The organism is Sphingobium sp. Cam5-1 (assembly GCF_015693305.1).
Lineage (GTDB): Bacteria > Pseudomonadota > Alphaproteobacteria > Sphingomonadales > Sphingomonadaceae > Sphingobium.
The window spans coordinates 2,534,491-2,591,354 of record NZ_CP065138.1 but is presented as its reverse complement, the minus strand read 5'-3'; the positions used below and the strand labels follow the sequence as shown (position 1 = coordinate 2,591,354).

Below are 56,864 nucleotides of genomic sequence, written 5' to 3'. Positions count from 1 at the left end.
CCGAGAAGGACAAGATTGCGGGCGAGAGCAAGCTGAAGGAACAGCTGGAGGCCGCGCGTGTCGAGCTGGAACAGGCGCAGCGAGCGGGCGACCTCGCCAAGGCGGGCGAGCTGGCTTACGGACGCATTCCCGACCTGGAGCGCAAGATCGCCGAGGCGGAGGGCGCGACCGAAGGCGCGATGCTCCGTGAGGAAGTGACGCCAGAGGATATCGCCTCGGTCGTGTCGCGCTGGACCGGCATTCCTGTCGACAAGATGATGGAGGGCGAGCGGGAAAAGCTGCTCGCCATGGAGGAAGAGCTTGGCAAGCGCGTCATCGGGCAGGCCGATGCGGTGAAGGCCGTATCGACTGCCGTGCGCCGGTCGCGGGCGGGCTTGCAGGACCCAAACCGGCCGCTGGGGTCGTTCCTGTTCCTTGGCCCGACGGGCGTGGGCAAGACCGAGCTGACCAAGGCGCTGGCCGGGTTCCTGTTCGACGACGACAGCGCGATGGTGCGCATCGACATGAGCGAGTTCATGGAGAAGCACAGCGTCGCTCGCCTGATCGGCGCGCCTCCGGGCTATGTCGGCTATGAGGAAGGCGGGGTGCTGACCGAAGCGGTGCGGCGGCGGCCCTATCAGGTCGTGCTGTTCGACGAGGTCGAGAAGGCGCACAGCGATGTGTTCAACGTGCTGCTGCAAGTGCTGGACGATGGCCGCCTGACCGATGGGCAGGGGCGAACGGTGGACTTCACCAACACGATCATCGTGCTGACGTCGAACCTGGGCAGCCAGTTCATCGCTTCGCTGGCCGACGACGAGCCGGTCGAGAAGGTCGAGGATCAGGTGATGGACATCGTCCGGGGTCACTTCCGGCCGGAGTTCCTGAACCGCCTTGATGAAGTGATCCTGTTCCATCGCCTCGGTGCGAGCCACATGGCGCCGATCGTGGACATTCAGGTCGCGCGCATCGGCAAGCTGTTGAAGGACCGCAAGGTGAAGCTGGACCTGACAGATGGTGCGCGGGCCTGGTTGGGACGGGTCGGTTATGACCCGGTCTATGGCGCGCGACCGCTCAAGCGGGCGGTGCAGCGTTATTTGCAGGACTCGCTGGCGGACTTGATCCTGCGCGGCGAGGTGCCGGATGGCGCGACGGTGCGAGTGGACGAGGGCGATGGGGCCTTGCAGTTGCGGGTAGGGTAATGTTCATCACCCCTCGCCTGACGGGGAGGGGCTTATATCGAAAAAGGGGCGCATCCTTTCGGGCGCGCCCCTTTTCTTGTTTCAACTGACTTCAGATCAGAAGTTGGCCTTCACGCCCAGACGGTAGCCGCGGCCGTAGATGCCGGTGCCACCCTGGACGGGGTTGTAGTTGTTAGCGCCATAGGTGATCGGATCGATCGGCGGCAGATCGTCAAAGACATTGAGCACGTTCAGATAGAGCGTGAAATTGTCGTTGAGCTTGTAGCTGGTGGTGAGATCGACGGTGATATAGGGCTTTACGTCGCACTTGACGAACTGCTTTGACAGTAGTCCGCAATCGCCCGACGTGCCGGGACCTTCGATGTCTTCGGCCGACAGATTATAGCCGCCGAAATATTCCGCCGTCGCCGAAAGCGTCCAGCGCTTCCATTCGAGCGTGTTGGTCCAGCTGCCATGCCATTCAGGCGTGCCCGAACCTGCGGTCAGGCTGTTGTTGCCGAGCGTGCCTTCATAGCTTTCGACGCTGCCGTCGGCGAAGGTCGTATCGAGATTGATGATGTAGGTCGCCTCCAGCGAACTGGTGAAGCGCACATCGCCGAAATCGAACCGGCCGGTCGCCGCGAAATCCAGACCTTCGGACCGGATCGTGTTGGCGTTGATGAGCGGCGCCTGGACATAGGCGACGCGCGGCAGGGCGTTGGGATGCTGGGGATCGGGCGAATCCTGAATGATGTTGTAGCCTGCCGGGATCGCTGCACCCGAATAATAAGCGGCCAGCGCCGGGCCATAAGGCGCGGGAATGATCGCACCCTTCTTCTTGATATTATAATAGTCGACGCTCAGTCGGATATTGCGCGTCGGCTCGAAAATCACGCCCGCCGTCCAGCTAGTCGATTTTTCCGGCTTCAAGTCAGGGCTTGCTAGCTGGGTCTGACCGTAGCTGCTTGAGTTGAGATAGGTCGGGCAGCTGGCAAAGGTATCTTGCGAACAGCCGAACTGAGCTAGATAGGAATCGGGGAAGGTCGATTTGGTATTGTTCACAAAACCGGTCGTCGGCAGCGCGTTGGCCTCGGCAAAGCTGGGGATGCGGAAGCCCCGCGACCAGGTGCCGCGTAGGGTCAGCGCATCGATCGGCTTGTAGCGGAAGCCGACCTTGGGCGAGAAGGCGTCCTGACCGCTGTTATAATTGTCGTAGCGGCCCGAGGCGTTGACTTCGAAGCCTTCAAAAGCGGGGACGTTCAGCTCGACAAAGCCCGACCGAACGACGCGCTCACCCTTGGTGCCGAAGGCATTGAGGATGAAATAGCGCTGGGTCGGACCTGCAAAGTCGTCGTTGGCGCTGGGCGCGTTGATCGATTCCAGACGGATTTGACCACCAAAGCCAAGCTGGACGGGGCCAGCGGGCAGATCGAACAGCGTGCCGTTGAAGCTGACTTGGGCGGCATAAAGTTCGGACTTGGACTTGGTGATGTTGTCCGGCGACAGATAATCGAGGACCGACTGGCTGTTCGACAGCGGATTGACGAAATTATAGCTGCCGTCGGCAACTACGTTCAGCAGGTTCTGGATGTAGACATAGCCCTTCGACGTGCGGGTGAGGTCGGTCACCATGCCGACGATGTCCGCCGCAAAGTTCCAGTTGTCCGTGATCGGACCACCGATCGAGAAGGCGCCGCGATAGGTGCGGCTAAGCGTCTCATTATATTCGGTCAGGTTCGGAATACGGCCCATGATCCGCGCCTGCAGGCCCTGCGCGGCGAACGGATTGTTCGGATTCAGCGTACCGTTGGTGACGTCGCAATTGGGCTGGGGCAGGCCGTTGACTAGCGGGCAGACATAGACCGGCAGCGCCAGCGCGAAGGAGCCGGGCGCGTTCGGAAGGCCGCTATTATAGGTGCTGAAGCGTGGGAAAGCGATGCCAGCCGGGCCATTGGCGCGGATCGTCGCCGGTTCGCCGCTATAGCTGACCTTGCTCTGCAGATAATTGGCGGTGAAGGACGCCTCGATATCGTCGGTGACCGCCACGGTCGCCTTCAGCGCGCCACCGAAGCGTTCGATTCGGGGAGAGATGACGCCATACTGCCGCACCAGATCGCCCTGGCAGACAGTGGTAGGGGCGAATGTGTTCTGACCGTCGGCCTGCGCCAGTTCCGCCGGCGTTAGCGTGTAAGGCGTCTCGCCTGCTATGCAGCCTGCCGCTGGATTTAGGATCTGATAACGACCCAGCGGATCATCAAGCGCGCTTAGGGAGTTTGTAGGCGCGACAAAAAAGGTCGTGGCGAAGGAACGGCGGTCGCTTGACGACGTAGCATCTTCCCAGCCAACGTAACCAGTGCTCGACGGGTTGATCGAACCCCCATTGGGACCGACCTGAGGCCCACACTCCCGGCCGGTGCTGGTCTCGCGGCAGATGCCCGACTGATCCTGGGAATTATAGGGATAGGGCCGGTCGCGATTGTAAAGCGCGTTCTGGCGATACCAGAAGCCGCTGGCGTAGATATTGTAGCCGTCGCGGCCGAGATCGCCGGTGCCTACGGTCAAGGTGGCGCGGTAGTTTTCGCCATCGCCGCGTTCGGTGATGCCGCCTTCGATGCGACCGCCAATGCCCTTGAACTGCTTTTTGGTGATGACGTTTATGACGCCCGCGATGGCGTCGGCGCCATAGGTGGACGATGCGCCGTCTCGCAGCACTTCAACGCGATCGACGATATCGTCAGGGATGGTGTTAAGATCGACAAAGTTGCGCGTCGCATCATCCGCCAGCGGATAATAGGCGGCGCGTTGGCCGTCGAACAGGACCAGGGTTGAACTGGTGGACAGGCCGCGCAGCGAGACCGCGGACGCGCCAGCCGCAAAGGCGCCGTTGGCCGAGAAGCTGTTGGTGAGCGCAGCGCCATTGTTGGACGAGATGCGCTGAAGCGCTTCCTGCGTCGTCTGGATGCCGCGCTGTTCGAGCGACTCGGACGTCAGGACTGAGATCGGCGAAGGCGTGTTGTTCACGTCCTGCCGCAGAATGGAGCCGGTGACCACGATGGTCGCCTCCGGCTCTTCGGCCGCGGTGCCTGCTGGAGTGTCCTGCGCAAAGACAGGCGCCGCCAGGGCCGCGAAACCGGCGCCCGCGCATGCGAGCGCCTGCAGCGCCGCGCTATTGCGCAGCCACGCATTGTTCGAGATTTTCTTCACAGTCCAGTCCCTTGCTCTGGAGCGGCGCAAGCGAACCTGCGCCTAGTTTCCGACGCATGGAGAGGGGCGTTAGGAGCCCGACAGCAAACCCCTCTTCATCCGTGCTGTGCGATAGTCTGCGCAGTCGTTTTATGCGTGTAAAGCAATGCTGCTGGCATGAGCGCACTTTGCTGTTTCACTGTCGTAAATTTGCCACATAGGCGATAAGCGCGGTTTTACGTTCGTTTAACAACTTTATTTGGCGTCATTTATGGCGGGCGGAACTTTGATGCTCTGCCATTGCCACAAGTTACACTAAGTTGCGCAAATGCATCTCAGTTCAGTTTGCTGGCATTGGTCCGGTGAGCAGAAGCGGGTCGATCCGCGCTTCGTTCCAGCGCAAGCCCCAGTGAAGGTGCGGGCCAGTGGCGCGACCGGTGGCGCCGATCGCGCCGATGCTCTGCCCCTGACGAATGGACTGTCCGAGCTTCACGTCGATGCGGGAGAGGTGAAGGAAGGCGCTGCTGAGGCCATGGCCGTGGTCGATCATCAGCAGATTGCCCTCCAGCGTGAACGGATGATCGGCCGCCAGTGTCACCACGCCGTCAGCAGGAGCCAGAACGGGATCGCCGGTCGCTCCGGCAATATCTATGCCGCCATGATAGGCGCCGGGGACGCCCTGATAGACGCGCTGCGATCCAAACAGGCCGGAGATGCGGCCGACGCGCGGCCAGAGGAAGCGCTGGCGCCAGCCTTGGGCGCCGGTTTCCTGCGCGCGGGCGGCGGCGATCTGCGCCAGTTCCGGGCGGCGCAAGGCCAAGAAGGCTTCATTGTCGCGCACCGGGCGGAGGGGCGTGTTGACGCGCTCTATCCGCCAGGCGCGTGGGGCGATGCTGATGGGTTGGTTGATGATGCGACCGTCTGAGAGGCTGGCGGTGAGCTGTGCCTGCGGCCCGGCGTCACGGTCGAAGGCGATGAGGAAGCGGCCATCGGGATCGACGCGAACGAGTTGATTGTCGAGGCGCAATTCCGCCGTCGCGGGGGGCGCGGTTCCGGTGAGCGTGCCGCCCTGCTGTGCGGTGCCTTGAAGGGTAATGCTGGCGGCGGGGACGGGTGCCGGATTGTTCGCCGCGCCCACACTGCCGGTCATCAGCAGAAGCGCGGCTGCCCAGCATTTCATCGCAGGCCGCGCGCCTTCAGCTCCGCCTGGGCCGAGGCTTCGGCGCTGGCATAGGGTTCCTGCCGGGCGATGCTCCAATAGCGCAGGTCGTCGAGCGCAATTTTCTCGCCAGTGACGGCGCAGACGACATGGTCGCCCGCCTGAAGCACACGGAAGCTGTAGGCCATATAATGGAGGCGGGCCGGACGATCGCGGTTGGACATCAGCATGGGATCAGGCGGCCTTCTTAACATTCATGCACATCAGGAGAACAGGTCCTGCTGGCGGGTTTCGCCGCCCTCCTGCGGTTTGCGGGAAGGGCGGGATGTAGGGGATATAGCTTGCGACGGCGCCTTCTCAAGGGCTGGTGATGACGGGCCGCTTTCCACCGTCGCCGCGACCGCGCCATCGTCGAAATGGAGCGACACCGTGCCTGCCGCACGGGCTTCATCGACTGTCCTGACGAGGCGGTCCCCCGCCATGACGCGGGCGAAGCCGCGCTTGAGCGGCAGGTCGGGATTGACCGAGACGAACAGGCGCGACAGGCGGTCGAAGGCGGTGGCGCGGTCGTGAAAAACGCGGGTCAGGTAATCGGGACGCAGGCGCTGACGGTCGAGCCGTTCCTTCGCGCGGCTCAAATGCTGATGCAGGAGCGCGGGACGGAGCGCACCGCTGGCCTGCCCCAGATGCGCGCGCGCATCGGCTACCCGGTGGCGCAGGCCGTTGCCAAGATCGCCGGACAGCTGGTCGAACCGCTGCCGCTGCGGGGCAAGCAGCATGTCGGGCGTGGGCATGAGCCGGGCCTGCACCTCTAGCCGCTCGCGCGCCTGCGCAGCACCGCGACGCACCGCACGGTTCATGCGCAGGCCCTGTTCGGTCAGCATCGCCATCAGATCAGCGCGCACCGGCACCGCCATTTCGGCAGCGGCGGTCGGCGTAGGCGCGCGCATGTCGGCGGCATAGTCGCAAAGGGTCGTGTCAGTTTCGTGGCCGACAGCCGAGATGATCGGGATCGAACAGGCCGCAACCGCCCGGACGACGATTTCCTCGTTGAAGCTCCATAGATCCTCAACCGATCCGCCGCCGCGCGCGACGATGACGAGGTCGGGCCGGGGCAGCGGGCCGCCCGGCTGCATGGCCGAAAAGCCGCGTACGGCGCGGGCCACCTGCTCGGCCGCGCCCTGCCCCTGCACCAGCACCGGCCAAAGCAGGACGTTGGTCGGGCAGCGATCTTCGAGGCGGTGGAGAATGTCGCGGATCACCGCGCCGGTCGGCGAAGTGACGACGCCGATGGTACGGGGCATGAAGGGGAGCAGGCGCTTACGGTCGCGGTCGAACAATCCCTCGGCGGCGAGCTTGGCCTTGAGCTTTTCGAGCAGCGCCATCAACGCGCCCTCGCCCGCCAGCTCCATCCGCTCGATCACGATCTGATATTTGGAGCGGCCGGGATAGGTGGTGAGCTTGCCGGTGGCGATCACCTCCACCCCGTCCTGTGGCGCGAAGGGCAGCCGTTGCGCCCCGCCCTTCCACATCACGCCGTCGATGACCGCATTGTCATCCTTGAGGCACAGATAGAGGTGCCCCGACGCGGCGCGCTTGAAGCCGGAAATCTCGCCGCGCAGGCGGACATGGCCGAAGCGATCCTCGACCGTGCGCTTCAAGATCGCCGACAATTCGCTCACCGAAAGCGGCGGCGCGTTGTCCCCCGCCCGTTCCTCGGCTAACAGGCGGCCCGATGCATCCAAACCAGCTTCATATTCCGGGGACATGGGCGAAATGAACATCCTTTTGTTGGGCAGCGGTGGCCGCGAACATGCTTTGGCCTGGAAGCTGGCGCAATCGCCCAGCCTCACGACCCTTTATGCAGCGCCCGGCAACCCCGGCATAGCCCAGCATGCGACGTTGGTCGACCTGGATGCCACGGACCATCGCGCGGTGGTCGATTTCTGCCTGCGCCATGCGATCGGGCTGGTGGTGATCGGGCCGGAAGCGCCTCTGGTCGATGGACTGGCCGACAATTTGCGGGTCAAGGGCTATCCGGTGTTCGGGCCGGGCAAGAAGGCGGCGCAGCTGGAAGGGTCCAAGGGCTTTACCAAGGATTTGTGCAAGCGCGCACACATTCCAACCGCCGCCTATGAGCGCACCCACAGCAAGGATGGTGCGATCGCGGCGCTCGGCGACTTCGGCCTGCCGGTGGTGATCAAGGCCGATGGTCTGGCCGCGGGCAAGGGCGTGATTATTGCGGAGACGCGCAATCAGGCCGTCGAAGCGATCGAGGACATGTTCTCCGGCGCATTTGGCGCGGCAGGCGCGGAAGTGGTGCTGGAAGAGTTTATGACGGGCGAGGAGGCAAGCTTCTTCGCGCTCACCGACGGCAGCGCCATCCTGCCCTTTGGTTCGGCGCAGGATCATAAGCGGGTGGGTGACGGCGATACCGGACCCAATACCGGCGGCATGGGTGCCTATAGTCCGGCGAGGGTGCTGACGCCCGAACTGGAAGCCGAAGTGATCGAGAAGATCATCCGGCCAACCGTTGAAACATTGGCCGCCGAGGGGACGCCTTACTCGGGCGTGCTTTATGCCGGGCTGATGCTGACCGACGAAGGGCCGAAGCTGATCGAATATAATGCGCGTTTCGGCGACCCGGAATGCCAGGTGCTGATGATGCGGTTCGACGGCGATCTGGTCGAACTGTTGCTGGCGGTGGCGCAGGAAAGACTGGCGGAGCAGGGGCCGGTGACGCTGGCCGACCGCACGGCATTGACGGTGGTGATGGCCGCAAACGGCTATCCGGGCACGCCGGAAAAGGGCGGCACGATCGGCGGCATAGACGCGGCCGAAGCGAGCGGCGCGCGGGTGTTCCATGCAGGAACGGCGGACAAGGATGGCGTGCTGGTCGCCAATGGCGGGCGGGTGCTGAACGTCACGGCGAGCGGCAGCAGCGTGGGCGAGGCGCAGGCGGCGGCCTATCGGGCGGTAGATGCCATCGAGTTCCCGACCGGATTTTGCCGTCGCGACATTGGCTGGCGCGAAGTGGAGCGCGAGGGGCGCTAAGACTGTCCAATACAGGCTCTTGCCGATTGTGCGCCAGCGCCCTTAGATAAGGGCCTGAAAACAGGAGGGAGCGTGATGCAGGAATTTTTCATGGACTACGGCCTGTGGCTGTTGATCGGGCTGTTGGTCCTGATCGGCGTCGTGTTCCTGCTATCGGGGCGCAAGACGCCCATCGACAACGCCCCGGCCGAGCGTGCTCCTGTAGTGGAACGACAAGAGCCGCCGGTTGCGCCCGCCGCAGCAGAACCGGTGACCGTTGCACCCACGACAATCGCGGCTGAGCCTCAGCCTGTAGTCGCGCCGGTATCGCCGCCGATTTCCGCTGCCCTGGCGGCGGCGCCCACATCGGACGCGCATGACAATCTGCTGAGGATGAAGGGGGTCGGCCCCAAGCTCAATCAACTGCTGATCGAGCTGGGCGTGACCCGCTATGCGCAAATTGCCAACTGGAACGAAGCCGACATCGCGGCGATCGATACGAAGCTTGGCAATTTCAAGGGTCGCCCCGTACGCGACCAGTGGGTTGATCAGGCGAAATATCTGGCGGCTGGCGACACTGCCGGGTTCGAGGCAAAATACGGCAAGCTTTAAGGCATAGCGAGCGATGGTGTTAGCTTCGGCTCAGGAAAAGACGATAGGCGAACAGACCACGTAACGCGCTCTTTCAGCCTTGCCCTAGCAGTTCGCGGGCGCGGGGGGCCAGGCGCTGCGTCGCTGCTTCATGGATGCCGGGGGCTGTGCAGAGCAGGCCGAAGGCGGTGGGGTCCGGGCGGTTAAAGGACAGAGGGACGCCGAGCGCGTCGGTGACGGTCGCTCCTGCTTCCTGCGCGATCAGGGCGGCGGCGGCGACATCCCATTCATTGCCCCAGCGAACGGTGGCGACGAGGTCGGCCTCATCGGCGGCGACCATCGCCATGCGCAGCGCGATGCTGTTGGGCTTGTGGACGGTGACGAGGTCGCGGTCGTAGCGGGGGAGTTGATCGGCGGGCACGCGGGCGCCGGGCAGGATCATGCGGGACCCTGCGGAAAGCACGCGGCCGTTGCGGGTGGCGCCCTCCCCCGCCCGCGCGATCCACAATTCGTTGCGGGCAGGCGCGGCGAGGATGCCGATGCGCACCGCGCCATGTTCGACCAGCGCAACCGACACGGACCAGCCCGGACGACCGCGCAGATAGTCGCGGGTGCCATCGATCGGATCGACCACCCAGACGCGGGCAAGGTCGAGGCGGTGGACGGTGTCGGCCGTCTCCTCCGACAGCCATCCGGCGGTGGGGTCGATGATGCTGAGGCTCTGGCGGAGCATCTCGTCAATTTCGAGGTCCGCCTCGCACACAGGATGGCCGGGGACCTTTTCCCATTGGCGCACCTGCGTCTGGCCGCCCGCCCAGAGGGTAAGCGCCCGATCGGCCGCGTCCGATACCGCGCCGACCAACGCGCGCAGGTCGATCTCACCCCCCGGCAACGGTCATCCCGTCGATGCGGATGGTGGGCACGTTCATGCCATAGCGGAATTCAAGGTCGTTCGCGGGCACGAGGGCGCGGAACATGTCCTTCAGATGGCTGGCGATGGTGATTTCTGAGACCGGGCGGGTGATCACGCCATCCTCGATCAGGAAACCGGCGGCGCCGCGGCTATAATCGCCGGTGACGCCGTTCACGCCCATGCCGATCAGTTCGGTGACATAAAGACCGCGCTTGACGTCGGCCATCAACTCGGCGGGCGAGAGGGTGCCGGGCTCCATATGGACGTTAGTGACGCCAGCGCCGGGCGCGCCGCTGCCGCCCCGGCTGGCATGGCCGGTGGGCTGTAGGCCGAGCTGGCGGGCCGATGCGCTGTCCATCAGCCAGCCGGTCAGCACGCCCGCATCGATCAGGGCACGACGGGCGACCGGCAGCCCCTCACCGTCGAAGGGGCGCGAGCGCATGCCGCGCAGGCGGAGTGGATCGTCGATGATGGTGATGGCGCTGTCGAACAGCTTCTTCCCGAGGGAATCGAGCAGGAAGCTCGACCGACGGGCGATGGCGGGGCCGACGATGCCGCCGATCAGATGGCCGAGCAGGCTGGAGCCAATGCGCGGGTCGAACAGGATGGGAAGGACGCCGCTTTCGAGCTTCGCGGGGTTGAGGCGAGCGACGGCGCGCTCCCCCGCCCGGGCGCCGATTGTCGCGGCGTCATCCAGATCAACCAGATGGCGGACGCTGTGGCTGGCATGGTCCCGCTGCATGTCCGCGCCGGTGCCTGCAAGAACGCTGGCCCAGGTCGAATGACTAGTGCCCGCATAGGCACCGGCAAAACCGTGGCTGGTGGCGAGCGCGACCTGGCTGCGGCCGTTGGACGCGCCGCCGCCTTCGCTGTTGGTGACGCCAGCGACGGCGCGGGCGGCTTCCTCGACAGCCAGGGCGCGCTCGCGCAGTTTCGCGGGTTCAGGCTCGCTCGGATCGGCAAGGTCTAGTGCAGGCAAAGTGCCGCGCAGTAGCCGGTCTTCGGGCGCAAGGCCCGCATAGGGATCTTCCGGCGCCTCCCGCGCCATGGCGATGGAACGATCGACCAGCGTGCTCAAGGTCGCGGGATTCATGTCCGACGCGGCGATGCTGGCGGAGCGCTGACCGACGAAGACACGCAGGCCGATTTCTTCCCCCTCCGATCGCTCCACATCCTCCAGCGCGCCAAGGCGCACCGCGACCGTGGTCGAAGCATTGCAGGCGTAGATGGCGTCGGCCGCGTCAGCCCCGGCCCTGCGTGCCGCCGTCACCAGATCCTGCGCGCGGGACTGGGCTTCTTCAAGGCTGAGCATGGGTGCGGGGCGTTCCTGCTGAGGGGTGAGGCGTCAGGCCATGGGCCTTACGCGCTTGAACCCGGCGGGGCAACCTGCGCATCGGCCCAATGCTTGAGGACATGGTGTGCGACGGCCATGGGCGGAGGCGGGGTGAAGGGTGCGTTCGCTTCCCCTGCCAGCGCCGCGCGGACTCCGGCCGCGTCGCACCAAAGGGCATGCTCAATCTCGGTCTCGTCCAGCGTCAGCGCATCATCGTCAGCCTGCGCAATGCAGGCGATCATCAGCGACGAAGGGAAAGGCCATGGCTGGCTCATCACATAGCGGACGGAACGAACGGTGATGCCCGCTTCCTCCTTGATCTCGCGCATGACGGCTTCCTCAAGGGTTTCGCCCGGTTCCACGAAACCGGCGAGCGCGGAGTAGAGGCCCTGCGGCCAGCTATGCTGCCGTCCAACCAACACGCGGCCGTCATGTTCGGCCAGCATGATGACGACGGGATCGACGCGGGGGAAATGTTCCGCATCGCAGGCGCCGCAGCGACGCGCCCAACCCGCCTTTTCCGGGCGAGTACGCGATCCGCAGACGGAGCAAAAGGGATGGCGGCCATGCCAGTGGACGAGGCTGCGCGCGGTCCCGTAAAGGGCGACTTCATCGGCGGGCACTTCGGCAACGATGGCGTGGCTGCGGCCGCTGGGGGCGAAGTTGGCGCCATTTTCCTCGATCAGGCGAACGAACAGCGGGCGCTGCCCTTCATCGATGCCGAGAAGGAGGTAATCTTCCGCCTTGGCGTCGTCAGGCAACGGCTCCATCAGCAGATGGCCGTCCTGCGTGACCGGATCGAGCCCGTCGAGGACGAGGTAGCGGGCCTCGGGGTTTGCAAAAGCCTGCGCCGCAAGATCCGGGTTCATGCGGATTTGATCGGCGCGGTCCAGACGGCCACCTGCATAGCTGGGCTGGTCAAGGAACATAGGCGTCACTCTCCTTCATCGCTGCTTGCGCCGCCCGGCGGAACAGGGTGGGAAGGCCCGCCTCGTCTATGCGGGCGAGCGGCCACCATTCGCCCTCGCCGACGGGCATGCTTTCCTTTGCCACATGGGCGACATGAATGGTCAAGGCCAGCGAGAAATGCGTGAACACATGGGCGACGGGTTCCGGCAGCGTTTTCCACGATGCCGCAAGCGGCGGCGTGGCGCCGGGCGTGGCGCTCCAGTCCGACGAGGGAAGCGCGCGCATGCCGCCGAGTAGTCCCTTGGCCGGGCGGCGGATCAGCCAGACATGGCCGTCCGCCCGCTCGATCCACCAGCTATGGCCGATGCGGTGCGGTTTCGCCTTCTTCGCGGCCTTGACCGGGAAGGCGGCGGGATCGGCCATGCGGAAGGCTGCGCAGTCCTGCCGCAACGGGCAGATGCCGCAGGCGGGGTTGCGCGATGTGCAGATGGTCGCGCCAAGGTCCATCATCGCCTGCGCGAAATCGCCAGCGCGGGCATCGGGGGTGATGCTGTCCGCAGCGGCGCGGATGGGGGGGCGGGCGGCGGGGAGCGGCGTGTCGATGGCGAACAGGCGGGCGACGACGCGCTCCACATTGGCGTCCACCACTACGGCGCGGCGGCCGAAGGCGATGGCGGCGACGGCGGCGGCGGTATAGGCGCCGACGCCCGGGAGGGCGCGCAGTCCTTCTTCATTATCCGGGAAGATGCCACCATGCTGATCCGTCACTGCGCGGGCGCAGGCGAGCAGGTTGCGGGCGCGGGCATAATAGCCAAGGCCTGCCCATGCCGCCATGACGTCGGCATCCTCCGCCCCCGCGAGCGCCTCTACCGATGGCCAGCGATCGGTGAACTTCGCGAAATAGGGGGCGACGGCGGCGACGGTCGTCTGCTGAAGCATGACTTCGGACAGCCAGACGCAATAGGGGTCCGCCGCGTTGGCGCCCGGCGGGGCGCGCCAGGGAAGGCGACGGGCATGGACGTCATAATGTACGAGCAGATCTGCTGCGATTTTCATGAGGTTCCGCTCGACGTCCATGGCTGCCCTATGCCATTAAGCAGAGCATGACGGAACGGCCCGCAACACCTAAATTGAAAAGCCGTGCCCAGGCAGCGGCCGAACGGCCTCGCGTCGGCGGCCCGCGCCAGATTGCCGACCTGATGCCGCAGATCGGCGCTGCCGCTTTCCGCAAGTTCGGCTTTGTCCAGTCGAGCATCGTCACGCGCTGGGCCGAGATTGTTGGGCAGCATTATGCGGAGATTTCCGCCCCCGAATCGATCCGCTTTCCAGTAGGCAAGAAAGCCGGCGGGACGCTGCAATTGACGGTGATGAGCGGACATGCGCCAATGATCCAGCATGTGCTGCCCGACATCATCGACCGGGTGAACCGCTTCTTTGGCTATGCCGCCGTGGCGAAGGTCGCGATGAAGCAGGGCGAAGTGCGCGGTTCCACGCCCGAACGCCGCCCGCCACCGCGCAATTTGCGGCCGGTTCCGGTGGAACTTGGCGATTCGCTGCGCGACATTGGCGACCCGGAATTGCGGGCCGTTCTGGAATCGCTGGCCCAAGGGCTTGTCAATTCCAACGGTTTGCCGAAAATCAGCTGAATCATTCAATTGCCGTACAGGGGCGGCCCTTCATTGGAAGAACGCATGACGAAATCGCGCTTGCTAATCCTTGGCCTCTTCGCGTTGATCACCCTCCCCGGCACGCTGATCGCCGCGCCCGCCGTCAACTGGACGACACGGGTCGCGCTGTCGCCCATTGGAGGACATGTGATGGGCAACCCGGCCGCTCCGACCAAGCTGGTCGAATATGTAAGCTATACCTGCTCGCACTGCGCCCATTTCGTGGGTGAGGCGAGCGCGCCGCTCAAAGCCGACTATGTGAAGGGCGGCAGGGTGAGTGTGGAAGCGCGCAATGCGGTGCGCGACAAATATGACCTGGCGGCGGCGCTGCTGGCGCGATGCGGCGGGCCTAAGCGCTTTTTTGGCAATCATGAGGCGCTGTTTGCAAATCAGGACGCCTGGATGGAGCAGTTGCAGGCCTATGACCGGGGTGCGGCCAAGCCATCCGAACAGATCGCCCTGCTGCGCGACATCGGGCGTAATACGGGCCTTTACGCCTTGATGGGCAAACGCGGCTTCACGCCTGCGCAGCTTGACGCCTGCATCGCCAATCCGGCGGCGATGAAGCAGATATTGGCCATGACCGACGAAGCGTGGAACAAGGTGAAGATTGGCGGCACGCCGGGCTTCACCATCAATGGGACGCGCGTGGACGGGTCGAGCTGGGCCAGCTTGCGCGACGCATTGCCCGCCGCCGCACAGTAAACTAAACCCTTGATCCTGATGCCCGAGCAACGGAGCCTGCACACAGTGAAAGCCATTACCGGACTTGCCCTTATCGCCCTCTCGCTGTCCCTTTCCGCCTGCGGGAAAAAGGACGCGGCCAGCAACTCGTCCGCGGAACCGGTCGCTGCTGTTGCTGCCCCTGCCGGGACCAGCTGGTCCGGCACAGTGACCCAAACGCCCGAAGGCGGTTTCGTCATGGGCAACCCGCAGGCGAAGGTGAAGCTGATCGAATATGGGTCCTATACCTGCAGCCATTGCCGCGATTTTTCGGCGGAGGCTTCGGAGGAGATTCGCAAGATCGTGGACACCGGAAAGATGAGCTTCGAGTTCCGCAACTTCGTGCGTGATCCGATCGATATTTCCACGTCGCTGCTGGCCCGTTGCGGCGGTAAAGACGTCTTCTATCCGCTGAGCGAGCAATTCTTCGCCAACCAGAATGCGATGTTCGAAAAGGCGCAGTCGCTGGGCGACGCCAAATATCAGGCGTTGATGAGCGCACCGCCTGCGCAGCGTTTCGGCAATCTGGCCGCCGCCGTGGGGCTGATCGACTTCGCCAAGCAACGTGGGATTGCCGAGGATAAGGCCAAGCAGTGCCTGGCCGATACCGCCGCCGCCGAAAAGCTGGCCAAGGGCGTCGAGGCGGCGAACAATCAATATAAGATCGAAGGCACGCCGACCTTCATCCTGAATGATGTGAAGATCGACAATGTCGCAACCTGGGCGACTTTGCAGCCCAAGCTCAAGGAAGCGGGTATCTGATTGACTCAAGGGGGGCGGACATTTGCGATGAGTTTGCCCGCTGAAGGCGGGGCAGCACCGCGCTGTCCCGGCAATTGGCCCGGCAATTGGCCCGACGGCTGGCCATGCAGATAAAGCGCCTCAAGCTTTCGGGTTTCAAAAGCTTCGTCGATCCAACGGAGCTGCGCATCGAGCCCGGCCTAACCGGGATTGTCGGGCCAAATGGCTGCGGCAAGTCCAATCTGCTGGAAGCAATCCGCTGGGTGATGGGCGAATCCAGCGCCAAGTCGATGCGCGGCGGCGGCATGGAAGATGTGATCTTCGCCGGCACATCCACCCGGCCGCAGCGCGACTTTGCCGAGGTATCGCTGCAAACGGTGCAGGAACAGGGCGAGCTGTTCAACGCGGTCGAAGTGGGCGCGGACGGCGAACTGGAAGTCACTCGCCGCATCGAGCGCGGGGCGGGCAGCGCCTACAGGGCCAATGGCCGCGACGTGCGAGCGAAGGACATCTCACTGATCTTCGCCGACGCTGCGACGGGGCCGCACAGCCCGGCGCTGGTGAGCCAGGGGCGGATCGCCGCCGTCATCGCCGCGCGACCGCAGGAACGACGCGCTATGCTGGAGGAAGCGGCCGGGATTTCGGGCCTGCATGTCCGGCGCAAGGATGCCGAGCAGAAGCTGCGCGCAGCCGAGGCCAATCTGGTGCGGCTGGACGAGATACTGACCGACATGGAAGCGCGAGCCAGTAGCCTGCGGCGGCAGGCCAAGGCGGCCGAGCGTTATATCAAGCTGTCCGAGCAGATCAGGGTCGCCGAAGGGCGCGTGATCTTCGCCCGTTGGCGCGAGGCGGCGGCGAGCGCCGATGCCGCGCGTAAGGAAGCGGTGGAGGCGGAGGGCGCCGTCAGCGCCGCGCAGGAGGCTCAGGCGGCGGCGGCGGTTCATGCCAATGCGGCAGTGGATGCGCTCGCCCGGCGGCGGGTGGCGGCACAGGCCGCGCGAGACGAGGCCAATGAGGCGGGGCATCGGCTCGCCGCGCTCAGGACTGAGCGCGATGGCGTGGTGCGGCGTCTGCATGATCTGGCGCAGCAGGCGGAACGGCTGGAAGAGGACCGGGCGCGTGAGGGCACGCTCGCCAACGACGCGGCGGAGGCGATTGCCCGGCTTACGGCCGAGATTTCCGTATTGAAGAAACGGATCGCCGACACCGAGACGATGCGGCCCGATTTCGCCGGGCGGATCGCGCGGGCGGAGGATGCGGCGCGGGATGCCGAGCTGGACCTCGCCAAGGCGATGGCGCGACAGGCGGGCGAGCAGGCCGAACTGCGTGTGGCCGAGGCGGCGTTGGCGGCGGCGCGAAGCCGTCTGGAACGAGCGGAGCGTGAGGCGGCGCGGCTGGAGGCGGAAGCGGGCGCCCTGCCCGATGCAGCGCCGCTGGAGGCGAAGCGCAGCGAGGCGCTGGCGGCACAGGCAACGGCTGGATTGGATCGCGATGCGGCCGAGGCGGCGATCGGGCAGGCGGAAACGGCGCGGCAGGCGGCGGCCGATGCGCGCGCGGCGGCCGAAGCGGCGCTATCCTCCGCACGGGCGGGACTGGCGGCGCTGGATAGCGAGGCGGCGGCGCTCAAGCGGGCGGTCGAGAGCGGAAGCGGGCGCGAACGGGCACTGGATCAGTTGAAGGCCGCGCCGGGCTTTGAGCGGGCGCTGGCCGCCGCGCTGGGCGATGATCTGGAGGCGCCGGTCGGCGCGCAGGGCACGCGGCGTTGGACTGGGGCGGCGACGCTGGAGAGCGATCCGGTCCTGCCCGCTGGATGCGCTTCCCTGGCAGATCATGTGCGCGCACCGGCGGAACTGGCGCGGCGATTGGCGCAGGTCGCGGTCGCCGAGACGGATGATGGACAGACGCTGGCGGTGGGACAGCGGCTAGTGACCAGGGACGGTCAGCTGCGGCGCTGGGACGGCTATGTCGCGGCCGAGGGCGGCGCGGCGGCGGCGGAGCGGCTGATCCGGCTCAATCGGCTGGAGGCGATTGCTGCGGCGCGACCGGCGGCGGATGCTGAGGTCGAGGCGGCACGCGCGGCGCAGGATAGCGCGGCTGGTGAAGAACGGGCGGCGGCCGAGGCACTGGGAGCTGCGAGGACGCAGCTTGGCGCGGCCGACCAGCGGTTACGCGCGGCGCTTCGTGCTGCCGATGAAGCGGCCACGGCGCTGGATCGGCTTTCCGGGCGGCGGGAGGCAATCGAGGAGAGACTGGCCGAAGCACGCGCTGATCTGGGCGCTGCCCGGGCCGAGCATGACAAGGTGGACGCGGCCCGCGCGGCGGTGCCGGACGGCGCAGGAACGCGCGCGCTGGTGGCGTCGCTTTCGCAAGCGAGCGAAAAGGCGCGCATGGCGGTCAGCCAGTTGCAGGCGGATCAGGCCTTGGCTGACCGGGCTTTGGCAAGCGATCGAGAACGCATGGCTGCCGCCGACGCGGAAGCCAAGGGCTGGCGCGCACGCGCGGGCGAGGCGGCGAAGCGGATCGCCGCCATGGTGGAGCGCGGCGAGGCGATCGCGTCCGAGCGCGATGGACTGGCGCAACAACCCGACACGCTGGCGACGGCAATCGCTGCCCTGTCCGAGCAGGGTGCAGGGCTGGCCGACGCAGCGGAAGCGGCGCGCCGAGCGGAGAGCGAGGCCGAGGCGGCGCTGCGCGTCGCCGAGGAACGGGCCGCACAGACGGGCGAGGCGCTGGCGCAGGCACGTGAGCGGCGAGCGACTGCCGCCGCGCGAGCCGAGGCAGCGGAAGAAAAGCGCGTCGAGACCAACCGCTTGTCGGGGGAACGCTTTGAATGCCCGCCCCCGGTGCTACCCGAGAAACTGGGCTTTGCCAGTGCCGACATCCGGATCGCGCAGAGCGAGCAGGGTGAACATGACCGCCTTGCCGCCGAGCGCGAGCGGATCGGGCCAGTCAATCTGGTGGCCGCACAGGAATTGGAGGAGTTGGAGGCAACGCAGGCGGCGAGCCGGGCTGAGAGCGAGGAACTTGCCCAGGCGATCAACCGGCTGCGCGGGTCAATCGGCAGTCTCAATCGCGAAGGACGGCAGCGGCTGCTGGCGGCGTTCGAGGCGGTCGATGGGCATTTCCGGCGGCTTTTCACGACATTGTTCAACGGCGGGCAGGCGCATCTGGAACTGATCGATAGCGACGATCCGCTGGAGGCGGGGCTGGAAATCATGGCGCAGCCGCCGGGCAAGAAGCTGGCCGCGCTGACATTGCTTTCCGGCGGGGAGCAGGCGCTAACCGCCGTCGCGCTGATCTTTGGCCTGTTCCTGACCAACCCGGCGCCGATCTGCGTGCTGGATGAGGTCGACGCGCCGCTGGACGATGCCAATGTGGAGCGTTTCTGCGACCTGCTCGACGTGATGGTGGGGCAGACGGATACGCGCTACCTGATCGTCAGCCATAATGCGGTGACGATGGCGCGCATGCACCGGCTGTTCGGCGTGACGATGGTGGAGCGGGGGGTAAGCCGCCTCGTTTCCGTCAATCTGGGCGGCGCGGAAGCGTTGCTGGCGGCCGAATAGGTAAGCGGCGGCGCCTCAGCGTTTCTTGCGCATGCGGCGGAACAGGCTGCGGTCCGCAACCGGCTCGAACATCTCCTCAGGCCCTTCGGGGTCCAGCACTTCATTGTCGGCCAGCCACGCCTGCACGTCGTTGAGATTGGGCGTCACATAGGGCCGCAGGGTTCGGCCGGGCTTGTCGCGCAGCTGCTCAATCGCGGCGATCAGCCCGCGCTCGGCGATCACGGCGGCCACCCGCTCCACGGGCAGGTCCAGATGTTCGGCGATCAGGTCGTCACGGATGCCCAAGATGGTCGCTTCATGTCCGGCATTGGCAGGCAGTGCCCCGTCGATCGTCACATCGCACTCGGTATCGAGCCGCATCGAGCGGTTATTCATGTTGGACGAGCCCACGCGCAAGGTCCGGTCATCGACGATCAAGATCTTGGCATGGACGTAGATCGGCTCACCGCGCACCGTGAAAGGATGGTAGATGCGCAGCTTGCCATAGGCGTCACGGGCGCGCAGGGCTTCGACCAAGCGAGCGCGGGCAGTGTCCATGGCCTGCTGTTCCAACCAGCCATCGGCTTGTTCCGGGTTGATGATGACGATTTCCGGCCCATCGGACTCACCCAGCCGCGCGGCGATTGCCTCCGCAATGCGGCGGGACGCGAAATACTGGCTTTCGGCGTAGATGGTCCGCTTCGCCGATGCGATCTGGTTCAGATAGAGCCGCTCAATCTCTTGCAACGGCTGCTGGTCTTCCATTTCCGGCGCGGAGCGGGAAATGGCTATATCGACATTTTCGAACTGCACCGGCAGCGCGTCGGGCCAGCAATCATGCTCGCCGGAGATCGGCTCCAGATCGCCGCCGCCGGCCCCCTTCCAACGGGCGCGGGCATGATCCCCCAACACCATCGCGACATCTCCCTGTAAGGCGGTGGTCGCATCATGCCATGGCCCATAGGCGGAACCGTCCGGGTGGTGACGGCCGGGGTCCTCATCGCGATGATGGCGTGTGTCCCACCGATCGCTGGTCATGTCGATACCGCCGCAAAAGGCAAAACAATCATCGATCACAACGATCTTCTGATGGTGGGAAGCCCCGGGCGGGTGATGGCTGTCCAGCTTCACCTGTATGCGCTTGTGCGCCATCCATTTGACGGTGGTAAAGAGGTTGGCGGGCTGCACCATCGACTTCATCGCGCCCACATCCCAACGCAGAAGGAAGATTTCGAGGTCAGGCTTCTGCGCGACAAGCCAGCTGATGAAGTCGGCGATGATGAGGGGCGCTTCATCCTTGGCTTCGTCCTCGCGGATCAGGCTGATGGCGGCGTCAAAATCCCAGCCGATGAGCATGATCCGGCGCTTCGCCTTGAGCATGGCGGCGCGGGCGTGGCGGAAATAGGCTTCCGCATCGATGATGACGCTGGCCTTGGCGGCGCGGGCGATGCGCCAGCAATCCTCACCCTCTTGCGGCATGATCATGCACTCCCCACGACGAGGCAGGCAAGGAACATCAGTAACCCCGCGAAACGGTTGGAACGGAACTTGGTGAGGGGATCGGCTCCATCTTCCTTCAGCGTTCCCACCTGCCAGAAAAGATGAACCGCCATCGGCAGCAAGGCGGCGAAAGCAAGCCATTGTGGTCGCACCTGCCAAAGGGCGGCGGCCCAGAGGGAAAGTGCAACCAGGTAGCAGAGCGTTACGCCGCCGCGCACATGGCGGCCCATCGACAAGGCGCTCGACCCGATACCGATCAACGCATCATCCTCCCGGTCCTGCAATGCATAGATGGTATCATAACCCACGACCCAGAAGATGGTGCCTGCGTAAAGAAGCAGCCCCGGCAGAGTAAGCGCCCCTGCAACCTCGCTCCAGCCGACCAGCGCCGCCCAGGAGAAAACAAGGCCAAGCCAAAGCTGCGGCCAGCCGGTGATCCGCTTCATGAAGGGATAGGCGGCGACGAGCGCGAGACTGCCGAGCGACACGATCTGCGCATAAGGGCGCATTTGCAGCAGGACGGCCAGCCCAACGAGGCAAAGCAAGATGAGCCACGCCCATGCTGTCTTCAGTCCGAGCGCGCCACTGGCGAGCGGGCGGGCCGCGGTGCGAGCGACTTTCCGATCGAGATCGCGATCGACGATGTCGTTGAACACGCAACCCGCGCCCCGCATCGCGATGCTGCCGAGCAACAGCCAGAGGATGAGCGGCCAGCGCTCCCCTGCCCCGCCCGCCAAAACCACGGCCCAGGCCCCCGGCCAGAAGAGCAGCCACCATCCGATCGGACGATCGAGCCGAGCCAGTAGCGCGAGCGCGCGGGGCGTCGCGGGCAAGCGCGCGAGCAGGCCGCGGGCCTCGGTATCGGGGACTATGGTCTGACTCACCTTTTCTCCGTTCGGGCTGAGCTTGTCGAAGCCCCTTTCTTCTCTAAAGAGCAAAGAAAGCCCTTCGACATTTGGCTGAGACAAGTGGCTCAGTCAAACAGGGCGAACGGAAGAGGCGAAATGACCGCAACCCCTGCATGGCCGCCGCAGAGCGCGCCGCGCCTGCATGTCGAAACGCAGCTGGGCGAAGGCGTCGCCGTGCCGGTCGATGGCAACCCGGCCCATTATCTGATCAGCGTGATGCGGGTGAAGCCCGGTGACATCGTCCTGCTGTTCGATGGCAGGTCCGGCGAATGGGCCGCGCGGGTGCGGGACATGCGCAAGCGCGATCTGGTGCTGGAATGCGTCAGCCAGACCAAGGCACCGGAGCAGGTGCCCGATTTCTGGCTATGCTGCGCGCCGATCAAGAAAGGCCGCATCGACCTGATCGCGGAAAAAGCCTGCGAACTGGGTGTCGCCAAGTTGCAGCCGGTGCTGACCCGCCGGGCGGTGGTGGACAAGCTCAATCTCGACCGGCTGCACGCACATCTGGTCGAGGCAGCCGAACAATGCGGCCGCACCGCGCTGCCTGACCTAAGCGGCATGGTGAAGCTGGACGCGTTGCTGCGCGACTGGCCGGAGGATCGCTGGCTGTTCTTCGCCGATGAAAGCGGCGGCGAGCCTTTGAGCGAAACGCTGCGCGCGCATCAGGGGCCAGCGGCGTTCCTGATTGGGCCGGAGGGCGGCTTTGACCCGGCAGAGCGGGAGGCGATCCGCGCTGTGGCGAAGGCCGTGCCCGTGTCCCTTGGCCCTCGCATCCTGCGCGCGGAAACGGCTGCGATCGCCGCGACGTCGGCCTGGATGACGGTGAACGGCGACTGGCGATAGAATAGCTGTTCCAGTTGCAATCCGAAATGGGATTGCAGCCCCGGTGGACGCAACCTATTTGTCGCCCGCGCGCTGTCGATTGACGCGCAAGGGGGACAGGCTAAGGCGGGGCATGAGCACGAGAACCGACTCAGGGGGAATCGATCCCGTCATCGAAAGCCGCGACCAGCTGATCGTGGCCTTTTCCAAGGGCGCCAAGCCCAAGGATCGCTGGCGTATCGGCACCGAGCATGAGAAGTTCGTCTATTCCAGGGCGGACCATCATGCGCCGTCCTACAGCGAGCAGGGCGGCATCCACACGCTGCTGATCGGCCTGACGCGCTATGGCTGGAGCCCGGTGTTCGAGGGTGACAACATCATCGCCCTGTCCGGCGCCGATGGAACGGTCAGCCTGGAACCGGCGGGTCAGCTGGAACTGTCCGGTGCGCCGCTGGAAAATCTGCACCAGACCTGCGCGGAAACGCAGCGGCATCTGGAACAGGTCAAATATGTCGGCGACATGCTGGGCCTGGGGTTCCTAGGCCTGGGCATGTGGCCCGACAAGACACGCGACGAACTGCCGGTGATGCCCAAGGGGCGTTATGACATCATGCTGCGGCACATGCCCCGCGTGGGGTCGATGGGCCTCGACATGATGCTGCGAACCTGCACCATCCAGACGAACCTCGACTATGGCAGCGAGGCGGACATGGTGCAGAAGTTCCGCGTCGGCCTGGCCCTGCAACCGCTGGCAACCGCGCTGTTCGCCAATTCGCCCTTCACCGAAGGCAAGCCCAACGGCTTCCTGTCCTATCGCAGCCATATCTGGTCGGACACCGATCCACATCGCACGGGCATGCTGCCCTTCGTGTTCGAGGATGGCTTTGGCTATGAGCGGTACGCCGACTATGCGCTCGATGTGCCGATGTACTTCGTTTATCGCGACGGCCGCTATATCGACGCCGCGGGCCTCAGCTTCCGCGACTTCCTGGACGGCAAGCTTTCCATTCTGCCCGGTGAGAAGCCGACCGAGAAGGATTGGGAAGATCATCTGTCCACCGCCTTCCCCGAAGTGCGGTTGAAGAGCTTCCTGGAAATGCGCGGGGCCGATGGCGGACGCGCCGATCGCATCACCGCCCTGCCCGCTTTCTGGGTTGGCCTTCTCTATGATCAGGGCGCGCTCGATGCGGCCTGGGATCTGGTGAAGGACTGGACCATGGCGGACCGGCAGACGCTGCGCGACGCGGCGCCGAAGCTGGCGCTGGATGCGCCACTGCCGGGCGGACGCAAGCTGCGCGATATTGCGGCGCAGGTGCTGGATATCAGCCGCAGCGGGCTGAGAGCGCGGGCACGGCTGAACGATATCGGCGACAATGAAACCGCCTATCTGGCACCGCTGGACGAGATCGTAGCGGCTGGGCGGACCCATGCCGAAGAACTGCTCGCGCGCTATCATGGCGAGTGGGCGGGCGATCTTTCCCGCGTCTACGCCGAAGAAAGCTTCTAACCTATTCCGCTGGCGTCAGGGCCGGCTGAACCTTGCGTCGGCGGCCGGTTGCCCAGGCGAACAGACGGGGGACGGGCGCGTTGCGCTCCATCCATTCGCTATAGTCGCGATAGGCGGGATCAGTGGAAAGGTGCGCCTCTTCCGTCCGGGCGCGCCAATAATAGACAGCGTTGGTCGCCGCCAGCATCGCGCAATTGCGCACCATGTCGGTGAGGCTTCCCGAGACCGTGAGGAAGGGCAGCGCCGAAAACCACCAGAAGAGGTTCTTCGACAGATAAGCGGGGTGCCGCGTCCAGCGATACGGCCCGTGGGTCAGGATACCGCGATGGGTGAGGTTGGAAAAGCGGATGCCGAACACCACCGTCGCCCAGGCATAGATGGCGGTTAGCAGGACGAGCCAGCTGCCCAATATCCATTGCAAGGTCGTATGTCCCTGCGTCCAGACGTCCCATTCCGCGCCGCCCACATGGTAGTCGAGCGGTCCCCCTGACCCCATCAGCACGAAGGGCGGGTAGCAGATCAGCGCCGCCACCCAACCTGTCAGCAACGGATTGGCCGAGCGTATGTGGGAATCGAGCGGTTTCATCGTCAGCAGATAGCCGACCGTCGCCATGCAGACATCGATCATGAACATGACCGCGATCAGGAAGGCGGCAAGGTTCACCGGATTGGCGAAGGCATGATCCAACCGCCAGTCCACCACGCTGGCAAAATTGCCCGGCACGATGGAGAGCATGAAGGCTAGGAAAAAGCCTTTGACCGCCCATGCGCGGGCATGGTTGGCGACCTGCGCCATGTCCGGCGCGCCCGCTGCTCCGCCAATGACCCATTGCCCAAAGGCATGGGTGGCGTCGCGGGGTTCGACCAATCGACGGTCCAGCCAGACGACATAAGGAACGGAGAACAGTACAAGCCAAGGGACCGCGTCCATGAACAGGTTCATGGAATAATGATAATTTCCGCTCCAATACCAGCGGGCAAGACAGTAGAAGATCGCGATCGCCATCCATGTCGCCCAGAGGCCAGCGATCTTGACGAGGCTGATGTCGAGGACGGCGCGCCATGGCCGGGGAGGTGCCTGCCAGTCGATACCGGTCGATGGATTGCGATGAACCTTGTCCACCAGCAGCGACCACAAAATCATCGGCAGCCCGCAGGCGATCACCGCCGCGAAACCCGCATTGGGGCCGTTCATCCCATAATGCCGCGCCACCACCGCCCAAAGGGCGAGACCGGCCAGTCCGGCGAAGCCTACGCCATGGCTGACGGCAGAGGGCGGACAAGGATCGATAGCGGAAGACATGCCCGGCTTATGCCGGGAAATGGTAAGCAAGCCGTGAAGCCGCTTCAGGCGCCGCCCAGCACATTGATCGTGAAAGCCAGAATGCCAAGGTTGAACAGGAACGCCGCGAGGCAATGCGCGGTCACCACCTGACGCATGGATGTGCCGGTCACCGTGACATCGGACGTCTGAAAGGTCATGCCGAGGGTGAAGGCGAAATAGAGAAAATCGCTGTATCCCGGCTCCTTCGTACCGGGGAAGTCGAGGCCCTGCTGATCCTTCCCGCGCGGATCGGTCAGGTAGAAGAGATGCGCATAATGCATCGCATAGACGAGATTGGAAAAGAGCCAGGCAAGCGCCAGCGTCACCAGCAACAGCGCGATGGCCGCTGCGTTGGGGCCACCATGCTGGCTGACGGCCACGCCCACCGCGACCAGCACCACCAGTGACACGATGCCGGTCAAGAGCAGCATCAGGCGGCGATTGGCATCATTTTCCTGCGCGGTCCGGCGCATGCGGTCGGGGTCGGCTTTCAGAAGCGGTGCGGCCACAGCAATGAAGGCAAGAGAGGCACAATCGAACCCGGCCATCACCGCCTGATGCCAGGGCATCACCCAACCGAACGGCAGGGCGGTCGCCAGAAGCACCAGGAACATGCCGTAACGCCAGGGGAAAACCGGGGAGTGGGAGGAAAGGGACTTCATCCGCCCAGAAAGCCGCAAAATGACGAGCCTGACAAGCGACGGTCAGAGCACCGCTTCCACCAGACCAAGCGTCGCGGCTTCATTCGCTTCGAGATACCAGTTTTCCGGTGCCCGCTTCAGCACTTCATCGAGTGAGATGCTGGAGCCCAGGATCAGGTTGGAAAATCCTTCATTCTGGATCGCGATCGACGCCTCTATCTCGTTCAGGGCTGCCCTTAGCGGTGCGATGCAGGTGGACAGCGGGCCTTGAAGGTGGATGTCCTTGGTGATCAGCCGCTCATGGATCATTATCCGCGTGCCACGCGTGAGGTAGCGATTTTCCTTGGCGAAAAAGCCCATGAAGGTCGCGCCCGCCGAATAGACGGCAGTCTTTCCCAGAAACACCAGCCGCCGCGCGGCGCTGAGTTCTGAATGGAAGCGGATATCCTCGCCCATCATCCGCGCGATTTCCGGGTCGCCGCCAAGCGTCGAAATTTCCGTCACCACCAACCCGTCGGACGGCGCCGCCGCCAGCGCGTCCTTGAAATACAGATACATGGACTGATCGACGGGACCGGAGAGGCGGATGGCGGGACAGGCGAAGTCCTGGGGTGAAAGCGAGGGCGCTTGCATCGACATCAATGAGTTCCTGATAGACTAGGGATCGGCTGCACTACGTCCGGCGGGGGAATTGGTGCCAACGCAGGCGCGCTTTTGACTGGCGCTATCCTTGAGAGGCTGTAAAGAACAGATCATGACCAAAGGGTGCGGGGCATGATCGCGAAACTCAAAGGGCGGCTGGACAGCACGGGCACTGACCATGCGATCATCGACGTGGGGGGCGTGGGCTATCTCGTTGGCGCATCGTCGCGCACCTTGTCGGCGCTGGGGCCGGTAGGCGAAGCGGTGACGGTGCATACCGAAATGCTGGTGTCGGAGGATTCGATCCGGCTGGTCGGCTTTGCACGTGGGGAGGAACGCGACTGGTTCCGCTTGCTGATCAGCGTGCAGGGCGTGGGATCGCGCGTGGCGCTGGCGATCTTGTCGGCGCTCGAACCGGCCGAACTGCATCGCGCGGTGGCGACCGGGGACAAGGCGATGGTGGCGCGCGCCAATGGCGTCGGGCCGAAGCTGGCGCTGCGGATCGTCAATGAGTTGAAGGACAAGATCGGCGCGGCGCCGGGCGCTGGCGGCGTGCCGGGCGCGGGCATCGCGCCCGTCATGGCCGGAGGGCTTGGAGCAGACGCGATTTCCGCCCTGCAAAATCTCGGCTTCAAGCCTGCCGAGGCGAGTAGCGCGGTTGCCGCTGCGGAGGAAGAGTTGGGCGATAGCGCGACTCTGGATGCGCTCGTGCGGCTGGCGCTGCGGAAGGCGGCCAAGTGAGCGAGGAACGGTTGATCGCCTCCACGCGCCGGGCAGAGGATGTGGACGCCGCCCTGCGGCCCAAATCGCTGACGGAGTTTATCGGGCAAGAGGCGGCGCGCGGCAATTTGCGGGTCTTTATCGAGGCGGCAAAGCAGCGTGGCGACGCGCTGGACCATGTGCTGTTCTTTGGCCCGCCGGGTCTTGGCAAGACGACTCTGGCGCAGATCGTGGCGAAGGAAATGGGCGTCGGCTTCCGCGCAACGTCGGGGCCTGTGATCGCCAAATCCGGAGATCTGGCGGCTCTTCTCACCAATCTGGACGAAGGCGACGTCCTTTTCGTGGACGAGATTCACCGGCTCAATCCGGCGGTGGAAGAGGTGCTTTATCCCGCGATGGAAGACCGCGCGCTCGATCTGATGATCGGCGAGGGTCCGTCGGCCCGGTCGGTGCGGATCGATCTGCCGCGCTTTACTTTGGTCGGCGCGACGACACGGCAGGGGCTGCTGACGACGCCGCTGCGTGATCGCTTCGGCATTCCGGTGCGGCTGCAATTCTACACGGTCGAGGAACTGGAACTGGTGGTGCGGCGTGCGGCGCGGTTGCTGGACCTGGGCATCACGTCCGACGGGGCGATCGAGATTGCGCGGCGGTCGCGCGGAACGCCCCGCATCGCCGGGCGGTTGCTGCGGCGGGTGCGCGATTTCGCCAATGTCGCGGGGGTCGAAGCAGTGGACGCCAAGGCGGCGGACGCGGCGCTCAGCCGGTTGGAGGTCGATCAGCTGGGCCTCGACCTGATGGACCGCCGTTATTTGATGATGATCGCCGACATCTATCGGGGGGGCCGGTGGGCGTGGAAACACTGGCGGCAGGCTTGTCGGAACCGCGCGACACGATCGAAGAAGTGATCGAACCCTATCTGATCCAACTCGGCCTGATCGCTCGCACGGCGCGGGGCCGCTGCCTGAACGGGCCGGGATGGAAGCATCTGGGGCTTAATCCGCCCGCCGGATTGCAGGACGGGCTGTTCGACTGAAAAATGCGTGACCGCTACGGCAAGGCGCGGCTATAGCATCGGCACGGAGCGGATGCGCGCATCGGACGCGCTCTTGAATCAAGGAGTTGCGCTGCTTTGCGGGCGATTGAACAGTATCCCAATCTGGTGACCATGTTCTTTGCCCGCGCAAAGGAAATGGGCGACCTCCCTTTCCTGTGGCGCAAGACGGCTGGCGGTTGGCAATCGCTCAGCTGGACCGAGGTGGCGTTGCAGGTCGCGGGCCTAGCCGCCGCGCTCAAGGCGCAGGGGCTGAAGCCCGGCGACCCGGTCATGCTGGTGAGTGAGAACCGCCCCGAATTCTGCATCGCCGACCTTGCCATCATGGCGGCGGGATGCGTGACGGTCCCGACCTACACCACCAACACCACGCGCGATCATCAGCATATCCTGACTGATAGCGGCGCGAGGGCGGTGATCGTATCGACGGCCAAGCTGGCGCAGACGCTGATGCCCGCCGTATTGCGATCGCAGGCGAGTTTCATCATCGGCATGGAACCGCTACGGGGCGCGCAGGGCGATCTGTCCTGCCATCTGTGGGCCGATATGGTCGCGTCCCGCATAGCCGATCCCGACGCCTGCGCCGCCGAACAGACCGCCGAGCGCACCGACCTCGCGTGCATCATCTACACCAGCGGAACCGGCGGAGCGCCACGCGGCGTCATGCAACATCACGGCGCGATCCTGTGCAATATCGAAGGTGCGGGCAGGCTGGTAGCAGAGGATTTCGGCTGGGGGGATGAAGTCTTCCTGTCCTTCCTGCCGCTCAGCCACGCCTATGAACATAGCGGCGGGCAATTCCTGCCGATCATGCTGGGTGGGCAAATCTATTATGCGGAGGGGCTGGAAAAGCTCGCCAGCAACATAGAGGAAACGCGCCCGACGATCATGGTCGTCGTGCCCCGCCTGTTCGAAGTGCTGCGAGCCCGGATCATCAAGTCGATCGAGAAGCAGGGCAAGTTCCCCGCCTGGCTGCTGACGCAGGCGTTGCGGATCGCCGCGAAGGAGCAGAACGGTAATATATCGATCGCCGACCTGCCGATGAAGCTGCTGCTCAACCGGACGCTGAAGCCCAAGATCGCAAAGCGCTTTGGCGGGCGGATGAAGGCGCTGGTGTCGGGTGGCGCGCCGCTCAATCCGGATGTCGGCCTGTTCTTCGACGCCATGGGGCTGACGCTGTTGCAGGGATATGGCCAGACCGAGGCGGGACCGGTCGTCAGCTGCAACCGACCGAGCGCGGGCATCGCCATGGACACGGTCGGCCCGCCGCTTGATGGGGTCGAGGTCAGGATCGCCGAGGATGGCGAGATTTTGGTGCGCGGCGAACTGGTGATGCAGGGCTATTGGCGCAATGCCGCCGAAACCGAAAAGGCGCTGAAGGACGGCTGGCTGCACACCGGCGACATTGGCGAGATCGATGCCAAGGGCCGCATCCGCATCACCGACCGCAAGAAGGACCTGATCGTCAATGACAAGGGCGACAATGTTTCGCCACAGAAGGTCGAAGGCATGTTGACGCTACAGCCGGAAATCGGCCAGGCCATGGTCTATGGCGACCGGCGACCACATCTGGTCGGGCTGCTGGTGCCCGATGCCGAATGGACGCGCGAATGGGCGGCGGCGCACGGCCTTGACGCGAACGACACCGCATCCAACGCCGCCTATCAGGCAGCATTAAGGGCGGCGGTCGATCGGGTGAACGAGGAATTGTCCGTCACCGAACGGGTCCGGCGCATCATTCTGGCCGACGAATCTTTCACCATCGAAAATGGCGAAATGACGCCATCGATGAAAATCCGCCGCCACGTCATCAAGGCGCGCTATCAGGAGCGGCTGGACGCGCTCTACAAGGGCTGACCGTCAGCGGCCGGGGGTGCGATAGGGGGTGAAAGATCCCAGCGCGCAACCGCCGGTAACCGACCCGGTGACCAGATCGGCACTCCGCGCAATGTCACCGCGACAATATTGCGAACCTGTCGGCTTGATGATGAGGGTGTCGCCCCGCCCCAACCCGGTGCAACTGCCGATCAGGTCGTTGCGATAGATGAGCCGACCGCTGACCCGGTACAGCAACACGCTCTCACTGACTGCGGTGAGGCTGGCGCCGGGATAGCGGCTGACGCAACTGACCGGCTCGCCCGCAACTTTGCCCTCCAATGCAGCCTCAAGCCGGGCCGCTTGCTTCTCCGTAAGGCGCGGGGGCTCGCTACCGCCTGCGCACGCTGCCAGCATCAGTGGCACCAGACATATCGATGCACGCATGGCAATCCTCCTGCACATGTCTCCACAAAAGGAGACGACAGCGTAACGCCCGAACCGTCAGGCGGTATCCTTGGCCGTGCGGCGGCGGGCCAGCTCATCCGCATCGCTCGCGCGCATGAAGATGTTGGTCGCGCGCTCCAGCCCTATGGTCGTGGGCACGGTGGCCTCGCCGCGTGCGCGAGCGGCATCGACCTGCACCATGCGAGTGGCAAGCGCTTCATTGTCCGGTTCTACGGTCAGGCCAAAACGGCCATTGCCCTGCGTATATTCATGGGCGCAATAGACCGTCGTATCGTCCGGCAGCGCCGCGAGGCGGGTCATGTTGGCGAACATCTGATCCGCCGTCCCTTCAAACAACCGTCCGCAGCCCATGGCGAACAACGTGTCGCCGACGAAGATGATGCGATCGGCGGCCAGATGATAGGCGATGTGACCAGCCGTGTGGGCGGGCACCTCCATCACCGTGGCGACATGACCGCCGATGCGGACCTCATCCCCTTCCCCCACCTGGCGGTCGAGCGTGCCGATCTTGGTCGCCTCTGCGCTCGGCCCGGTGATCCGGCAGCCGGTCGCCGCCTTGATCTCCGCGTTGCCGCCCACATGATCGCCATGCCAGTGCGTGTTCCAGATCTGGCTGATGGTCCAGCCCCGCTCGGCCGCCGCCGCCAGCACAGGGTCCGCCACCGCAGGGTCGACCACAACGGTCTCGCTACTGGCGTCATCGTGCAGCAGCCAGACATAATTATCGGACAGCACCGGGATTCGGACAACGCTCAACATGGGCTTACCAGACGCCGGTATTGGGCATCGACGCCCAAGGTTCGGCAGGATCGAGATAGCCATCCTGCAACAACTCGATCGAGATATTGTCAGGCGTGCGGACAAAGGCCATGTGCCCGTCACGCGGGGGGCGGTTGATGGTGACCCCTGCATCCGTCAGCCGCTGGCACACGTCATAGATATTATCGACCCGATAGGCGAGATGGCCGAAATTCCGGCCCTCGCCATAGCTTTCCGTCGGCTTGCCATCTTCTGACGGCCAATTGTAGGTCAACTCCACCTGAGCATCCTCGTCCCCCGGCGCGGCGAGAAAGACGAGCGTGTAGCGCCCATTTTCATTGTCGAAGCGTTTCTGCTCCTCAAGCCCCAACAGCTTGAAGAAGGCGACCGTGCGGTCAATGTCAGTCACGCGGATCATCGTATGCAGATATTTGGTCAAGCGGTCGCTCCGTTCGTCGCTATCAAGCAACGGTTCATCTCGGCAATGGCAGGAATGGTCCCAAGATAGGGCGGCGCAGGCATGGATGGAAGAGGAGACGCGAATGGCAATCGAGTATCGCGACAAGGTGCTGCTGGGCTGTGCCGGGCTGCTGGCTCTAGGCTTGGTCAGTGGCGGCTATCTGCTGGGCGACGGGCTGAAGCGCGCGAAAGCTGCGGATCGGTCGGTCACAGTGAGGGGCCTGGCGGAACGCAATGTCACGGCTGACCTTGCGACCTGGTCGATCAGCTATGCCGCAACCGGTTTCGACCTGCCCGCCGTGCGCGCAGAGATCGACAATAATACGCGAGAGCTCAAGGCCTATTTCGCAAGTCTCGGCTTCAAGCCGGAGGCGCTGACCCCCACGGGCGCGGGGGTGAACCAATATATCAATAACGGCGTCAACACGATCACTATCACGCAGCGCATGTTGTTGCGCACGACCGACATCGCGCGCGCGCAGCGAGCAGTCGCGCAGCAGTTCGATCTGGTCCGTCGGGGCGTCACGCTCCAGGAAGGCTCCGGCATGCGTTACAGCTTCACAAAGCTCAACGACGTCAAGCCGCCCATGGTGGCCGCCGCGACCCGCGATGCCCGCGCCGCCGCCGAGCAATTCGCGCGCGACAGCGGCGCTAGCGTCGGCGGCATCAAAAGCGCGACCCAAGGCTATTTTTCCATCGATCCACGCGATGGAGAGGCGGACGGGTCAAGCGACACGCCCTACAAGAAGGTTCGCGTGGTCACGACCGTCGACTTCTACCTTAAATAGGCGGGTTCAGGCGGGCGGCAGCCGGGTAAGATTATCGGCGGCCGCCTTGCCTGCGGGCGATTGCGGCGCGAGCTTGACTGCTCTTTGCCAGGCCGATCGGGCGATGTCGGCATGATCGGTCAGGATAGCGATATTGCCCTCCTCCAAAGCCACCGACGCGTCATCGGGAGAGAGCTGCACGGCCCGCGCAATATGCGCCTGCGCCAGCTTCAACTCCCCCGCGCGGCGAGCGAGCGTGGCCGAGAGGAGCCACGCCAGCGGGTCCTGCGGCACCTGCGCCAGAGCCACATCAAGCGAATCGCGCGCTTCCTTGACTTCGCCCAGCGCAACGAGGGCGCGGGCGCGATCGAGATGCGTTTCGCCTTTTTCCACGCCATCGGGCAGGCCACGCGCCAATGCCGCGTCGAAGCTGGTGCGCGCCTTGGCGGGATCGCCCGCCGCCAGCGCGGCATTGCCAGCCTGCGCCCATAAGCGCGCGCCCTGCGCCATTTCGCCGCTGCGCTCAGCCTCATCAGCGGCTTGTTCAAAAGACACAATCGCGGGTGCCCACCGCTCCGCACGGGCATAAGCGAAACCCATGCAATGGCGCGCGTAGAAGCTGCCCCCTTCCAACCGCCATTTCTGCGCGAACGCGACGCCTTGCTCGGGCGATTGAAGCGCCTCGTCGAGACAGGCCTGGAAGGGCTTGGCATATTTTTCCGGAACGGGAATGCGACCGTCAGCAGCGGGGCTTGGTACGGGCGCCTGCGCCTCCTTCTTGGGCCGGTTCATCACCGCCTCAATTTCCGGATCATAGGCTTGCGGCGTCAAAAGCAGCAGCGGGAGGAGAAAGCTCATCAAAGATTGTCCAAAAGACTGCCGAGAGTGTGGATCAGCAATGCAATGTCGCCATCGCGCGACAGGCGATGATCGCCATCCTTAATCAGCAGCGTCTGCACATCATATGAATGCAGGCGCTGGGCCAGCCGCAGCGCGGTCTGCCAGGGCACGTCGCGGTCCTCCTGCCCTTGGAGCAGCCGCACGGGGCAATCGATGGCGATGGGACCGTTCAACAGGCGCAGCGCCTGGCCCGACTGCCAGAAGGCAAGCGTCGTCACCAACGGTTGATCGCCATAGGGCGTAGGTTCGGTCAGCCGCCCCTGGGTGGCCAGCAAAGCCTTGTCCGCGTCACTAAAGCCCCATTCGGTGAAATCCGGCGCGGCCGCGATGCCGACCAGCCCGACAACGCGGTCAGGGCGAGCCAGCGCGATCAGCAAGGCAATCCAGCCCCCCATGGACGACCCCACCAGCAGCAACGGCCCTTCCGTCAGGGCATCGATCAACAGCAGCGCGTCGTCGCGCCAACTGGCGAGCGTTCCATCCTCAAAACGGCCTTCGCTGGCGCCGTTGCCGCCATAGTCGAGCCGCAACATCGCCCTGCCCGTCTCCGCCGCCCAGGCGTCGATCGCCACCGCCTTGCCACCTTCCATGTCGGACATGTAGCCCGGCAGAAAGACGATCGTCGGCCCCGCACCCGCGCGATGCCGGTAGGCGAGCCGGACCCCATCGGGACGGGCGAACAGCGCGAGCGGCGCGGCTTGGAAGGGGGCTATCGGCTGTCTCCACTGGCGATCAATGCGTCCTGCCTGATGCAATAGACGCTGACGCGCAGAAAACCAGAAAGGAAGAAAAATAATGCCGTCGCGGAATTGACAGTGTGAGGACCAACGGCTAATCGCGCCGTCCTACCCCGTGCCCAGATGGCGGAATTGGTAGACGCACCAGCTTCAGGTGCTGGCGATCGCAAGGTCGTGGAGGTTCGAGTCCTCTTCTGGGCACCATTTTTGGACGCTAAAAGCGCCAAACGAGCGACTGATTTTACAGCGCTTTTGACAGAAAATCGCCGAACGCTGTCCCACGAAATCCAATGACCCGGCCGGGCCGAGGCGCCCTATCAAGGCGCGCGGGAAATCATATCACCAAGGCCCAGACGCGATAGGCTGATCTTATAGTACATCATCGCGAAAGATAATTTGCTCCCCCATTTCGTCGTAACATAAGCTTCCGTGATGGAGGCAGACCCAGCCGACCGCCCCTCGCACTTGCGGCAAATAACGTTGCTGCTGAACCAAGCCCGTGCGGGGCCAGCATGGCCCTCATGCTCCAGTTGAATGACACATCAATTACGGTGTCAGGAATTTTTACGACGCGGGAGGGAAAGTCAGGTGGAGTCAGAGCAAACATTTGGAATATCGAAGCCGCTTGAAGCCCGGTTGCATGGGAATATGAGCGCGCTGTCGCTGATGCTCACCGTCCTCGCCTTCGCGGCTCCGATCGCTGTCGTAACGGGATTTGTCCCCCTCACATTCGTTTATGGCGGCAGGGGGTCAGTGGCCGCCCTGCTGCTCACGATGCTTCTGATCCTGACCTTTTCGGTCGGCTTCGTTGCCATGGCCAGGCTCATTCCGCGACCGGGCGCCTTCTATACCTACGTCACCGCAGGGTTGGGCAGGGTCGTCGGCCTAGCGGGCGCCTTCCTCACCACGGCGTCCTATTATCTGCTGCTGATCGGTGGCTATGCCGTGTTCGGCGTGCTGGCGTCGCACATGATCGAAACATTTGGGGGGCCGAACACGCCATGGATCTGGTCGGCGATCGCCGGCTGGCTGATCACGTCGATCCTCGGATATTTTCACATTGAACTGTCCGCCCGCGTCCTGTCCGTCGCGATGGTTCTAGAGGTGGCGCTCATATTGCTGTTCGACGCGGTCACCTTGTTCAAGACGGGGTTCAAGGCGCTGCCGCTCGACGTCTTCACGCCGACCGCCTTTCTCCAGGGCAATGTCCCTGTCACGCTGGCCTTCTGCGTGCTCATGTTCACGGGGTTCGAGGCTACGGCCGTATTCCGCGATGAGGTCCGCAATCCTGAAAAGACGATCCCGCGTGCGACCTTTGGTGCGGTCATATTCATCGGAGTGCTGCACGCCCTTTCGGCATATTGTTTGCTGATCGCGTTCGGCGAAGGCGCGGTCGCCGCCGCCAAGGCGGACCCGACCGCGATGTTTCCCAAGGCGATCGGCCACACCATCGCCCCCGTCTTCAGCCAGATCACAAGCGTCGTCGTCGTCATATCCCAGTTCGCAGCGGGCATATCCGTCCACAATGTGACGACGCGCTACTTCCACACCCTGGCCGCGGACCATGCTCTTCCGCGCTATCTCGCCGCCGTCCACCCAAGGCATAATTCGCCCTATCGTGCGTCCGTTCTGGTCGCGATCCTCATTGGCGGCCCTCTTCTTTTCATGTCGACGCTCAAGAACAGCTCGGAACTGCTCTACAGCCAGCTAATGGGCGTCGGGCTCATCGGCCTGATGACACTGATGGCGCTCGTCAGCCTTGCCGTGATCCTCTGGTTCGTGCGCGAAGGGCGCCCCCATTCGGTCAGCATCTGGCAGGCCTATGTCGCGCCTGCCGTCGCGCTTTTGGGCATGAGCTTCATCACCGTGATGGCGTATCAGCGGTTCGGGATCGTCTTTGGCGGCGACACGGCGAGCGGCAGACCGCTGTTCGCCCTTATCTTCGGCGCCTTTGCAGGCGGGCTTTTGCTCGCGCTCTATTACCGCTTCTTTCAGGCGGGACGGTTCAGCGCGCTCGGCGGCGGATTGCTGAGCACACCCACAAGTTGACCATCGCGCGCAGTCGATCTGCTGGCTTGTTTTAAACCCGCAAGTTTGGAGAGTATGATGTTCCCACATCCCGGTCCCAACAGGAACCGGCGGTTCAAGATCGTCGATTCCGACATGGTCAACTTCATGGAAACGGTCAGCTTCAAGAAGACCGACGAATCCCTCGGCGAAATCTTCGGGATCAGCTACAATACCTGGCGAAAGATCGCGCGGCGGGAGCCTGTCCGCTATTCGCTGGCGAACAGGCTCGAGCACCGGATTTCCATGATGCGCGGATCGGGCGACGCGCCGCCCAAAGGGCTGACGTCCTCTAATTAATCAGGCCGTCTCGCCTCTGGCGCCTGCCTCATCGGCCCGTTCCCGGCCGCACAGCAGCGCATACAGGACGACCGCCGCGACGAAGGAAAGGGGCGCGGCGAAGCTGGAAAGCGGCTCTGGCGCAAAGCTGATGGCGGCGCCACCTGCGGCCGCCAGCAGCCAGGATGCCGTCGGCCCCGCACGCCAGGCCGGGGCATCCTCCACAGGGCGGCTGTCCCGCGTCCCCGCAAACAGCGTCACGCCGATCCACGAACACAGGATGATCCCCATGAACTGAAGCGAAACCAGCATATATTTGAACACGCTCCCCGTCGCCATCAGGACAAAGGCGATGGCGCACATCATCAGGACGAACAGGAAATTGGGAAAGCGCCTGCCAGTCAGCCCTTCGACCACGACATTCATGTTCAGCGTCGCCACGTAGAAGTTGGCGAGGTTGATGCGCAACTGGGTCGCCAGGATGAACGCGAAACCGGTTGCCGCGCCCAGCACGGCCAGGCTCGCATCCACCACTGCCGTCTCGCTCAGTTGAGACACCTGCACCGTTCCGACCAGGAAAATGCCGATCAGGCCGTTCACCAGAAATGTAACGATGTAGAAAGGCGCGCCGAACGTCATGAGCGCGTGGAATCCCTCATCCTCCTTCCGCCCGAAACAGGCGAAGTCGGACATGATGACCAGCAACACCCACACGCCCATATAGGCCACGAAACAGTTCCACCACCCGAAGGGCGATGGCGCGGCGGGTCCGACATGCAGCCATTTGTCCGACCAGCCATAATCGGTGCCAGCAAGGTAGAACAGCGCCACGATGCCCACGAGATACAGGGGTAGCAGGATGAAATTCGCCCGTTCGATATGGTTGAGTATCTTGCCCGACCAGATGAAAGGGATGGTCATCGCGGCCACGATCGCCGATGCCCCGACATAGCTGATCTGCGGGAACACCCGTGGGACGATCGCGGCCAGGATCGACCCTTCGAAAACGCCGTAATAAAGGCCCGTCAGCGAAAGGACGAAGGCGAAAAGAACCGCGCCGCGCTTGCCGAACATGGCGGTAGAGATCATTTCAACCGACATGCCGGTGCGGATCGCACGGCGGGTATAGACCCGGCCGATGACGGCATAGCACAGCACTGACAGCAGCATGCCGATGATGGCGTTGACGGTCCCGAACGACAAAGCCAGCGCCGGGGCAAGATAGAGGTAGAAGACGGCGGAGCAAAGCGTCCACCAACTCATCGACAAGGCGAAGCGACTCATCCGCCCCTCCGGCGGCACGGGGCCTTTCCCCATATCTGCACTCGCGCTGTTTCCTGCCATAAATCCCCCGACTGTCTTGCCGCCTGCTGCCGTGATAGGGACGGCGCGCAACATCAAAAGTGGCCGCCATTCTCCGGGGCGATGCTGGAATATTCAATTTGAAAATTCGCACTCCCGGCTGCTTGAATACCACCATCTCCGCATCGCTTGGCGGTTCGCCTGCACGGCCATGGTGATCAGCTTGCGCCCGTTGCCGATAAATTTTCCTTATGTGCTCAAATCGCCAAACAAGATTTGACCTGGATGCCCTGTCGCGGGACCATCATCGCCAGCATTGAACAGCATATGGCCTTGCACCTTTTCCGTCGGGGCCAGCGCGGTGAGGCCTTACCAAGGGGCAGGAATGATGTCGGGGATGCAGTTACCGCATGAACGTCTGGTGGATGCGTATCGGTCGATGCGCACGATCCGGGTGTTCGAGGAACGGATCATGCAGGAGATGGGGACCGGCGACATTCCGGGCAACACCCATCTCTATGCGGGGGAAGAAGCGTCGGCGGTGGGCATTTGCCTGCACTTGCAGGATGACGACTATATCTCCTCCACCCATCGCGGCCATGGCCATTGCATCGCCAAGGGCTGCGACATTGACGGAATGATGGCGGAACTGTTCGCCCGCGCGACCGGCACCTGCGGCGGCAAGGGCGGATCGATGCACATCGCCGACCTGCGCAAGGGCATGCTGGGCGCGAACGGCATCGTCGCGGCGGGCGCGCCGATCACCGTCGGCGCCGCACTGTCGGCCAAGATTTTGGGCACGGGCAAGGTCGCGGTGGCCTTTGCCGGGGACGGCGCGATGAATGAAGGGGTGATGTCGGAAAGCTTCAACCTCGCCAAGATATGGAACCTGCCGATCATCTTCGCGATCGAGGATAATGGCTTTGGCGAAGCGACCGCCAACGAACATGTCTCGGCGGGCAGCTTCAGCCGCCGCGCCGAAAGCTATGACATTCCGGCGATAGAGGCGGACGGCACTGACCTGTTCAGCGTCTATGCCGCCGCCGGGGAAGCGGTAGCACGGGCGCGCTCAGGCGGCGGCCCCACCATGCTGCACATCCATGTGCCGCGCTATTATGGTCATTATAGCGGCGATCCCGATACCTACCGCACGCCGGAGGAAAAGGCGCATATGCGCGCCAACCGCGACTGCCTCACCAACTTCCGCAACCATGTGCGCGACTATTCCATGCTGGACAGCGCGCAGCTCGATGCCGTCGATCAAGAGGTCGATGCCGCCATCGACCATGCCGTCAAAGCCGCAAGAGCCGCGCCCTTCCCCCAGCTCTCCGCGCTCACAACCGACGTCTATGTGAAATATCTCTAGCCGGGTCTGCTCCCGGCCCTTCCTTTTCATTCTGTTGTTAAAAATTGCGGGGTTCAATGAGCTACAAGGACAAAGTTGTCATCGTAACTGGCGCAGGGTCTGGCATGGGCCGGGCGCTCGTTGCCGAATTCGCGTCTCGCGGCGCGCGCGTGGCGGCGTTCGACGTCAACCTTGCCGGCGCGACCGAAACCGTCAACCAGCTGCCCGACCCGTCCATGGCGCTTCCACTGCTCGTGGACATCACCAATGAAGCGAGCGTGCAGAACGGCATCGACGAAGTCATGCAGCGCTGGGGCCGCATCGACCTGCTCTGCAACAATGCCGGTGTGCTGGACGGACACGCGACCGCGCATGAAACCAGCCTGCAGGAATGGGAAAGGGTGATGGCGGTGAATTCCACCGGCCCGTTCCTGACCTGCAAGGCGGTCATTCCGCACATGCTGAAACAGGGCAAGGGCGCGATCATCAACACATCGTCCACGTCCGGTTTCAGCGCGGCGGGCGGCGGCGCGGCCTATACCGCGTCCAAGCATTCCGTCATCGGCCTCACCCGTCAGCTTTGTTTTGAATATGGCCCGCTCGGCATCCGGGTGAACGCCATCTGTCCGGGCGCGACGGCGACGCCGCTGGCGATGAACGCGATGGGCGACAATTCGCCGGACATGGACGCCGCGATCGCCAAGGTGCCCGCCCGCCGCTGGTGCCAGCCGCAGGAGATCGCCAAGCTTGCCGCTTTCCTGGGCAGCGACGAGGCCGATTATGTCCATGGCAGCACCTACGTCATGGATGGCGGCTGGCTGACCGGCGCGCGCGATCCGTTCTGAACCAAGGGGGCAATGACAGGCGCATGATCATCAAGGGGCAGGAATGATGTCGGGGATGCAGTTACCGCATGAACGTCTGGTGGATGCGTATCGGTCGATGCGCACGATCCGGGTGTTCGAGGAACGGGTGATGCAGGAAATGGGGACCGGCGACATTCCGGGCAACACCCATCTCTATGCGGGGGAAGAAGCGTCTGCGGTGGGCATCTGCCTGCACTTGCGCGACGATGACTATATCTCCTCCACCCATCGCGGCCATGGTCATTGCATCGCCAAGGGCTGCGACATTGACGGGATGATGGCGGAACTGTTCGCCCGCGCGACCGGCACCTGCGGCGGCAAGGGCGGATCGATGCACATCGCCGATCTGCGCAAGGGCATGCTCGGCGCGAACGGCATCGTCGCGGCGGGCGCGCCGATCACGGTTGGGGCAGCCCTGTCGGCCAAAATCCTGGGCACGGGCAAGGTCGCGGTGGCCTTTGCCGGGGACGGCGCGATGAATGAAGGGGTGATGTCGGAAAGCTTCAACCTCGCCAAGATATGGAACCTGCCGATCATCTTCGCGATCGAGGATAATGGCTTTGGCGAAGCGACCGCCAACGAACATGTCTCAGCGGGCAGCTTCAGCCGCCGCGCCGAAAGCTATGACATTCCGGCGATAGAGGCGGACGGCACTGACCTGTTCAGCGTCTATGCCGCCGCCGGGGAAGCGGTAGCACGGGCGCGCTCAGGCGGCGGCCCCACCATGCTGCACATCCATGTGCCGCGCTATTATGGTCATTATAGCGGCGATCCCGATACCTACCGCACGCCGGAGGAAAAGGCGCATATGCGCGCCAACCGCGACTGCCTCACCAACTTCCGCAACCATGTGCGCGACTATTCCATGCTGGACAGCGCGCAGCTCGATGCCGTCGATCAAGAGGTCGATGCCGCCATCAACCACGCCGTCAAAGCCGCAAGAGCAGCGCCCTTCCCGCAACTCTCCGCGCTCACAACCGACGTCTATGTGAAATATCTTTAAGGGCTTGCGAAAATGCCACAAAAATCCTTCCGGCAGGCGTTGAACGAAGCCCTGCATTTCGAAATGGCGCGTGACCCCAGCGTGATCATGCTGGGCGAAGATTTGACCGGCGGCGCTGGCGCCAATGGCGTTCAGGATGCCTGGGGCGGCCCCTTCGGCGTCACCAAGGGCCTGCTGGGCGCCTTCGGCCCGGAACGCATCCGCGACACCCCGATCAGCGAAGCCGCCTTCATCGGCGCGGCTGCGGGCGCTGCGCTCACGGGCCTGCGGCCGATCGCCGAGATCATGTTCGCCGATTTCGTCGGCGTGTGCATGGACCAGATCATGAACCAGATCGCCAAGTTCCGCTACATGTTCGGCGGCCGGGCGAAGACCCCGCTCGTCATCCGCGCCACCTATGGCGCAGGGTCGCGGTCGGGGGCGCAGCACACGCAGGCGCTGCATTCGATCCTGACGCACATTCCGGGGCTGAAGGTCGTCATTCCCTCCAACCCCTATGATGCCAAGGGCCTGCTGCTCCAGGCGATCCGCGACGATGATCCGGTGATTTTCCTCGAAAACAAGATGCTCTATGACACGATGGGCGATGTGCCCGACGCGGCCTACACCATCCCCTTCGGCGAAGCGCGGGTGGTGCGTGACGGCAAGGATGTGCTGATCGTCGCGATCGGCCGCATGGTGGGCTTTGCGGAGGAAGCGGCGCGCACCCTCGCCGCCGACGGCATTTCGGCCTGCATCGTCGATCCACGCACCACGTCGCCGCTGGACGAGGATACGCTGCTGGAGATGGCGGAGGATATCGGCCGGGTCGTCATCGTCGATGAATCGAATCCCCGGTGCAGCATCGCCACCGACATCTCCGCCCTGATCGCGGACAAAGCCTTCGACGCGCTCAAGGCGCCCATCAAGATGGTGACCGCGCCCCACAGCCCGGTCCCCTACGCCCCCAATCTGGAGGACGCCTACGTCCCCGACGCCGCCGCCATCGTCAAGGCGGCCACCGCCATCGTCCGGAGATAAGATCATGCCATCGATAGAAGCCGTCACCGTCCCCCGCTGGGGCATGACCATGACCGAAGGGACGATCACCCAATGGCTCGCGGCCGAAGGTGACGTGATCGAGCGCGGCCAGGAAATCGTCGAGATCGAGACCACGAAAGTCAGCAACGTCGTGGAATCGCCCGCGGGCGGCACGCTGCGCCGCATCGTCCTGCCCGCCGGGATCACCGCCCCGGTGGGCGCGCTCGCCGCCGTGCTGGCGGACAGCGCCGCGACCGATCAGGACATCGACGCCTTCGTCGAAAGCTACGCCAGCAAGCTCGGCGCAGGCGACGATGGCGAAGCGGCAGGCGGCGCCCCCCGCACGATCGAGGCCGATGGCGGCACGGTCAACCTGCTGGAAGCCGGAAGCGGCGACGGTCCCGCCGCCATCTTCCTGCACGGCTTCGGCGGCGACCTCACCACCTGGCTCTTCAATCAGGAAGCGGCGGCGGAAAGCGGCCGCGCCATCGCCATCGACCTGCCGGGCCATGGCGCCTCCTCTCCGATAGAGGGCGGCGACGTCACCGCCCGCATCGCCGCACGGGTGAAGGCCGCGATCGATCAGGTCGCGCCCGGCCCCGTCCACCTTATCGGCCATTCCTTCGGCGGGGCGGTCGCCGCAGCCGTCGCCGCGCTTGATCCGGCCAACACCGCCTCGCTCACGCTGATCGCGCCGGTCGGCTTGGGCAAGGACATTAACCGCGACTTCCTGACCGACTTCATCGCCGCCGAACGCCGCCGTCCGCTTCAGGAAGTATTGGGCCGCCTGTTCACCGATCCCTCGAAGATCACCAGCGACATGGTCGAAGGCACGCTGCGCTTCAAACGGCTGGAGGGCGTGAGCGAAGCCCTCACCGCCATCGCCGACTCCATCGCGGACGACAATGGCCAACGCCAGTCGATCGGCGAGGCGCTGGCAAAGCTCGACTGCCCGGTCATGCTGATCTGGGGCGATCAGGACGGCATCGTTCCGCTGCCCAATGCAGCCGACTTGCCCGCCAGCGCCGAACTGCGCGTCATCCCCGGCGTCGGCCATATGCCGCAGATGGAAGCGGCAAGCACCGTCAACGACGCCATTCACGACAACATAGGCAAGGCTGGCTGACAGGCCGCCCCCACTTCAACCCGAAGGCATGGGACATGAGTGAAAGACTTCTTGGCAAGCGAATCCTGCTGACGGGCGGCGTCGCCAATATCGGCCTTGCGATATTGAAAGCCTATGTCGCCGAGGGCGCCACCGTCGCCGTGGTGGACCGGGACACGGAAAAGGGCGAGGCGCTGAACGCCGAATTCCCCGGAGCCGTGCGCTTCTTCCACGCCGATATTTCCCGCGAGGAGGATATCGCCGCCGCCGTGCAGGCCGCCGCGGAATGGATGAACGGCCTCGACACGCTCTGCCTCAACGCCGGTCTGCAATTGTCGGGCGGGATCGAGGATTTCAGCACCGACAACTGGGACCGCACCTTCGCGGTCAACGTGCGCAGCGGCTTCCTCTTCGTCAAGCACGCCCTGCCCCTCCTTCGCGCGGCGGGCAACAGTTCGATCACCTTCATGTCGTCGTTGGCGGGCAAGCGCGGCGCGCCCGGCCTCCTTGCCTATTCGGCGTCCAAGGCCGCGGTGATCAACATGGCAAGCGCCCTGGCACAGGAACTCGCGTCCGACGGCGTCCGCGTCAACGCGGTCTGCCCCGGCTGGATCGACACACCGTTCAACCAGCCGATCATCGACCTCATGGGCGGATCGGCCCGACAGGATGAGGTGGTCCGCGCCAATGTCCCTCTGGGTCGGCAAGCGCTGCCGGAAGAGGTCGCGCCGCTGTTCGTCTATCTCGCTTCCAACGAAGCATCATACGTGACCGCGCAGGCGATCAACGTCGATGGCGGGGCCTATAACTAACCGCCAGCCGCTGGCGAGGGGAGACTGATGATGCTGAAACTGATTTCTCACGAAGCCGCCATGCGCGCGCTGGCGGCGGGCGCGGCCAAGGCCCGCGAACTGGGCGAACCATCGTCGCTCGCGATCGTCGATTCCGGCGGCAATCTCCTCGCCTTCCTGCGCGCCGACGATGCGGGCCTTGCCACCGTCGATATCGCGCAGAACAAGGCCTACACCTCCGCCGCGCTGCGATCGCCCACCGCGAACTGGATGGAAATCTCCCAGCCCGGCGCCCCGCTCTATGGTCTGGAACGATCGACCAACAGGCCGCTGGTCCTGTTCGGCGGCGGCCTGCCGATCGTCCATGAAGGCACGGTGATCGGCGGCGTCGGCGTCTCCGGCGGCCCAGCCGAAGCCGATGTCGCCATTGCCGAGGTCATGCTCGCCGCACTGGCCGAGGGCTAAGCTGACCCGTCCACCTTCATAGGATTTTCAAGCGTATGTCCCAACATAAAATCAGGCTGGAATGGGCGTCAGCCCCTCATGCTGGTCAACCTGGCACCTACAGCCGCGACCATAAGGTCGTCTTCAGCCCGCAAACCGACGTACAGGCATCGGCAGCGGCGGAATATCTCGGCAACGCCGCGCTTGCCGATCCGGAACAGCTGCTCGTGTCCGCGCTCGCCAGCTGCCACATGCTCGTCTTCCTCGCGATCTGCGAAGGCAGCGGCTATGCGGTGGAAAGCTATACCGACAACGCCACAGGCGAAGTGTCGAAAAGCGCGGAAGGCTATCCTTGGGTGTCGTCCATAACCCTGCGCCCCCGCGTGATCTTCACCGGCGAAAAGCAGCCCACCCCGGAAGCCCTGTCGCGTATGCATGACCGGGCGCACCGGGGATGCTTTATCGCCAATTCGATCAAGTCCGCCTTCGCGCTGGAACTGGACTGAACAACTTCCTCAAAATATCACGCAACTTCAGGAGAGATTATGACGGACAAAGTTTATGTGTCGGCCCTGCTGACCACTGTGCCGGGCAAAGAGGACCTGATGCGCGAAGCGCTCAAGGAACTGGTCGCTGCCGTGCGCTCCGAACCCGGCTGCACCCTCTATGACCTGCATGAATCCGCCAGCACGCCCGGCAATTTCATGTTCTATGAAATCTGGGACAGCGAACAGGATCTTGAGGTTCACAACAACACCGAACTGATGAAGGCGTTCGGCGACAAGGCGGGCGGCTGGCTGGGATCGATCACCGTCGAAACCTATCGTCGCCTCTGACGGCCGCCCTTGGGCAGCTCCACGGGCCGGTCGTTCAGAACCAGCCCATGGAGCCGTAGCAGCGCCGCCTTTATTGCCACCCGCATGGCTGCGGCATTCGGCCTTTTCCTCACCCGATGCTTTTGTCTTGATCAGCATATTTTTTAGGAGAATGCTCTGTCATCCATAGTCAACGCGATCAAAAGGGACCGCTCCATGATTGACCTGCGCACGCTGGAGACTTTCTACGTCGTGGCTCAGGTTGGCGGCTTTCATCGCGCAGCAGAAAAGCTGCACACGACGCAGCCGGCCGTCTCCGCACGCATCATCCAGCTGGAACATGCGCTCAAGGCCAAGCTGTTCGATCGCGACAACAGGGGCAGCCATCTGACCGCGAAGGGCCGCGAATTGATGGTCTATGCCGAACGGATGATGAACCTCAGGACGGAAATGCTGCTTGCCATGTCCGGCCCCAGTGCGCTCGGCGGCACGGTCCAGCTTGGCGTGTCGGAAACGATCGTCCACACCTGGCTTTCCGAACTGCTCAAGCGGTTGCACAATGAATATCCCGCGGTCACGCTGGAAATCAACGTCGACACCTCTTCCAACCTCGCCAGCGCTCTGGAAAATGGCAGCATCGACGTCGCCCTGCTCCTGGGTCCCGTGACCTCCGCAAAGGCGCAGAACCTGCCGCTCTGTTCCTATCCCATTTGCTGGGTGGCGCACAGCGATCTCGACCTTGGCGATGATCCCGTCTCGCTGGAAAGCCTGGCGGCGTATCCGATCCTCACCTATGCGCGCTCCAGTCGGCCCTACTGGCAACTGGCCGACCTGTTTCAGAAAGCGCATCTGAAAGGGGTGCGCTTCTTTGCCAACAGTTCGCTGTCCTCGATCGTGCGGATGACGCGCGACGGCATCGGCATCGCCGCCATCCCTTCCGAAACGGTCGCCGACCAGATCGCCAGCGGCGAACTGCGTCTCATTGAAACTGGCGACGACATGCCGACCATGTCCTTCACGGCGAGCTATTTTGTTCAGCCCGATCGCCCATTAAATGCGGTTCTTGCCGAACTTGCCCAAGAAGTGGCGATGCAATCGCCCAACTGCTGACCATCTCAGCGGCGTCTGTTCAATCTTCGATCTCATTCCAGATAGGAATATTGTTGGCGCTGTTTCAAATTCTTTTCAGCAGAATTTTCTATCTCAACTCATCACATATGGAGATTTGACCGGATCACCCCCTTTCGTGACACATGGACTGCCAGCATCGATTTTCAAGAAGGGGGTGCAAGTGGCAGCATTGGATCCGGCATCGGCACGCTCGCCTGCGGACGTTCGAGCAGACATTAGAGCGGGGAAGATCCGGGGACATACGTCAGGCATGGCGCATGGCTTCGTCCAGGCGAACCTCGTGATCCTGCCCAAGCCATGGGCGGAAGATTTCCTGCAATTCTGTCTCGCCAATCCAAAGCCCTGCCCGCTGGTAGCGGTCGGCAAGCCCGGCGATCCCGCACTTCCGACATTGGGGCCGGGAATAGACATACGCACGGACGTCCCCAAATATTGCATCCTGCGGGACGGGCAACCGGTCGGCGAAAGTCACGACATCACCGATCTGTGGGGCGACAACTTCGTCAGCTTCCTCATCGGCTGCTCTTTCTCTTTCGAAGGCGCTTTGATCGATGCGGGCCTTGAGGTCCGTCACATCGCGCTAGACCGCAATGTCCCGATGTTCCGCACCAACATCCCCTGCGAACCAGCCGGACGTTTCTCGGGCAATCTGGTGGTATCCATGCGCCCGTTCCAGGCTCTCGATGCCATTCGCGCGGTCGAGGTGACAAGCCGGATGCCGCAGGTGCATGGCAGCCCCGTGCATATCGGCGACCCGTCGCGCATCGGCATCATCGATGTGACGCAGCCGGACTATGGCGACAGCGTTCCGGTCGCGGACGGTGAATTGCCGGTATTCTGGGCTTGCGGCGTGACGCCGCAGCTCGCCATCGCACAGGCGCGGCCCCCGATCGCGATCACGCACAGTCCCGGCTGCATGCTGGTCACCGACATTCGGGACGAAAGCCTGCTGGACGGCGATTTCCGCTTCGAACCCGGTCCCATCTGACCGGTTGGACCCGTTCCGCCTTGACTGGGTAGGCGGAACGGGTCCCTTTTCTCACGCCTTTGCGGCAAGTCCGGTGAAGAAATCGTCCAGTTCGCGAGCCAGCGCCTCGGGCTGTTCTTCGGGGATATAGTGCCCGCAAGACGTGATCGCGGTGCCCTGCACATTCGACGCCACCTGGCGCAGTTCCGCCACCAGATCGGGCATCGATCCCTGATCGGCCTGAACCGCCAGCACCGGCATGTTGAGCTTGCCCTTGGCGCTCAGCGCCCGGTTCTGCTCGGCCGACTGTGATACGGCCCGGTAATAGGCCAGGCCGCCTTTCAGCCCGTTCTTCAGGAAAGCGCGCAGATACTCCGCCCGGTCCTCGTCCGAAAAGACCAGCGGATTGGCTGCCTTCCGGTTGAGATACCAGTTCATGTAGATGCTTTCCTTGCCCTCGATGAATATCTCCGGCAGGTCAGGCACATTGTGGAAGGCGACGTGCCAGGTGCGCCAGGCGACATTCGCCGCCCAGGGCAGCGCATCGGGCAGGCTGATGCCCGGAATGCCGGTGTCCAGGATCACCAACCCTTTGAGCGCTTCGCCATATTCCACCGCATAGGGATAGGCGACCCAGGCGCCGATATCGTGCGCGACCAGATAATGGCTGCTGATGCCCAGCTTTTCGAACAGGCCATGCATGATCCGGGCGACATTGCCGGTGTCGCATCCGGTGAGCGGCAGATCGGAATCGCCCTGCCCCGGCAGGTCGGGCGCGATCACCCGGTATCGCTTGCCCAGCATCGGCAGCACCTTGCGCCAGGCGTACCAGCTCTGCGGGAAACCGGCGACCAGCACCAGCACCTCGCCATCCGGCTTGCCGCCGCTCACATAATGGACGCGGGTGCCGTCGATGGTCTGGAAACCATGAACGAAACCCTCAACGCCCGTATCTTGCCAATCGAACTGCTCACCCATCGAAACTTCCTTCAATTCGCCATTTCCTTCACGAAATCGCATCGCCTCTTTATCCAGCGATCTCGATATTCTCCCACTGCCCAGTCTCGCCCGACTTCAGGATCGCGTCGGCAATCCGCTCGATCTGGACGCCGTCGGCGAAATTGGGCGAAGCGGGCTTGCCCTCGGCGATGGCCTTCAGGAAATTATACCATTCGATCGATTTCACATCGATATAACCCTGACCCATACCCGCGACCGGCCACAGCTTGTCGCCAAAGGGCTGGTTCGGCCCGGAGTAGATGGTGCGATAGCCAAAGGCGTCCGCAGGATCGTCGGCAAAAGCGACGCGCAGTTCATTCAAGCGCTGATAGTTGAACGCGATCGACCCCTTCGTCCCATGAATTTCAAAGCCCAGTTCATTATGGTGGCCCCAGGCGTTGCGGGTAACCTCAATCGTGCCATAGGCCCCGTTGGCGAAGTGGATCATGGTCAGCGCAGCGTCATCGACATCGACCGTGCCCATCTCATCAGATGCCGCGCCGCTCGGGCCGAAGAAGCGTCCGGCGGGCAACGGCCGCTGCGGCACCAGGGTCTTGACGATGGAACTGACCGAGGAGAATTCACCCACCAGCAGCCGCGCCGCGTCGATCACATGGGTGCCGATGTCGCCCAGCGTGCCCGAGCCGGCCTTTTCCTTGTTGAAGCGCCAGGACAAGGGCGTCGCCGGGTCCGCGCCCCAATCCTGAAGATAGCGGCCCCGGAAAGTGTGAATCTCGCCAATGCGGCCTTCCTCGATCAGGCGCTGCGCCATCTGGATCGCGGGCGTGTGGCGGTAATTATAGGACAGCATGGTGGTAACGCCCGATGCGCGCGCGGCAGCCAGCATCTCCTCTGCGTCGGCCACGGTCATCGCCATCGGCTTTTCACACAACACATGCTTGCCAGCCTTTGCAGCGGCGATGGCGATCGGCGCATGCGTGTCGTTGGGCGTGCAGATGTCTACAATGTCGATATCCGGGCGGCTGACGACCTCGCGCCAGTCGGTCGCATGCTCGCTAAAGCCATATTGGCGGGCAGCGTTGCGCGCCAGTTCCTCGTCAATGTCCACGACGACCTTGCGTTCGATCTCGACTGGAGAACCGAACAGGATCGGCACCACGGCGGTGGCGATCGAATGCGCCTTGCCCATGAAGCCCGTGCCAACCAGCGCAACGTTCAATTTTTCCACTTCAGTCCTCCGTCAGGAACATCGATGTTCCATATGATCCAACGCAACAGTGGCCGTCCGGCGCGTTCAGGCGATGACCGCCAGTTCTGCCCCCAGATTGACCAGGTCGCCTGGCTTGGCTTTCAAGCCTATGCGTCCGGCGACAGGCGCGGTGATGCGGGTTTCCATCTTCATGGCTTCCATGACCGCGATCAGATCGCCCTCGGCCACGTCCGCGCCGTCTTCGACCAGCCATTGCTGGAGCGTGCCCGGGATCGGCGCCACGACGGCCCCCTCAGAGGCCGGAGATGCCGATGGATCCCCGGCCTCTGAGGGGGCAGCGCCCACCCCCGAAAACAGCCTGGCCGGCAGGGCGATAGCGTGCCTTTTGCCGTCGATTTCGATAAAGCTGTGAATGAGTCCGCCTTCGACAGGATCGACGCGGGGGGCAGGCTGGACGCCGCGAAACTCCGTCTCGATCCAGTTGGTGAACACGCCAAAAGCCTCGTCACCTGTGAAGGCCGGTTCTTCCACCACTGCCCGGTGAAACGGCAGAACGGACGCGACACCTTCGATACGGAATTCTGCCAGCGCGCGGCGCGCATGGACGAACGCTTCCTGCCGCGTGCGGCCGGTGACGATCAGCTTCGCCATCATCGAGTCATACAGACCCGGAATCTCCGATCCCGTTTCGACCCCCGCATCCACGCGCACATTCGGCCCGGCCGGAGGACGAAAGCGCGTGATCAGGCCGGGGGTAGGCAGGAAGCCCCTGCCCGGATCTTCGGCATTGATGCGGAACTCGATCGCGTGACACAGCGGTTCGGGCGTGTCATCGATGCTGAGCGGCAGCCCGTCAGCGACCCGCAATTGTTCTACGACGATATCGACCCCAGTCGTTTCTTCCGTCACCGGATGTTCGACCTGAAGCCGGGTGTTCACCTCCAGGAAGGAGATAACCCCATTGGGCGATAGCAGGAACTCAACGGTCCCAGCGCCTACATAGCCCGCTTCCTTGCAGATGGCGCGCGCCGCATCGTGAATGGCGCTTCTCTGGCCGGGTTCAAGGAACGGCGCGGGCGCTTCTTCGACCAGCTTCTGGTTGCGCCGCTGCAAGGAACAGTCGCGCGTGCCCAGCACGACGATATTGCCATGCGTGTCGGCGATGACCTGAGCCTCGACATGGCGGGGGCGGTCGAGAAACTGCTCCGCATAGCATTCGCCCCGGCCGAACGCCTCCTTTGCCTCGCGCACTGCGGAATCGAACAGCTCGCCCACCTCGTCCATGCGCCGCGCGACCTTCATGCCGCGCCCGCCGCCGCCAAACGCCGCCTTGATCGCGATCGGCAGACCGCATTGCTCGGCGAAGGCCACTGCCTCCGCAGCCGAAGCCAGCGACCCTCCCGAGCCCTGGACGAGCGGCGCGCCGACCTTTTCAGCGATCCGGCGTGCCTCGACCTTGTCACCCAGGATGGTGATGACATCGGGCGCGGGTCCGACCCAGATCAGCCCGGCGTCGATGACCGCTTGCGCGAACTCCGCCCGTTCCGACAAAAAGCCATAGCCCGGATGCAAGGCGTCCGCCCCGGCTTTCCGCGCCACATCGATGATCTTGGCGATGTTGAGATAATTGTCCGCAGGACGGCCCGGCCCCAGTCCATAGGCTTCGTCGGCCGCCTCCACATGCAGGGACAGCGCGTCCGCATCGGAATAGATCGCAACCGACGCGACGCCATAATCGCGGGCGGCGCGGGCGATGCGAATGGCGATCTCGCCACGGTTGGCGATCAGCAGCTTCTTCATAAGGCGATGGTCTCGGCGGCTGGCTGGAAGACGGCGATGGAATTGAAACGGATCATGGCGCCGATCGGAATTTGCCCGGCCAGATCCAGATGATGCGGCGCGACGACGCCGATGACGGGATAGCCCCCGGTCAATGGATGATCGGCAAGGAACAGCACTGGCTGGCCATTGTGCGGCACCTGCACCGAACCACGCACCGTGCCTTCGGATGGCAGTTCCTTGTTATCGCGGCGCTCGAGAGGCTTTTCACCGGACAGTCTGAGGCCGACCCGGCTCGATTCAGGCGTCACTCGCCATGGCTGGCGCAGCAGCGTCTCGACGCCCTCATCGGTGAACCAATCCGTGCGCGGGCCTAGCAGCAGATCGAGCGTCACCACGTCCCCCGCCCTCGGCAACGTCGGAGCAAGCGGGCGCTGCGCGTCCACCGCCAGTGCGGGCGCGTTCGCCAGCTCCAGAATGTCGCCCTGGCTTATGGGATCAGGCCCGACCTTTGCTAGCGTATCGTATGCCGCAGCACCGAGCACCGGGGCTACGCCGAAACCGCCACGAACGGCCAGATAGCTGCGCATCCCGCTGAGGGGGATGCCCATACTGATGATGTCTCCCGCGTCCAAAGCGAAAGGCTGACCGAAGGGCGCGCTGATCCTGCAGCCTCCGCTGGATCGGATTTCCAAGGGGCATGGAGCCCCGGTGACAGCCATCGTGACTGGCTGATCCGCTTCCAGTTCAAACCCGCCAAAACTGATCTCGATCGCGGCGGCGCCGGGCGGGTTGCCGACACAGATATTGGCTTCGCGAAGGGCAGCGCGGTCAAGCGCGCCGGATTCCGAAATTCCCTGACCGGCCCTGCCCGGCCGCCCCCTGTCCTGATAGAGAGCGGGGCGATCGCAGCGACGCACCCGCAGGCCCTGCGTCACCCGACGCTTGGGCGCAGGCGCAGACGCGTGATCAGGCACCGTCACGCTGCTGCCCTTGGCCATATCGCGGAACCGCACCCTGTCGCCCGGCGCCAGCAGCGCAGGCTTGTCCCGATGCGTATCCCACATCCGAAGCGGCGTCGTACCCAGCAACTGCCAGCCACCGGGGCTGTCGGTCGGATAGATGCCGCCGAACTTCCCCGCCAGCGCCACTGTTCCAGCGGGCACGCGCAACCGGGGGGTCGCACGGCGCGGCACGTCGATGTCCGGGTCGTCGCTGATCATATAGGCAAAACCCGGCGCGAAGCCCGTGAAGGCGACCGTATAGGTGGCGGCCATGTGCCGCCGCACCAGTTCGTCCACCGACCAGCCCAGTATTTCGGCGATGCTGCCCAAATCTTCGCCATCATAGGTCATGGGAAGGTCAATGGCTTTGCCTTGGCGGGCGGCATGTGCGGACAGGTCAAGCTGTCCGATCGCTCGCGCGAGGGCCGTCCGGTCGGTCAGCAGAGGATCGAAGCGGACAAGCAGCGTCCGCGCGCCGGGAACCATTTCATGAACGCCGCGAGGCCTGCTCTCCATCAGTCGATCGAGCAGCGCCAGCGTCTGGTCCAGATCATCCAGTTCGACGAGGACCGCTTCTCCGCCTGCGGCAAGGAAACGCATGGCCTTAGCCATCGCTCAGGGCGAACGGCTTGATGGCGACACCATTGGCCGTCAGAGTTTCGCGTAGCTTGGCTGCGATGGCGACAGCTGCGGGCGTATCTCCGTGAATGCAGATCGATTCCGCCTCCAGCCGGATGTCCGTGCCATCGATGGCGGTGATGCGGCCTTCGGTCACCAGCCGCAGGACGCGATGTGCAATGGCGTCCTCGTCGTGAAGCACCGCGCCGGGCAAGCGGCGGCTGACCAGACTGCCATCAGGATTATAGGCGCGGTCGGCGAAGGCTTCCCGTACGACCCGAAGGCCCGCATCACGCGCCTGATCGACGACTGACGCGCCCGCGCCGACCATCAGGATCAGGCCGGGATCGATCGCCTTGATGCCTGCAATGACATCGACCGCCTGCCGTTCATCGGTGGCGATGGTGTTGTAGAGGGCGCCATGCGGTTTGACGTAGCGCACACGCGTACCTGCCGCGCTGGCCAGGCCCTGAAGCGCGCCGATCTGATAGATGGTGTCGGCGACAAGTTCGGCGCTGCTGGGATCCATGTTGCGCCTGCCGAAGCCAACCAGATCGGGATAGGCAATGTGCGCGCCTATGGCCACTCCTCGGGCTGCGGCCTCCCGCAATACCGACAGGATGCCCGCCGGGTCGCCCGCATGAAAACCGCAAGCGATGTTGGCGCTGGAAACGATGGCGAGCATGGCGGCATCATCGCCCATCCGCCATGCGCCGAAACTTTCTCCCAGGTCGCTGTTCAGATCAATCGTCGCCATGTCGTGATGCTTTCAAAGGCCCGGTATATAGTGTGCGACGATTCACGGCCAGGATCCAACATGTCTTGAAAGAGAGGGGATTGGAACCGCCACGTAGTGACGGCTCCAATCCCCAGGCGGAGAGATCAGAAACGATAATTGTAGTTGACGCCAACGGTCAGCGGTTGGTTGGTCGCTATGCGGAACAGCGCGGGGCTGTTGACGCTCATGCCCGTATTATTGGCCGAAATCTGGGCACGTTCGTCGGTAACGTTGTTGACATATAGTGCCGCGGACCAGTTATCCCGTTCGAACTGCATGCGCAGGTTGAGCAGATTGTAGGACGGCAGCCGGTAATAGCTGAAGGACACATCCTGTGCCGGACCGACCAGCGTATCTTCGGCGCGCAGCGTCAGAAGGACGTCGTTCATGACCGTTCGGCTGTAGGTTAGTGCTCCAGTGACCTGATATTTGGGAATATTCAGGATCTGCTGACCGACCGAATAGCCGGTGCCAGGCAGCACGCTGGTCAGCTTCGCATGCGTGTAAGTGCCGCTTACCTGTGCCGAGATTTCGGGGGTCAGCTGGAAGCTTGCTTCCACTTCCGGGCCGTAGGTCGCGGCTGAACCCGCATTCGTCGTATAGCCAAAGCCGCAGGGCAGCGTCAGAAGCTGCTGAATGCCTGACCATTTATTATAGTAGAAGCTGGCGTTGAAGGTCACGCCCTTGGTCCGGAACTTCTCGCCGCCCTCATAGGTCCAGATCTTGTCGGCATCATATCCCGAAGGCGCCTGAGTCAGGCCCAAGGCCTGCAATCCGGGCAAGCACGATCCCGGTCCCGTCACAGGCACCGTCTGGTTGACGCCCCCAGGCCGGAAACCCTGAGCCGCAGTTGCATAGAGGGTGAGGTTGGAACTGGGCTCGTAGGACAGGTTGAACTTGGGCGTGAAACCCTGGTTCTTCTTTTCCGATGTGATCCTCGTGATCCCCAGATTACCCGTCGGCGTGAAATAGCCGTTTTGCGTCAGATCCAGCGAGTTGTCGAAGTGGAAATAGCGCCCGCCTGCCGTAAAGGTAAGTTCCGGCGTGATTTTGTAAGATGCCTCGCCGAAGAAGGCATATTGCTTGACCTTGAAGATCTGGGTCGCATCAAAGATGATGCCATCCGGGTTTGCCGGGCAGCCACCGTTCGAAAAGCCGCAAAGGGCCGGATCTTGCGTGAAGCTGCGGTTTACGGATTTCAGATTGGCATAAAAAGCGCCTGCGATCCATTTGAACCTTCCGCTGCCATTGGACGCCAGGCGGACTTCTTCCGAAAACTGGTTGACGTCATTCCACCCGAGCTGGATCTCATAGGGATTGGTCGGGAATGTGGGCAGGTTGAAATAGTTCTGATAGGCTTCGGTCGTGTCCTGGGTCAGCGCCTGATTACGCTTCCAGTAGCTGGTGACGAAGGTCAGCGTCGCGAAGTTCATGTCGACCGCTGTCGAATTGCCGAGCAGCCAGAACTTGTCACGATAAGGCTCGGCGATGTCATATGGCTGGAAGTGCGCCATATATTTTTCGCCGGGCGGAACGTCGAACGTATTGGCGCCGCCCTGGCGCGTATATTGGATCAGCCCGGTGGTGGTTGAGGTGATGTTGTCCGTCGGCTTGACTAACAATGTTCCGCGAACATTGGTCGTATGCGTCCAGTTCACGTTCTTGAAGCGCTTGGACACGGGAGCATTTTCAACCGCGCCACGGTCGCAGCCCTGAAATGGGGCGCAACCGCTGCCGGTCGGGAACGGGAACGGATCCACCACGACGCGATCTATCCAGCCGCCGACATAGCTTTCCGTTGCAGCCAGGCGGAATGCGGCCTTGTCCTTGAGCAGCGGGATGTTGAGCGCGACGCTGAGCGTGCCATTGGGCTTGCTACCGCCCTTCGTCATTGAACCGTCCAGCGACACCGAGCCGCCAAATTCATCCAACTTCGGCTGGTTAGTGATCAGGCGAATGGTGCCGCCCATCGATCCACCGCCATAGAGCGTTCCCTGGGGACCACGCAGCACTTCGACGCGGGCCAGGTCATAAAGGGAAGGATCGATGACGGTGCGGCTCCACGACCCTACCGGCGGAGTGAGCGCGATGTCGTCGAGGTAGAAGCCCACGGTCGGCGCGGAACCGCCCGCAGCAGCAAGACCTCGCATGGACAGTTCCGTCTGACCCGGACCTGCGGACCGCACCGTAACGCTCGGCACTGTCCGGATCGCATCTTCAAGGCGTGAAATGCCGCGATTTTCAAGCTGCTCGCCAGTTACGGCGGTAATGCTCATCGGGGTTTTCTGGATCGTCGATTCACGTTTGTTGGCGGTGACGATGATTTCCGCGCCTCCATTGGCGCCTGCAGGCTGTTCCGCCGCGACCGCATAGGCTGGGACACCAAGAAGAGACAGGATCGTTCCAGAATAAAGGCTGGCCCGCAACCATGGCTTGGAGCTTTTTCCGTCGATATTTCGATATATTCCCATCACGCTTCCCCCAATTAATATTAAAATGATGACAATAACGCGGTAATTTCCCAGACTTTGCGTTGGAGGCTATAGGCTTAGCCCAACCATTACTTCATGGACGCTTGCGACGAACTCGCTTGCCGTGATTAATCGAGCATCCCCCTTTCACGTGGCCAACGTCAAATCTCCATATCTGATGGCTTGAGATAGATAATTCTAATTGGAGGATAAGGTGGAATGATCACACGCCGAAGAGAGACCTTTCCAATCAAGCGACCAGCTCTACGAGCATGGTTTCGCCGTCTGGCAGATCACCTGCCAGCAGAAGGCTGAGTGCAAAAAGTCGTTCTTGTGACCGGGGAATGGCGATGTCATGCGCATCGCAACCGGCTTGACCGAACAGGACTTTTCGCGACCATGCTGTTAATCGTCGAACCAGCACATCGACAGTGGAGAGCAGCATGGATCAAAGGACCGGACGTCGGACGTTCATCGCCGCAGCTACCACGTTGGCGCTGTTCCCTCGCTGGGCCTTGGCGGCGCAACGGTCAGAGGCGCCTGCGCCAAAAGCCATGCTCCTGATGCCCCGGCCGATTGACGGCGACGGGCCAAGGTTCAAATCCTTGTTTGACGGCCACACCCTGGCGGGCTGGCGCGGTGATCCGCGATACTGGCGCGTGGAAGATTACTGCATAGTTGGCGAAGTGACGCCGGACACCCTGCTTCGGAGCAACACTTTCCTGATCTGGGAAGGCGGGAAGCCCGAGGATTTCGAATTGAAGGTGGAGTATCGGATCACTCTTGAAGGCAACAGTGGGGTCAACTACCGCAGCACCGTTGTCAAAGACGAGATCACGCCCACCAACCGCTTCGCCATGTCGGGGCTACAGTTTGATATCGACGGCCGGAATCTCTTCACGGCTATGGTCTATGAAGAGAGGGGACGC

52 protein-coding genes, 1 tRNA gene and 1 pseudogene (2 of these 54 only partly in view) are annotated in these 56,864 nt (G+C 63.5%); 28 read left to right on the top strand and 26 right to left on the bottom strand.

The features are described 5' to 3' along the window. Positions 1-1,181, top strand: the 3' portion of a protein-coding gene (gene clpB, locus IZV00_RS12880) for an ATP-dependent chaperone ClpB (RefSeq protein WP_196225000.1). 1,399 nt of this gene lie to the left of the window's left edge; only the last 1,181 of its 2,580 coding nucleotides appear in the window; its start codon lies beyond the left edge, outside the window; the stop codon is at positions 1,179-1,181. 96 nt (positions 1,182-1,277) lie between these two features. Here the strand turns inward: clpB and IZV00_RS12875 are convergent, their stop codons facing one another. The 4 genes from IZV00_RS12875 to xseA all read right to left on the bottom strand — a co-directional run bounded on the left by IZV00_RS12875 (position 1,278) and on the right by xseA (position 7,271). Continuing rightward, a complete protein-coding gene (locus IZV00_RS12875) occupies positions 1,278-4,364 on the bottom strand; it encodes a TonB-dependent receptor plug domain-containing protein (RefSeq protein ID WP_230463218.1) in 3,087 nt (1,028 codons plus the stop codon). Between the two features lie 319 nt (positions 4,365-4,683). Next, positions 4,684-5,523 carry a M23 family metallopeptidase gene (locus IZV00_RS12870; RefSeq protein WP_196224999.1) on the bottom strand — a complete coding sequence of 280 codons (840 nt, stop codon included), beginning with the start codon at positions 5,521-5,523 and terminating at the stop codon, positions 4,684-4,686. Continuing rightward, positions 5,520-5,732 (bottom strand): DUF2093 domain-containing protein, encoded by a 213-nt coding sequence (locus IZV00_RS12865; RefSeq protein WP_196224998.1) that lies wholly within the window; start codon positions 5,730-5,732, stop codon positions 5,520-5,522. The genes IZV00_RS12870 and IZV00_RS12865 overlap by 4 nt, the downstream gene beginning before the upstream one ends. Before the next feature lie 33 nt (positions 5,733-5,765). Further along, the gene (xseA, locus tag IZV00_RS12860) at positions 5,766-7,271 is read right to left on the bottom strand and encodes an exodeoxyribonuclease VII large subunit (protein WP_196224997.1); all 1,506 of its coding nucleotides are present in this window, start codon (positions 7,269-7,271) and stop codon (positions 5,766-5,768) included. Between the two features lie 7 nt (positions 7,272-7,278). On the opposite strand from xseA, the gene purD reads away from it, so the two are divergent. Both purD and IZV00_RS12850 read left to right on the top strand, forming a co-directional pair. Continuing rightward, a complete protein-coding gene (gene purD / locus IZV00_RS12855; RefSeq protein ID WP_196224996.1) occupies positions 7,279-8,556 on the top strand; it encodes a phosphoribosylamine--glycine ligase in 1,278 nt (425 codons plus the stop codon). Between the two features lie 75 nt (positions 8,557-8,631). Continuing rightward, positions 8,632-9,147: a hypothetical protein gene (locus tag IZV00_RS12850; protein ID WP_196224995.1), complete on the top strand. Its 516-nt coding sequence runs from the start codon at positions 8,632-8,634 to the stop codon at positions 9,145-9,147. Between the two features lie 73 nt (positions 9,148-9,220). On the opposite strand, the gene IZV00_RS12845 is transcribed toward IZV00_RS12850, so the two are convergent. From IZV00_RS12845 to mutY, 4 genes are read right to left on the bottom strand one after another with little or no spacing between them, the layout of a single operon-like run. Continuing rightward, on the bottom strand, positions 9,221-10,018 hold the full coding sequence (locus tag IZV00_RS12845; RefSeq protein ID WP_196224994.1) for an inositol monophosphatase family protein: 798 nt from the start codon (positions 10,016-10,018) through the stop codon (positions 9,221-9,223). Beyond that, on the bottom strand, positions 10,005-11,351 hold the full coding sequence (locus tag IZV00_RS12840) for a TldD/PmbA family protein (protein WP_196224993.1): 1,347 nt from the start codon (positions 11,349-11,351) through the stop codon (positions 10,005-10,007). Before IZV00_RS12840 ends, IZV00_RS12845 begins: the two co-directional genes overlap by 14 nt. Positions 11,352-11,398: 47 nt before the next feature. After that, a complete protein-coding gene (nudC, locus tag IZV00_RS12835) occupies positions 11,399-12,301 on the bottom strand; it encodes an NAD(+) diphosphatase (protein ID WP_196224992.1) in 903 nt (300 codons plus the stop codon). Then, complete coding sequence (mutY, locus tag IZV00_RS12830; protein ID WP_196224991.1) at positions 12,291-13,358, bottom strand: A/G-specific adenine glycosylase; 1,068 nt, start codon at positions 13,356-13,358, stop codon at positions 12,291-12,293. The genes nudC and mutY overlap by 11 nt, the downstream gene beginning before the upstream one ends. A 26-nt stretch (positions 13,359-13,384) precedes the next feature. On the opposite strand from mutY, the gene IZV00_RS12825 reads away from it, so the two are divergent. The 4 genes from IZV00_RS12825 to smc all read left to right on the top strand — a co-directional run bounded on the left by IZV00_RS12825 (position 13,385) and on the right by smc (position 18,978). After that, on the top strand, positions 13,385-13,927 hold the full coding sequence (locus tag IZV00_RS12825; RefSeq protein ID WP_196224990.1) for a DUF721 domain-containing protein: 543 nt from the start codon (positions 13,385-13,387) through the stop codon (positions 13,925-13,927). Positions 13,928-13,972: 45 nt separating this feature from the next. Beyond that, on the top strand, positions 13,973-14,653 hold the full coding sequence (locus IZV00_RS12820) for a thioredoxin domain-containing protein (protein ID WP_196224989.1): 681 nt from the start codon (positions 13,973-13,975) through the stop codon (positions 14,651-14,653). Between the two features lie 45 nt (positions 14,654-14,698). Further along, complete coding sequence (locus IZV00_RS12815) at positions 14,699-15,433, top strand: thioredoxin domain-containing protein (protein WP_196224988.1); 735 nt, start codon at positions 14,699-14,701, stop codon at positions 15,431-15,433. A gap of 104 nt (positions 15,434-15,537) precedes the next feature. Next, on the top strand, positions 15,538-18,978 hold the full coding sequence (gene smc, locus IZV00_RS12810; RefSeq protein WP_196224987.1) for a chromosome segregation protein SMC: 3,441 nt from the start codon (positions 15,538-15,540) through the stop codon (positions 18,976-18,978). Between the two features lie 15 nt (positions 18,979-18,993). Here smc and IZV00_RS12805 read toward each other — a convergent pair whose 3' ends face one another. Then, a complete protein-coding gene (locus IZV00_RS12805; RefSeq protein WP_196224986.1) occupies positions 18,994-20,442 on the bottom strand; it encodes a phospholipase D-like domain-containing protein in 1,449 nt (482 codons plus the stop codon). Then, positions 20,439-21,341, bottom strand: coding sequence for a 4-hydroxybenzoate octaprenyltransferase (gene ubiA, locus IZV00_RS12800; protein ID WP_196224985.1), 903 nt, complete (start codon positions 21,339-21,341; stop codon positions 20,439-20,441). Before ubiA ends, IZV00_RS12805 begins: the two co-directional genes overlap by 4 nt. A 120-nt stretch (positions 21,342-21,461) precedes the next feature. Here ubiA and IZV00_RS12795 point away from each other — a divergent pair, with 120 nt between their 5' ends. Beyond that, on the top strand, positions 21,462-22,208 hold the full coding sequence (locus IZV00_RS12795) for a 16S rRNA (uracil(1498)-N(3))-methyltransferase (RefSeq protein ID WP_196224984.1): 747 nt from the start codon (positions 21,462-21,464) through the stop codon (positions 22,206-22,208). 112 nt (positions 22,209-22,320) lie between these two features. Then, positions 22,321-23,694, top strand: coding sequence for a glutamate--cysteine ligase (locus IZV00_RS12790; protein ID WP_196224983.1), 1,374 nt, complete (start codon positions 22,321-22,323; stop codon positions 23,692-23,694). A 1-nt stretch (position 23,695) separates the two neighbouring features. On the opposite strand, the gene IZV00_RS12785 is transcribed toward IZV00_RS12790, so the two are convergent. Genes IZV00_RS12785 through IZV00_RS12775 form a run of 3 tightly spaced genes read right to left on the bottom strand, consistent with a single transcriptional unit; the run spans position 23,696 to position 26,298 of the window. Beyond that, positions 23,696-24,997, bottom strand: a complete 1,302-nt coding sequence (locus tag IZV00_RS12785) for a methyltransferase family protein (RefSeq protein ID WP_196224982.1) — start codon at positions 24,995-24,997, stop codon at positions 23,696-23,698. A 44-nt stretch (positions 24,998-25,041) separates the two neighbouring features. Continuing rightward, entirely contained in the window at positions 25,042-25,680 is a 639-nt protein-coding gene (locus IZV00_RS12780) for a DUF1345 domain-containing protein (protein WP_196224981.1), read from the bottom strand. A 42-nt stretch (positions 25,681-25,722) separates the two neighbouring features. Next, positions 25,723-26,298 carry a peptidase S14 gene (locus IZV00_RS12775; RefSeq protein WP_196224980.1) on the bottom strand — a complete coding sequence of 192 codons (576 nt, stop codon included), beginning with the start codon at positions 26,296-26,298 and terminating at the stop codon, positions 25,723-25,725. Between the two features lie 135 nt (positions 26,299-26,433). Here IZV00_RS12775 and ruvA point away from each other — a divergent pair, with 135 nt between their 5' ends. The 3 genes and pseudogenes from ruvA (at position 26,434) to IZV00_RS12760 (ending at position 29,932) form a co-directional block, all read left to right on the top strand. Continuing rightward, positions 26,434-27,042 carry a Holliday junction branch migration protein RuvA gene (gene ruvA / locus IZV00_RS12770; RefSeq protein WP_196224979.1) on the top strand — a complete coding sequence of 203 codons (609 nt, stop codon included), beginning with the start codon at positions 26,434-26,436 and terminating at the stop codon, positions 27,040-27,042. Further along, positions 27,039-28,057 (top strand): annotated as a pseudogene (gene ruvB / locus IZV00_RS12765) (Holliday junction branch migration DNA helicase RuvB). The gene ruvA and the pseudogene ruvB overlap by 4 nt, the downstream one beginning before the upstream one ends. Positions 28,058-28,189: 132 nt before the next feature. Further along, entirely contained in the window at positions 28,190-29,932 is a 1,743-nt protein-coding gene (locus tag IZV00_RS12760; RefSeq protein ID WP_196226656.1) for an AMP-dependent synthetase/ligase, read from the top strand. Positions 29,933-29,935: 3 nt separating this feature from the next. Here IZV00_RS12760 and IZV00_RS12755 read toward each other — a convergent pair whose 3' ends face one another. From IZV00_RS12755 to IZV00_RS12745, 3 genes are read right to left on the bottom strand one after another with little or no spacing between them, the layout of a single operon-like run. Then, positions 29,936-30,337 carry a hypothetical protein gene (locus tag IZV00_RS12755; RefSeq protein WP_196224978.1) on the bottom strand — a complete coding sequence of 134 codons (402 nt, stop codon included), beginning with the start codon at positions 30,335-30,337 and terminating at the stop codon, positions 29,936-29,938. Positions 30,338-30,394: 57 nt separating this feature from the next. Next, the gene (gene gloB / locus IZV00_RS12750; protein WP_196224977.1) at positions 30,395-31,117 is read right to left on the bottom strand and encodes a hydroxyacylglutathione hydrolase; all 723 of its coding nucleotides are present in this window, start codon (positions 31,115-31,117) and stop codon (positions 30,395-30,397) included. A 4-nt stretch (positions 31,118-31,121) separates the two neighbouring features. Next, on the bottom strand, positions 31,122-31,556 hold the full coding sequence (locus IZV00_RS12745; RefSeq protein ID WP_196224976.1) for a VOC family protein: 435 nt from the start codon (positions 31,554-31,556) through the stop codon (positions 31,122-31,124). A gap of 103 nt (positions 31,557-31,659) precedes the next feature. On the opposite strand from IZV00_RS12745, the gene IZV00_RS12740 reads away from it, so the two are divergent. Continuing rightward, entirely contained in the window at positions 31,660-32,364 is a 705-nt protein-coding gene (locus IZV00_RS12740; protein ID WP_196224975.1) for an SIMPL domain-containing protein, read from the top strand. Between the two features lie 6 nt (positions 32,365-32,370). Here IZV00_RS12740 and IZV00_RS12735 read toward each other — a convergent pair whose 3' ends face one another. Both IZV00_RS12735 and IZV00_RS12730 read right to left on the bottom strand, forming a co-directional pair. After that, positions 32,371-33,201, bottom strand: a complete 831-nt coding sequence (locus tag IZV00_RS12735; protein WP_196224974.1) for a tetratricopeptide repeat protein — start codon at positions 33,199-33,201, stop codon at positions 32,371-32,373. Next, positions 33,201-33,956, bottom strand: a complete 756-nt coding sequence (locus tag IZV00_RS12730) for an alpha/beta fold hydrolase (RefSeq protein ID WP_196226655.1) — start codon at positions 33,954-33,956, stop codon at positions 33,201-33,203. The genes IZV00_RS12735 and IZV00_RS12730 overlap by 1 nt, the downstream gene beginning before the upstream one ends. A 141-nt stretch (positions 33,957-34,097) precedes the next feature. On the opposite strand from IZV00_RS12730, the gene IZV00_RS12725 reads away from it, so the two are divergent. From IZV00_RS12725 to IZV00_RS12715, 3 genes are all read left to right on the top strand, one after another. Then, positions 34,098-34,184, top strand: a tRNA-Leu gene (locus IZV00_RS12725). Between the two features lie 444 nt (positions 34,185-34,628). Next, a complete protein-coding gene (locus tag IZV00_RS12720) occupies positions 34,629-36,029 on the top strand; it encodes an APC family permease (protein WP_196224973.1) in 1,401 nt (466 codons plus the stop codon). A 54-nt stretch (positions 36,030-36,083) separates the two neighbouring features. Continuing rightward, the gene (locus tag IZV00_RS12715) at positions 36,084-36,347 is read left to right on the top strand and encodes a hypothetical protein (protein ID WP_230463216.1); all 264 of its coding nucleotides are present in this window, start codon (positions 36,084-36,086) and stop codon (positions 36,345-36,347) included. Here the strand turns inward: IZV00_RS12715 and IZV00_RS12710 are convergent, their stop codons facing one another. Further along, a complete protein-coding gene (locus IZV00_RS12710) occupies positions 36,348-37,610 on the bottom strand; it encodes an allantoin permease (RefSeq protein WP_196224972.1) in 1,263 nt (420 codons plus the stop codon). 415 nt (positions 37,611-38,025) lie between these two features. Between IZV00_RS12710 and IZV00_RS12705 the strand changes: the two genes are divergently transcribed. The 11 genes from IZV00_RS12705 (at position 38,026) to IZV00_RS12655 (ending at position 47,136) form a co-directional block, all read left to right on the top strand. Beyond that, complete coding sequence (locus IZV00_RS12705) at positions 38,026-38,994, top strand: thiamine pyrophosphate-dependent dehydrogenase E1 component subunit alpha (RefSeq protein WP_230463215.1); 969 nt, start codon at positions 38,026-38,028, stop codon at positions 38,992-38,994. Positions 38,995-39,050: 56 nt separating this feature from the next. Beyond that, the gene (locus IZV00_RS12700; protein ID WP_196224971.1) at positions 39,051-39,818 is read left to right on the top strand and encodes an SDR family NAD(P)-dependent oxidoreductase; all 768 of its coding nucleotides are present in this window, start codon (positions 39,051-39,053) and stop codon (positions 39,816-39,818) included. Between the two features lie 55 nt (positions 39,819-39,873). Continuing rightward, the gene (locus tag IZV00_RS12695) at positions 39,874-40,842 is read left to right on the top strand and encodes a thiamine pyrophosphate-dependent dehydrogenase E1 component subunit alpha (protein ID WP_230463214.1); all 969 of its coding nucleotides are present in this window, start codon (positions 39,874-39,876) and stop codon (positions 40,840-40,842) included. 12 nt (positions 40,843-40,854) lie between these two features. Continuing rightward, positions 40,855-41,862, top strand: a complete 1,008-nt coding sequence (locus IZV00_RS12690) for an alpha-ketoacid dehydrogenase subunit beta (protein WP_196224970.1) — start codon at positions 40,855-40,857, stop codon at positions 41,860-41,862. Between the two features lie 4 nt (positions 41,863-41,866). Next, positions 41,867-42,988 (top strand): acetoin dehydrogenase dihydrolipoyllysine-residue acetyltransferase subunit, encoded by a 1,122-nt coding sequence (locus tag IZV00_RS12685; protein ID WP_196224969.1) that lies wholly within the window; start codon positions 41,867-41,869, stop codon positions 42,986-42,988. A 35-nt stretch (positions 42,989-43,023) separates the two neighbouring features. Continuing rightward, positions 43,024-43,779, top strand: coding sequence for an SDR family NAD(P)-dependent oxidoreductase (locus IZV00_RS12680; RefSeq protein ID WP_196224968.1), 756 nt, complete (start codon positions 43,024-43,026; stop codon positions 43,777-43,779). Between the two features lie 27 nt (positions 43,780-43,806). Then, positions 43,807-44,223 (top strand): GlcG/HbpS family heme-binding protein, encoded by a 417-nt coding sequence (locus tag IZV00_RS12675; protein ID WP_230463213.1) that lies wholly within the window; start codon positions 43,807-43,809, stop codon positions 44,221-44,223. 35 nt (positions 44,224-44,258) lie between these two features. Beyond that, entirely contained in the window at positions 44,259-44,708 is a 450-nt protein-coding gene (locus IZV00_RS12670) for an OsmC family protein (protein WP_196224967.1), read from the top strand. A gap of 39 nt (positions 44,709-44,747) precedes the next feature. After that, a complete protein-coding gene (locus tag IZV00_RS12665) occupies positions 44,748-45,038 on the top strand; it encodes a putative quinol monooxygenase (RefSeq protein WP_196224966.1) in 291 nt (96 codons plus the stop codon). A gap of 195 nt (positions 45,039-45,233) precedes the next feature. After that, entirely contained in the window at positions 45,234-46,127 is an 894-nt protein-coding gene (locus IZV00_RS12660) for a LysR family transcriptional regulator (RefSeq protein ID WP_196224965.1), read from the top strand. Between the two features lie 181 nt (positions 46,128-46,308). After that, positions 46,309-47,136: a putative hydro-lyase gene (locus IZV00_RS12655; protein WP_230463212.1), complete on the top strand. Its 828-nt coding sequence runs from the start codon at positions 46,309-46,311 to the stop codon at positions 47,134-47,136. Positions 47,137-47,187: 51 nt separating this feature from the next. Here IZV00_RS12655 and IZV00_RS12650 read toward each other — a convergent pair whose 3' ends face one another. The 7 genes from IZV00_RS12650 to IZV00_RS12620 all read right to left on the bottom strand — a co-directional run bounded on the left by IZV00_RS12650 (position 47,188) and on the right by IZV00_RS12620 (position 56,380). Next, positions 47,188-48,108: an alpha/beta fold hydrolase gene (locus IZV00_RS12650; protein WP_230463211.1), complete on the bottom strand. Its 921-nt coding sequence runs from the start codon at positions 48,106-48,108 to the stop codon at positions 47,188-47,190. Between the two features lie 34 nt (positions 48,109-48,142). Next, a complete protein-coding gene (locus IZV00_RS12645) occupies positions 48,143-49,303 on the bottom strand; it encodes a Gfo/Idh/MocA family protein (protein ID WP_196224963.1) in 1,161 nt (386 codons plus the stop codon). Between the two features lie 66 nt (positions 49,304-49,369). Beyond that, positions 49,370-51,085 carry an acetyl/propionyl/methylcrotonyl-CoA carboxylase subunit alpha gene (locus IZV00_RS12640; protein ID WP_196224962.1) on the bottom strand — a complete coding sequence of 572 codons (1,716 nt, stop codon included), beginning with the start codon at positions 51,083-51,085 and terminating at the stop codon, positions 49,370-49,372. Then, positions 51,082-52,668, bottom strand: coding sequence for an urea amidolyase family protein (locus tag IZV00_RS12635; protein ID WP_230463210.1), 1,587 nt, complete (start codon positions 52,666-52,668; stop codon positions 51,082-51,084). Before IZV00_RS12635 ends, IZV00_RS12640 begins: the two co-directional genes overlap by 4 nt. Before the next feature lie 4 nt (positions 52,669-52,672). Then, the gene (locus tag IZV00_RS12630) at positions 52,673-53,443 is read right to left on the bottom strand and encodes a LamB/YcsF family protein (protein WP_196224960.1); all 771 of its coding nucleotides are present in this window, start codon (positions 53,441-53,443) and stop codon (positions 52,673-52,675) included. A gap of 125 nt (positions 53,444-53,568) precedes the next feature. Then, on the bottom strand, positions 53,569-55,935 hold the full coding sequence (locus IZV00_RS12625; protein ID WP_196224959.1) for a TonB-dependent receptor: 2,367 nt from the start codon (positions 55,933-55,935) through the stop codon (positions 53,569-53,571). Positions 55,936-56,185: 250 nt separating this feature from the next. Beyond that, positions 56,186-56,380, bottom strand: a complete 195-nt coding sequence (locus tag IZV00_RS12620; RefSeq protein WP_196224958.1) for a hypothetical protein — start codon at positions 56,378-56,380, stop codon at positions 56,186-56,188. A 160-nt stretch (positions 56,381-56,540) separates the two neighbouring features. On the opposite strand from IZV00_RS12620, the gene IZV00_RS12615 reads away from it, so the two are divergent. After that, on the top strand, positions 56,541-56,864 hold the 5' portion of the coding sequence (locus IZV00_RS12615) for a 3-keto-disaccharide hydrolase (protein WP_230463209.1). Its footprint extends 291 nt past the window's final position; the window shows 324 of its 615 coding nt (coding positions 1-324); the start codon lies at positions 56,541-56,543; its stop codon lies off the right edge, out of view.

Excerpts from the sequence above, each read along its gene's own strand:
- IZV00_RS12715 (WP_230463216.1), top strand. The coding sequence starts at position 36,084 with ATGATGTTCCCACATCCCGGTCCCAACAGGAACCGGCGGTTCAAGATC.
- IZV00_RS12620 (WP_196224958.1), bottom strand. The coding sequence starts at position 56,380 with ATGCTGCTCTCCACTGTCGATGTGCTGGTTCGACGATTAACAGCATGG.
- smc (WP_196224987.1), top strand. The coding sequence starts at position 15,538 with ATGCAGATAAAGCGCCTCAAGCTTTCGGGTTTCAAAAGCTTCGTCGAT.
- IZV00_RS12825 (WP_196224990.1), top strand. The coding sequence starts at position 13,385 with ATGACGGAACGGCCCGCAACACCTAAATTGAAAAGCCGTGCCCAGGCA.
- mutY (WP_196224991.1), bottom strand. The coding sequence starts at position 13,358 with ATGGACGTCGAGCGGAACCTCATGAAAATCGCAGCAGATCTGCTCGTA.
- IZV00_RS12660 (WP_196224965.1), top strand. The coding sequence starts at position 45,234 with ATGATTGACCTGCGCACGCTGGAGACTTTCTACGTCGTGGCTCAGGTT.
- IZV00_RS12790 (WP_196224983.1), top strand. The coding sequence starts at position 22,321 with ATGAGCACGAGAACCGACTCAGGGGGAATCGATCCCGTCATCGAAAGC.
- IZV00_RS12700 (WP_196224971.1), top strand. The coding sequence starts at position 39,051 with ATGAGCTACAAGGACAAAGTTGTCATCGTAACTGGCGCAGGGTCTGGC.
- IZV00_RS12625 (WP_196224959.1), bottom strand. The coding sequence starts at position 55,935 with ATGGGAATATATCGAAATATCGACGGAAAAAGCTCCAAGCCATGGTTG.
- xseA (WP_196224997.1), bottom strand. The coding sequence starts at position 7,271 with ATGTCCCCGGAATATGAAGCTGGTTTGGATGCATCGGGCCGCCTGTTA.
- IZV00_RS12640 (WP_196224962.1), bottom strand. The coding sequence starts at position 51,085 with ATGAAGAAGCTGCTGATCGCCAACCGTGGCGAGATCGCCATTCGCATC.
- IZV00_RS12805 (WP_196224986.1), bottom strand. The coding sequence starts at position 20,442 with ATGATCATGCCGCAAGAGGGTGAGGATTGCTGGCGCATCGCCCGCGCC.
- IZV00_RS12665 (WP_196224966.1), top strand. The coding sequence starts at position 44,748 with ATGACGGACAAAGTTTATGTGTCGGCCCTGCTGACCACTGTGCCGGGC.
- nudC (WP_196224992.1), bottom strand. The coding sequence starts at position 12,301 with ATGTTCCTTGACCAGCCCAGCTATGCAGGTGGCCGTCTGGACCGCGCC.
- IZV00_RS12760 (WP_196226656.1), top strand. The coding sequence starts at position 28,190 with ATGTTCTTTGCCCGCGCAAAGGAAATGGGCGACCTCCCTTTCCTGTGG.
- IZV00_RS12670 (WP_196224967.1), top strand. The coding sequence starts at position 44,259 with ATGTCCCAACATAAAATCAGGCTGGAATGGGCGTCAGCCCCTCATGCT.
- gloB (WP_196224977.1), bottom strand. The coding sequence starts at position 31,117 with ATGTTGAGCGTTGTCCGAATCCCGGTGCTGTCCGATAATTATGTCTGG.
- IZV00_RS12740 (WP_196224975.1), top strand. The coding sequence starts at position 31,660 with ATGGCAATCGAGTATCGCGACAAGGTGCTGCTGGGCTGTGCCGGGCTG.
- IZV00_RS12795 (WP_196224984.1), top strand. The coding sequence starts at position 21,462 with ATGACCGCAACCCCTGCATGGCCGCCGCAGAGCGCGCCGCGCCTGCAT.
- IZV00_RS12720 (WP_196224973.1), top strand. The coding sequence starts at position 34,629 with ATGAGCGCGCTGTCGCTGATGCTCACCGTCCTCGCCTTCGCGGCTCCG.
- IZV00_RS12635 (WP_230463210.1), bottom strand. The coding sequence starts at position 52,668 with ATGCGTTTCCTTGCCGCAGGCGGAGAAGCGGTCCTCGTCGAACTGGAT.
- IZV00_RS12630 (WP_196224960.1), bottom strand. The coding sequence starts at position 53,443 with ATGGCGACGATTGATCTGAACAGCGACCTGGGAGAAAGTTTCGGCGCA.
- IZV00_RS12695 (WP_230463214.1), top strand. The coding sequence starts at position 39,874 with ATGCAGTTACCGCATGAACGTCTGGTGGATGCGTATCGGTCGATGCGC.
- IZV00_RS12735 (WP_196224974.1), bottom strand. The coding sequence starts at position 33,201 with ATGAGCTTTCTCCTCCCGCTGCTGCTTTTGACGCCGCAAGCCTATGAT.
- IZV00_RS12820 (WP_196224989.1), top strand. The coding sequence starts at position 13,973 with ATGACGAAATCGCGCTTGCTAATCCTTGGCCTCTTCGCGTTGATCACC.
- ruvA (WP_196224979.1), top strand. The coding sequence starts at position 26,434 with ATGATCGCGAAACTCAAAGGGCGGCTGGACAGCACGGGCACTGACCAT.
- IZV00_RS12780 (WP_196224981.1), bottom strand. The coding sequence starts at position 25,680 with ATGAAGTCCCTTTCCTCCCACTCCCCGGTTTTCCCCTGGCGTTACGGC.
- purD (WP_196224996.1), top strand. The coding sequence starts at position 7,279 with ATGAACATCCTTTTGTTGGGCAGCGGTGGCCGCGAACATGCTTTGGCC.
- IZV00_RS12685 (WP_196224969.1), top strand. The coding sequence starts at position 41,867 with ATGCCATCGATAGAAGCCGTCACCGTCCCCCGCTGGGGCATGACCATG.
- IZV00_RS12785 (WP_196224982.1), bottom strand. The coding sequence starts at position 24,997 with ATGTCTTCCGCTATCGATCCTTGTCCGCCCTCTGCCGTCAGCCATGGC.
- IZV00_RS12680 (WP_196224968.1), top strand. The coding sequence starts at position 43,024 with ATGAGTGAAAGACTTCTTGGCAAGCGAATCCTGCTGACGGGCGGCGTC.
- IZV00_RS12755 (WP_196224978.1), bottom strand. The coding sequence starts at position 30,337 with ATGCGTGCATCGATATGTCTGGTGCCACTGATGCTGGCAGCGTGCGCA.
- IZV00_RS12850 (WP_196224995.1), top strand. The coding sequence starts at position 8,632 with ATGCAGGAATTTTTCATGGACTACGGCCTGTGGCTGTTGATCGGGCTG.
- IZV00_RS12865 (WP_196224998.1), bottom strand. The coding sequence starts at position 5,732 with ATGCTGATGTCCAACCGCGATCGTCCGGCCCGCCTCCATTATATGGCC.
- IZV00_RS12705 (WP_230463215.1), top strand. The coding sequence starts at position 38,026 with ATGCAGTTACCGCATGAACGTCTGGTGGATGCGTATCGGTCGATGCGC.
- IZV00_RS12675 (WP_230463213.1), top strand. The coding sequence starts at position 43,807 with ATGATGCTGAAACTGATTTCTCACGAAGCCGCCATGCGCGCGCTGGCG.
- IZV00_RS12710 (WP_196224972.1), bottom strand. The coding sequence starts at position 37,610 with ATGAGTCGCTTCGCCTTGTCGATGAGTTGGTGGACGCTTTGCTCCGCC.
- IZV00_RS12690 (WP_196224970.1), top strand. The coding sequence starts at position 40,855 with ATGCCACAAAAATCCTTCCGGCAGGCGTTGAACGAAGCCCTGCATTTC.
- IZV00_RS12870 (WP_196224999.1), bottom strand. The coding sequence starts at position 5,523 with ATGAAATGCTGGGCAGCCGCGCTTCTGCTGATGACCGGCAGTGTGGGC.
- IZV00_RS12840 (WP_196224993.1), bottom strand. The coding sequence starts at position 11,351 with ATGCTCAGCCTTGAAGAAGCCCAGTCCCGCGCGCAGGATCTGGTGACG.
- IZV00_RS12775 (WP_196224980.1), bottom strand. The coding sequence starts at position 26,298 with ATGTCGATGCAAGCGCCCTCGCTTTCACCCCAGGACTTCGCCTGTCCC.